46 protein-coding genes and 2 pseudogenes (1 of these 48 running past the window's edge) are annotated in these 57,671 nt (G+C 45.1%); 32 read left to right on the top strand and 16 right to left on the bottom strand.

Annotated features, from left to right (window positions below; genetic code table 11):
- Positions 1-328 precede the first annotated feature (328 nt).
- Positions 329-1,270, top strand: a complete 942-nt coding sequence (locus QUB61_RS04615) for an NAD-dependent epimerase/dehydratase family protein (protein WP_333122292.1) — start codon at positions 329-331, stop codon at positions 1,268-1,270.
- 290 nt (positions 1,271-1,560) lie between these two features.
- Positions 1,561-3,711 (top strand): tetratricopeptide repeat protein, encoded by a 2,151-nt coding sequence (locus QUB61_RS04620; protein WP_333122295.1) that lies wholly within the window; start codon positions 1,561-1,563, stop codon positions 3,709-3,711.
- Between the two features lie 186 nt (positions 3,712-3,897).
- On the opposite strand, the gene QUB61_RS04625 is transcribed toward QUB61_RS04620, so the two are convergent.
- Both QUB61_RS04625 and QUB61_RS04630 read right to left on the bottom strand, forming a co-directional pair.
- Positions 3,898-4,635, bottom strand: coding sequence for a hypothetical protein (locus QUB61_RS04625; RefSeq protein ID WP_333122297.1), 738 nt, complete (start codon positions 4,633-4,635; stop codon positions 3,898-3,900).
- Entirely contained in the window at positions 4,632-4,958 is a 327-nt protein-coding gene (locus tag QUB61_RS04630) for an MgPME-cyclase complex family protein (RefSeq protein ID WP_172192102.1), read from the bottom strand. Before QUB61_RS04630 ends, QUB61_RS04625 begins: the two co-directional genes overlap by 4 nt.
- A gap of 114 nt (positions 4,959-5,072) precedes the next feature.
- Here QUB61_RS04630 and QUB61_RS04635 point away from each other — a divergent pair, with 114 nt between their 5' ends.
- The 18 genes from QUB61_RS04635 to QUB61_RS04720 all read left to right on the top strand — a co-directional run bounded on the left by QUB61_RS04635 (position 5,073) and on the right by QUB61_RS04720 (position 21,364).
- Positions 5,073-5,279, top strand: a complete 207-nt coding sequence (locus QUB61_RS04635; protein ID WP_333122299.1) for a hypothetical protein — start codon at positions 5,073-5,075, stop codon at positions 5,277-5,279.
- Between the two features lie 61 nt (positions 5,280-5,340).
- Positions 5,341-7,716: a type III-B CRISPR-associated protein Cas10/Cmr2 gene (gene cas10 / locus QUB61_RS04640; protein ID WP_333122302.1), complete on the top strand. Its 2,376-nt coding sequence runs from the start codon at positions 5,341-5,343 to the stop codon at positions 7,714-7,716.
- Positions 7,713-8,438 (top strand): RAMP superfamily CRISPR-associated protein, encoded by a 726-nt coding sequence (locus QUB61_RS04645; RefSeq protein WP_333122304.1) that lies wholly within the window; start codon positions 7,713-7,715, stop codon positions 8,436-8,438. Before cas10 ends, QUB61_RS04645 begins: the two co-directional genes overlap by 4 nt.
- Positions 8,425-9,678, top strand: coding sequence for a type III-D CRISPR-associated RAMP protein Csx10 (gene csx10, locus QUB61_RS04650; protein WP_333122306.1), 1,254 nt, complete (start codon positions 8,425-8,427; stop codon positions 9,676-9,678). The genes QUB61_RS04645 and csx10 overlap by 14 nt, the downstream gene beginning before the upstream one ends.
- Positions 9,675-10,100, top strand: coding sequence for a hypothetical protein (locus tag QUB61_RS04655; protein ID WP_333122309.1), 426 nt, complete (start codon positions 9,675-9,677; stop codon positions 10,098-10,100). The genes csx10 and QUB61_RS04655 overlap by 4 nt, the downstream gene beginning before the upstream one ends.
- Before the next feature lie 51 nt (positions 10,101-10,151).
- Complete coding sequence (locus QUB61_RS04660; protein WP_333122311.1) at positions 10,152-11,267, top strand: putative CRISPR-associated protein; 1,116 nt, start codon at positions 10,152-10,154, stop codon at positions 11,265-11,267.
- A gap of 12 nt (positions 11,268-11,279) precedes the next feature.
- Positions 11,280-12,131 carry a type III CRISPR-associated RAMP protein Csx7 gene (gene csx7, locus QUB61_RS04665; protein WP_333122314.1) on the top strand — a complete coding sequence of 284 codons (852 nt, stop codon included), beginning with the start codon at positions 11,280-11,282 and terminating at the stop codon, positions 12,129-12,131.
- Positions 12,132-12,159: 28 nt separating this feature from the next.
- Complete coding sequence (locus QUB61_RS04670; protein ID WP_333122317.1) at positions 12,160-12,780, top strand: hypothetical protein; 621 nt, start codon at positions 12,160-12,162, stop codon at positions 12,778-12,780.
- Between the two features lie 29 nt (positions 12,781-12,809).
- Positions 12,810-13,769, top strand: coding sequence for an RAMP superfamily CRISPR-associated protein (locus QUB61_RS04675; RefSeq protein WP_333122320.1), 960 nt, complete (start codon positions 12,810-12,812; stop codon positions 13,767-13,769).
- Positions 13,766-14,242, top strand: coding sequence for a hypothetical protein (locus QUB61_RS04680; RefSeq protein WP_333122323.1), 477 nt, complete (start codon positions 13,766-13,768; stop codon positions 14,240-14,242). The genes QUB61_RS04675 and QUB61_RS04680 overlap by 4 nt, the downstream gene beginning before the upstream one ends.
- A gap of 1 nt (position 14,243) precedes the next feature.
- The gene (locus QUB61_RS04685; RefSeq protein ID WP_333122326.1) at positions 14,244-15,323 is read left to right on the top strand and encodes an RAMP superfamily CRISPR-associated protein; all 1,080 of its coding nucleotides are present in this window, start codon (positions 14,244-14,246) and stop codon (positions 15,321-15,323) included.
- A 2-nt stretch (positions 15,324-15,325) separates the two neighbouring features.
- Entirely contained in the window at positions 15,326-15,967 is a 642-nt protein-coding gene (locus QUB61_RS04690; protein ID WP_333122328.1) for a hypothetical protein, read from the top strand.
- Between the two features lie 370 nt (positions 15,968-16,337).
- Positions 16,338-16,700 carry a type II toxin-antitoxin system RelE/ParE family toxin gene (locus QUB61_RS04695; protein ID WP_333031019.1) on the top strand — a complete coding sequence of 121 codons (363 nt, stop codon included), beginning with the start codon at positions 16,338-16,340 and terminating at the stop codon, positions 16,698-16,700.
- A gap of 70 nt (positions 16,701-16,770) precedes the next feature.
- Entirely contained in the window at positions 16,771-17,076 is a 306-nt protein-coding gene (locus QUB61_RS04700; RefSeq protein ID WP_333189845.1) for a transcriptional regulator, read from the top strand.
- A gap of 545 nt (positions 17,077-17,621) precedes the next feature.
- Positions 17,622-18,803 (top strand): RNA-guided endonuclease TnpB family protein, encoded by a 1,182-nt coding sequence (locus tag QUB61_RS04705; RefSeq protein WP_333122336.1) that lies wholly within the window; start codon positions 17,622-17,624, stop codon positions 18,801-18,803.
- 42 nt (positions 18,804-18,845) lie between these two features.
- Positions 18,846-19,397 (top strand): helix-turn-helix transcriptional regulator, encoded by a 552-nt coding sequence (locus tag QUB61_RS04710; RefSeq protein ID WP_333122338.1) that lies wholly within the window; start codon positions 18,846-18,848, stop codon positions 19,395-19,397.
- A 157-nt stretch (positions 19,398-19,554) separates the two neighbouring features.
- A complete protein-coding gene (locus QUB61_RS04715) occupies positions 19,555-19,866 on the top strand; it encodes a helix-turn-helix domain-containing protein (RefSeq protein WP_333122341.1) in 312 nt (103 codons plus the stop codon).
- Positions 19,867-20,143: 277 nt separating this feature from the next.
- A complete protein-coding gene (locus QUB61_RS04720) occupies positions 20,144-21,364 on the top strand; it encodes a glycosyltransferase (RefSeq protein WP_333122343.1) in 1,221 nt (406 codons plus the stop codon).
- 367 nt (positions 21,365-21,731) lie between these two features.
- On the opposite strand, the gene QUB61_RS04725 is transcribed toward QUB61_RS04720, so the two are convergent.
- From QUB61_RS04725 to QUB61_RS04735, 3 genes are all read right to left on the bottom strand, one after another.
- Positions 21,732-22,640 (bottom strand): MoxR family ATPase, encoded by a 909-nt coding sequence (locus QUB61_RS04725; protein ID WP_333122346.1) that lies wholly within the window; start codon positions 22,638-22,640, stop codon positions 21,732-21,734.
- A gap of 171 nt (positions 22,641-22,811) precedes the next feature.
- On the bottom strand, positions 22,812-24,026 hold the full coding sequence (locus QUB61_RS04730; protein ID WP_333122348.1) for a bifunctional riboflavin kinase/FAD synthetase: 1,215 nt from the start codon (positions 24,024-24,026) through the stop codon (positions 22,812-22,814).
- A gap of 235 nt (positions 24,027-24,261) precedes the next feature.
- Positions 24,262-25,164: an MBL fold metallo-hydrolase gene (locus QUB61_RS04735; protein WP_333122351.1), complete on the bottom strand. Its 903-nt coding sequence runs from the start codon at positions 25,162-25,164 to the stop codon at positions 24,262-24,264.
- A 519-nt stretch (positions 25,165-25,683) separates the two neighbouring features.
- Here QUB61_RS04735 and QUB61_RS04740 point away from each other — a divergent pair.
- The 4 genes and pseudogenes from QUB61_RS04740 to QUB61_RS04755 all read left to right on the top strand — a co-directional run bounded on the left by QUB61_RS04740 (position 25,684) and on the right by QUB61_RS04755 (position 30,545).
- Positions 25,684-25,872 (top strand): hypothetical protein, encoded by a 189-nt coding sequence (locus tag QUB61_RS04740; protein WP_333122354.1) that lies wholly within the window; start codon positions 25,684-25,686, stop codon positions 25,870-25,872.
- A 1,029-nt stretch (positions 25,873-26,901) separates the two neighbouring features.
- Positions 26,902-28,087 (top strand): annotated as a pseudogene (locus tag QUB61_RS04745) (RNA-guided endonuclease InsQ/TnpB family protein).
- 43 nt (positions 28,088-28,130) lie between these two features.
- Positions 28,131-28,707, top strand: a pseudogene (locus QUB61_RS04750) (RNA-guided endonuclease InsQ/TnpB family protein); the annotation flags it as partial.
- Positions 28,708-29,609: 902 nt separating this feature from the next.
- Positions 29,610-30,545: a hypothetical protein gene (locus QUB61_RS04755; RefSeq protein WP_333122357.1), complete on the top strand. Its 936-nt coding sequence runs from the start codon at positions 29,610-29,612 to the stop codon at positions 30,543-30,545.
- Here the strand turns inward: QUB61_RS04755 and QUB61_RS04760 are convergent.
- Entirely contained in the window at positions 30,513-31,127 is a 615-nt protein-coding gene (locus QUB61_RS04760; RefSeq protein ID WP_333122360.1) for a hypothetical protein, read from the bottom strand. The genes QUB61_RS04755 and QUB61_RS04760 overlap by 33 nt on opposite strands.
- Before the next feature lie 815 nt (positions 31,128-31,942).
- Between QUB61_RS04760 and QUB61_RS04765 the strand changes: the two genes are divergently transcribed.
- Positions 31,943-32,848 carry an alpha/beta hydrolase gene (locus QUB61_RS04765; protein WP_333122363.1) on the top strand — a complete coding sequence of 302 codons (906 nt, stop codon included), beginning with the start codon at positions 31,943-31,945 and terminating at the stop codon, positions 32,846-32,848.
- A 109-nt stretch (positions 32,849-32,957) separates the two neighbouring features.
- Here the strand turns inward: QUB61_RS04765 and QUB61_RS04770 are convergent, their stop codons facing one another.
- Positions 32,958-33,731, bottom strand: coding sequence for a transposase (locus QUB61_RS04770; RefSeq protein WP_333122366.1), 774 nt, complete (start codon positions 33,729-33,731; stop codon positions 32,958-32,960).
- Between the two features lie 198 nt (positions 33,732-33,929).
- Complete coding sequence (locus QUB61_RS04775; protein ID WP_333122370.1) at positions 33,930-34,454, bottom strand: DUF4330 domain-containing protein; 525 nt, start codon at positions 34,452-34,454, stop codon at positions 33,930-33,932.
- A gap of 380 nt (positions 34,455-34,834) precedes the next feature.
- On the opposite strand from QUB61_RS04775, the gene QUB61_RS04780 reads away from it, so the two are divergent.
- Positions 34,835-35,686 (top strand): M48 family metallopeptidase, encoded by an 852-nt coding sequence (locus QUB61_RS04780; RefSeq protein WP_333122373.1) that lies wholly within the window; start codon positions 34,835-34,837, stop codon positions 35,684-35,686.
- A 177-nt stretch (positions 35,687-35,863) separates the two neighbouring features.
- Here the strand turns inward: QUB61_RS04780 and QUB61_RS04785 are convergent, their stop codons facing one another.
- From QUB61_RS04785 to QUB61_RS04800, 4 genes are all read right to left on the bottom strand, one after another.
- Positions 35,864-36,634 carry a metallophosphoesterase family protein gene (locus tag QUB61_RS04785; protein WP_333122376.1) on the bottom strand — a complete coding sequence of 257 codons (771 nt, stop codon included), beginning with the start codon at positions 36,632-36,634 and terminating at the stop codon, positions 35,864-35,866.
- Between the two features lie 329 nt (positions 36,635-36,963).
- Positions 36,964-37,710 (bottom strand): DUF1995 family protein, encoded by a 747-nt coding sequence (locus QUB61_RS04790; RefSeq protein ID WP_333122379.1) that lies wholly within the window; start codon positions 37,708-37,710, stop codon positions 36,964-36,966.
- A 176-nt stretch (positions 37,711-37,886) separates the two neighbouring features.
- Positions 37,887-38,618, bottom strand: a complete 732-nt coding sequence (locus tag QUB61_RS04795; RefSeq protein ID WP_333122382.1) for a cyclase family protein — start codon at positions 38,616-38,618, stop codon at positions 37,887-37,889.
- 84 nt (positions 38,619-38,702) lie between these two features.
- Entirely contained in the window at positions 38,703-39,767 is a 1,065-nt protein-coding gene (locus tag QUB61_RS04800) for an acyl-CoA dehydrogenase family protein (RefSeq protein WP_333122385.1), read from the bottom strand.
- Positions 39,768-40,390: 623 nt separating this feature from the next.
- Here QUB61_RS04800 and QUB61_RS04805 point away from each other — a divergent pair.
- Positions 40,391-40,933: an RNase A-like domain-containing protein gene (locus QUB61_RS04805; protein ID WP_333122387.1), complete on the top strand. Its 543-nt coding sequence runs from the start codon at positions 40,391-40,393 to the stop codon at positions 40,931-40,933.
- Positions 40,930-41,229: a contact-dependent growth inhibition system immunity protein gene (locus tag QUB61_RS04810; protein WP_333122391.1), complete on the top strand. Its 300-nt coding sequence runs from the start codon at positions 40,930-40,932 to the stop codon at positions 41,227-41,229. The genes QUB61_RS04805 and QUB61_RS04810 overlap by 4 nt, the downstream gene beginning before the upstream one ends.
- Positions 41,230-41,345: 116 nt before the next feature.
- Here the strand turns inward: QUB61_RS04810 and QUB61_RS04815 are convergent, their stop codons facing one another.
- A complete protein-coding gene (locus QUB61_RS04815) occupies positions 41,346-42,674 on the bottom strand; it encodes a GH39 family glycosyl hydrolase (protein ID WP_333122394.1) in 1,329 nt (442 codons plus the stop codon).
- Between the two features lie 293 nt (positions 42,675-42,967).
- Positions 42,968-46,474 carry a glycosyltransferase gene (locus QUB61_RS04820; RefSeq protein ID WP_333122397.1) on the bottom strand — a complete coding sequence of 1,169 codons (3,507 nt, stop codon included), beginning with the start codon at positions 46,472-46,474 and terminating at the stop codon, positions 42,968-42,970.
- A 57-nt stretch (positions 46,475-46,531) separates the two neighbouring features.
- Here QUB61_RS04820 and QUB61_RS04825 point away from each other — a divergent pair, with 57 nt between their 5' ends.
- Entirely contained in the window at positions 46,532-46,693 is a 162-nt protein-coding gene (locus QUB61_RS04825; protein ID WP_333189847.1) for a hypothetical protein, read from the top strand.
- 34 nt (positions 46,694-46,727) lie between these two features.
- On the opposite strand, the gene QUB61_RS04830 is transcribed toward QUB61_RS04825, so the two are convergent.
- Entirely contained in the window at positions 46,728-49,298 is a 2,571-nt protein-coding gene (locus tag QUB61_RS04830; protein ID WP_333122401.1) for a glycosyltransferase, read from the bottom strand.
- A 160-nt stretch (positions 49,299-49,458) separates the two neighbouring features.
- Here QUB61_RS04830 and QUB61_RS04835 point away from each other — a divergent pair, with 160 nt between their 5' ends.
- On the top strand, positions 49,459-51,777 hold the full coding sequence (locus QUB61_RS04835; RefSeq protein ID WP_333122404.1) for a tetratricopeptide repeat protein: 2,319 nt from the start codon (positions 49,459-49,461) through the stop codon (positions 51,775-51,777).
- Between the two features lie 183 nt (positions 51,778-51,960).
- Positions 51,961-53,253: an ATP-binding protein gene (locus tag QUB61_RS04840; RefSeq protein ID WP_333122406.1), complete on the top strand. Its 1,293-nt coding sequence runs from the start codon at positions 51,961-51,963 to the stop codon at positions 53,251-53,253.
- Positions 53,254-53,430: 177 nt separating this feature from the next.
- Here the strand turns inward: QUB61_RS04840 and QUB61_RS04845 are convergent, their stop codons facing one another.
- Positions 53,431-53,718 carry a hypothetical protein gene (locus tag QUB61_RS04845; RefSeq protein ID WP_333122409.1) on the bottom strand — a complete coding sequence of 96 codons (288 nt, stop codon included), beginning with the start codon at positions 53,716-53,718 and terminating at the stop codon, positions 53,431-53,433.
- A 252-nt stretch (positions 53,719-53,970) separates the two neighbouring features.
- Between QUB61_RS04845 and QUB61_RS04850 the strand changes: the two genes are divergently transcribed.
- Positions 53,971-57,671 carry the 5' portion of a PAS domain S-box protein gene (locus tag QUB61_RS04850; RefSeq protein WP_333122412.1) on the top strand. 1,495 nt of this gene lie beyond the right edge of the window, so the window shows 3,701 of its 5,196 coding nt (coding positions 1-3,701); the start codon lies at positions 53,971-53,973; its stop codon lies beyond the right edge, outside the window.

Consider the following 57,671-nt stretch of genomic DNA (forward strand, 5'->3'; position numbering starts at 1 on the left):
GGAAGAAGGAAGAAGGAAGAAGGAAGAAGGAAGAAGGAAGAAGGAAGAAGGAAGAAGGAAGAAGGAAGAAGGAAGAAAAGCAAGGGTTTTAGCAATTGAGAAAGTGTTAATCGTCTTAGCGATTTCTATATGTTTATTTTGAGCGATCGCACTTTAGTAAAGCCTCCTGACTGACTTTCAGGACTTGCGCACAAAAACTAAAGGGTTCCCGGTTTTTATACCAGGGCTGATGGCTGTCACCAGGTTTTTTCCTAAAAAACCCGGTTTTTCCGTAAGGCATAACTTTATTGTAAGATATTTACACTAACTGTAAGGAGCATCGAAAATAATGCGAATTTTAATGATGGGCGGTACTCGGTTTATCGGGGTTTATCTTACTAAGATTTTAGCAGCACAAGGACATGAAGTGGTGTTGTTTAACCGGGGCAACAAGCCTGCACCGGTTTCGGGCGTGAAACAGATTCAGGGCGATCGTACAAATGTCGAACAACTAAAAGAAAAGTTATCGACGGTCGAGTTTGACGCTGTTTTTGACAACAACGGCCGCGAACTCAGCGATACAAAGCCTTTAGCTGAAATATTTAAAGGGCGGGTGCAGCACTTTGTTTACATGAGCTCTGCGGGGGTTTATTTGAAATCGGATCAAATGCCTCATATTGAAGGGGACGCTACTGATCCTAAAAGCCGGCATTTGGGTAAATGCGAAACCGAAACTTACTTGGCCGAGTCCGGTTTGCCTTGGACTTCGATTCGCCCGACTTACATTTACGGCCCCCAAAATTATAACGATTTGGAGGCTTGGTTTTTCGATCGCATTGCGCGCGATCGACCGATTCCGATTCCCGGTAACGGAATGCACTTCACGCAGTTGGGGCACTGTCAGGATTTGGCTAAAGCAATGGCGGCGGTTTTGGGGAACGAAAGGGCTCGAGGGCAAATTTACAACGTTTCGGGCGATCGATTTGTCACCTTTGACGGTTTAGCCCGCGCCTGCATTCAAGCGGCAGGCAAATCCCCTGATGCTATTAAGATTGTACACTACGATCCGAAACAATTTGACTTCGGCAAAAAGAAAGCTTTTCCGATGAGATTGCAGCACTTTTTCGCTTCAGTTAATAAAGCTGTTACCGAGCTTAACTGGCAGCCGGAATTTGACTTACTTTCTGGATTGAAAGATTCTTTTCAGAATGATTATGTAGTTTCGGGGCGGGACAAAGCTGAGATAGATTTTTCAGTCGATGATGAAATTTTGAAATCGGTTCCAAGTTAAGTTAGAGTGGGGGCATCCCATGCCAGCAAAAATCTAGAACCCCACCCTAACCCTCCCCTTAGTAAGGGGAGGGAACAAGAAAGAAAGCAAATGGAACTAAATTAATGATTGAAGAATTGCACAAGGGATTCCCACCTGTAGTTTATTTTATTGAAATCCGGACTTCCCAGTTGTCGCTCGACCAATTAAAAAATTTAGATAAGCCATGTTAGATTTTTATAATGCGGAAGATTTGACATCTTGGTTGGAAGCTAATTCTCCAAAAGACTAGGAAATATTAGGTGAATTTCATGCTTGGAATAACACTCGGCAATCGCTACAGTATTATCCGTCACTTGGGAGGCGGCGGATTTGCTCAAACTTATTTAGCTGAAGATAAGCAGCTACCAGGCAATCACCTCTGCGTCGTCAAGCAGCTTAAACCTCAAGCAACAGATCCCGAAACTCTACAGGTAGCTAGACGTTTATTCGATACCGAAGCACAAGTTTTGTACAAATTGGGAAATCACGATCGCATTCCCAGACTTTTTGCTTTTTTTGAAGAGAATCAAGAGTTTTATCTAGTTCAAGAATTTATAGAAGGCCACGATTTAAGTCAAGAAATTATACCCCCCCAAACCCCCCCTTACCAAGGGGCGGCTGGGGCGGGTTCCCCTTACCAAGGAGGAACTGCGGGAGTCATGCAGGAAGATGCAGTCATTTGTATATTGCAGGAACTTCTCGAAATTTTAGACTTTGTACACCAGCAAAATGTGATTCACCGCGATGTCAATCCCCGCAATATCCTCCGCAGAGATAGAGACGGAAAATTAGTTTTAATTGACTTCGGCGCAGTCAAAGAAATTACTACTCAAATCACCAATCCTCAGCCCAAGAATAGCTTGAGTGTCAGCATCGGTACTCCCGGTTATATGCCCAGCGAACAAGCTCACGGCAACCCAAAACTCAGCAGCGATATCTATGCCGCAGGTGCGATCGCAATTCAGTTCCTCACTGGCATAAATCCTCACCAAATGCCAAGAAACCCCGATACAGAGGAAATTATTTGGCACGACAAAACATCAGTCAGTCCTGAATTTGCGAAGATTTTAGATAAGATGGTAAAGTACGATTTTCGCCAACGCTATTCTAGTGCCGGCGAAACGCTGCAAGCTATTAAAGAATTGAAAAATTCTTTCAGCGGTACAGTTCCTGTATTGCCTCCGGTTGCTGCTGCGAAGGGGCGGCTCAAATCCCGAAAAAAATTGTATTTTAAAATATTGTCGATCGCCAGTTTAATTGGCATCAGTATTATAGCATCAATTTATGGTGTAAATACTTTTAATGCGGCAAATGCCACTGACCTGTACAACCGAGGCAATACTCTTTACAATTTAAGCCGATTTGAAGAAGCTCTGGCAGCTTACGAGCGAGCAATAAATCTCAGGCCGGACTACGCGGAAGTTTGGCAGGAAAAAGCCAAAACTTTATATGAATTGAAAAAATATCGAGAATCGCAGTCAGCTTACGATCAAGCCATAGAATTAAAGCCGGAATACTTGGAAGCTTGGACGGGACGCGGTTATGCTTTGGAGAAGTTGCAACAGTCTCAAGAGGCGATCGCATCTTTTGATAACGCTTTGAAAATCCAGCCCGACTATGCGGCAGCCTGGGAAGGCAGAGGCGATACTCTGTTAGATTCGCAGCGGTACGAAGAGGCGATCGCCTCCTACGAAAAAGCGGTACAATTTCAGCCTAATTTGTACCGTTCCTGGTACAATCGGGGACAAGCTTACCAAAAATTAAAACAGTACGATCGAGCCGTAGAATCCTATCAAAAAGCAGTTGAAATCAAATTCGATAATTATGAAGCTTGGTACAATGTAGGCAATGTTTTCCTAGAAGTTAACAAAAATCAAGAAGCTTTTGAAGCCTACGAAAAAGCCGTGCGGTTTCAGCCAAATTTTTATCAAGGGTGGTACAGTAAAGGCATCGCTTTGCTGAAAATGCGGAGGCATGAAGAAGCGGTAGAAGCTTACGAAAAAGCTGTTAAATTAAAACCGGATTATTATCAAGCGTGGTATAATTTAGGCTGGTCTTACCACGAATTGCGCAGGTACGAACAAGCAATTGAGTGTTACAGCAGAGCCTCAGATTTAAACCCGGAAGAATATCAAGCGTGGTACAATAGAGGAAATGCTCAGTACAATTTAAAGCGGTACGAAGATGCGCTAGTCTCTTACAATGAAGCTGTCTATGTCAAGCCTGACTACTCGGAAGCCTGGTACAGCCGCGGCAATGCACTGGTGGCGGTAAAAAGATACGAAGATGCGATCGGCTCCTATGACAAAGCAATTCGCTACAAACCGGATTACGGAGCGGCAATGGAAGCAAAAAAGCGGGCAGAAAGTCAGCTAGGAAGCAGCCCGCTAGAATCCCAACAACAACAACAACAACAATAATTGTTATTAGTCCCCCTCTGCTAGGACGAGAGTTTGTGTAAGCTGTTGGGCATCTTGCGCTGTATTTTTTGGGCGGGCGAGACGCCCACCCCACAATAATTTCATCAAAGTTGACTGTAAAATTTAGATGCGCCTCAGCTTAGTAGCGATTTCAAGATCGGAACGATCGTGGGGGTAGGTTATATTTTAGCGAACAGCGGGAGCAATTACGGTAACTCGGCGGCTGTCTACTAACATCGGCCAAAAACCTCGATCGCTCAATGTTTTTATTGCAGCAGTAGCGGCGTTTTGATCCGTTGTATAAGCGACGAATAAAAAGGGACGCTGGCCGTAGGAAGCTAAGCCTACTTGCGTGCCTAATGCTTGCCTGACTTGGGCGGCTAATTCCGGTTGGTTGAAGTAATCTACTAACACTGCATAACCAGGGCCCAGGGGTTGGGGATTGAAGGCAAGATTGCCGCTGGGAGAATTGGTGATTGGTTCAGAACCTGGTGCTGGCTGAGGGTTGTAGACTGGCAAATTTTGGGGTAGCGCGGCTGCGGGCGATCGTACTACGTAAGCTTGCAATCCGACAACATCTTCGATGTATTTAACCCAATCGCTGGCGATTTGCGAGTCCCGAAAGCCGCCAACTCGCGTCACCGTGTCGTTGATGTACCGACAAACTGTGTTGTCAGTATTTCCGGGGAATGAGCGTTTTGCTCTTTCTTGCTGTTCGGGTGTTGGGGTGACAATTAACAGTAGATATTCATCGGACTGGGGCGGTTTGCAGCTCGACTGAGCTTTAACAGAAGTCGATAAAATTGTCAAGGCAAAAAGGGCGATCGAAGTAGCAGAAAATAGGGGTAGAGACAAAATAAATTTGTACAATTGACTTCTAATTTCTGTGAGTTGTTTTGTCGGATTTTGGGCAAGTTTATTCATGCTGTCTGTAGGGATGCAAGGGCATCGGGAATAGTTGGTGATGGTGCTTGAAATTCACCTGTCAGTACATATTCTAATCGCAGTTTTAACCAGGTGATGAAGACAGGATCGGTAGAAATTATAGCGGCGGCTGGCTGAGGGCATTTTGCTTTAACTTCTGCCATTGTGGGTGCTTCTAGGAAAGCGGGCTGTTTGACCAACCAGAAGTCTATTTGTTTTTCTTGTTCGTTGTAGTTGCGAGTTCTTTCTTTAAACACTTCATCTAGGGCTTCTTCTTCTAGCAAAAAGCGTTGGCTGGCTAAAACGTAGTAGTAGGTTTGCATTTTTCTCGGTTGTTAGAGGTTGACGGTTAGCGGTTAATGCCGCCTGTACCGGCCAGTTTTGCTGGTCAGGGGCGGGTTTGCTCAGTTGCGGTCGTTGGAGAGTTCTAGACTCTTGTGCCGTTTACTTTACCTTATTTGCTGTCATCTTGGGTAGATGCAGAGCAAGTCGCTTCAGAAAAATCTTTGGTGGCGAGAGTTGGGGGAGTTGTGAGAGTTGCGAGAGTTGCTGGTTTTTTGGGGATTTGGGCGATTATTTTTCGGGCTGGTGATTTTCGGGAAAATTTAGGTGAGAATAGGAAATTAGATGGAATTGCACGTTGAATAATTACCAATTATTGAGGCAATCTGGGGGCTGTTAAACCTGATTGGGAGTGGTTTGCATATGAAAAGTTGTTGGAGTGCGATCGCAACTGGTATTGCTTGGTGTCTGGCTTGGGGCGAGGGACGCAAACCTCAATTTGAGATCGGCGTGTTGCAGGAAATGCGACGGGCTTTGAATTCTGGGGAGGAAGTGCCGGCAAAAGTGAGGGAAATTGTCGATCGGCTTCAGGAACTTCTGAATATTCCCGATAATATCCCCAAAGGAGAGTTTTCCGAAACAATTACTGATTTGCAAAATCAATACCAAAATTTGTGGAATCAAACCGGGGAAATTGGCTTAGTTTACGGCGGTGCAACTAAGATTAAGCAGTATGTTTTTGACGAGGCGAAACTCCCAGATATTCGCGGTGCATCTGCACTTCTAGATCGGATAAATTTAGTTGATTTGCCTGCTTTTTTTAAAAAGAGTTTTGAATCTCCAAGTGACCAAAATCAATCTCAACAAGTAAGAAAATGGCTGGATGAAAACTTTGCGGGTGAACCCAAGCTTTCAGCAGCTTTGATTCCTGAAATGATTGTCTATTCTACTGGCGGCAATATCTTAGCTTTCTGCCCAGCAGCTTTTGTGAATGAGTTAACTGATGCCATAGAAAAACGCTATTCCTATGAAACCATAACTGCTAATTCATGCGCGGTGGGAGATACGTTTAAGCTTTTAGAAATTCGATTTGGTTTGCTGCGAGACCCGATAGAACAAACCTTTTGGCTCGATCGATACCGCCAAGAATATAAAAATTCCGTGGTTGAGGCTTACTTTGGCAAGCTGGATAAAGACTCAAACGAACCTGTCGATCCATCTTGTGTGGAAGAGGCGTTTGCAAATCGCAAGAGTTTTAATGAATTAACTACTAAATTGGCCGTGATGTTTAATCAGCGGCGCAGCGGCAATGACTTTGAAATTAATCAGGGGCGCAGCGGCAATGACTTTGAAAATCGCCCCAGCCGCCGCTACCCGCCGATGTTGGAAACGCACCCTTATCTGCAAAGGGATGAGGCCGATCGCCGATCGGCTATCACTCGGGCTACCGACAATCCCGACAATCCCAATCAAAAAGGTCTTCCGGGCAATCCTTGGTTTTCTGAGGTTTCTGCGCGCAAACGCAAAGCGGGCGATCGGGCTAAGCACGGGAAAATCAAAGAAACTCATTGGTACACAAACAAAGAATGGGCTGCTGATGTCATTGAAGGTTGGGTTGACAAGTTTGAGGATTTCTTGGAAAACGAAAAACTTCAGAAATACTGGGGCGACAACAAGCTTAAAGACGTTGAAATATCTGAATCTTTAACTCAGCTTGGCAGTGTGAGTAAGGGCTTTGTAGCGTACATCTATGCTGATGGTAATAACATGGGTGGCTATATTCAAAAAATTAGCACTCCCCAAAAATATCAAGAATTTAGCGAAGATGTTGACAATGCCACTAGATATGCTGTTTTTCAAGCCTTAGCTGAGCATCTTCAACCTCGCGAACTTAAAGGAAATAACAAGTCAGAATCGACTCTTCAAGATGGCGCTTTGATTCATCCCTTTGAGATTATTACTATTGGTGGCGATGATATTATCTTGATTGTACCAGCAGATCGGGCATTGGCGATCGCCAAAACCATCGGAGAACAGTTTGAACAAATTTTGCTCAGACAAGTTCAGATACCCGGTGTGGAAATCAAAGGTAACTATCAAACTCAGCCATCAGAAAAACCTATCGTTCTCAGTAAGTGTCACCGCTACTTAAGTCAAAATGCAGGAACTACTAATTGTCAATTAAGTACATCGATCGGCGTGTTGATTGCCGACTATAAAACTCCGATTTACTATGCAAAAAAACTTTACGAACAATTGCTCAAGTCAGCCAAAAAACGTGCTAAAGATTTAAAACAGCACGGATACTGTGGAGGTACAGTGGATTTTTTGGTGATGAAATCTGTAACTGCGATCGCATCCAGCATCGAGGATTTCCGCAAAGAAGCATTAACCAAAGAAAGTCCTCAAAAACTTAAGCTATACGCCGCACCTTACACTTTGCACGAAATTGGCGGATTGATAGAGTCTGTGAAAGCGCTGAAAAAGGCTGACTTTCCCAAATCGCAACTCTACCAAATTCGCAGTTTCCTAGAACAAGGAAAACAAACTACAATCCTCAATTACCGCTATTTCCGAACCCGACTCAAGCAGGGAAAGAAAGAATTAAGACAAGAATTTGAAGAAGCTTGGTGCAAAGCTAAAACTAATGAAGGCAATGTAGCACCTTGGATGTACGATTTAAAAGAAGGAGTTTATGAAACCATCTGGCGGGAACTTTTGGATATTTACGATTTCATTGAATTAGAAGATTCCGACTTTATTTCCGAAGAATTGGTAGAGGCGGAGGTTGAATCATGATTGTTGTCAGGACGCTATCAAGCTCAATTAATACTTACACAGTTACAGCAGTAATTGATACAGCTTTGTGTGTAGGCGCGGGCGGTTCCTCCGCTTCCCTTGCAGATAAGCCAATTGTCCGCAATGCAGAAGGAAACCTGTTAATTCCGGGTTCTCAAATCAAAGGTCGCCTCCGCCACGAATGCGAGAAAATTGCTAGAGGTTTGGATTGGGAGATTTGCGAGTCTCCTAGTCCGGGAAAAATGGTAATTCGCAGAGAAAACGCACCGGATAAATTTAAGCGCTGCGAATACGAAGTATCAGGATATCATGAGACTTATCACTGTTTAATAAGTCAAATTTTCGGCGATCCAGTTTTGCCATCCCGGGTAATTTTTGAGGATTTGATTTGTACGGAAGACCCGGAAAATTTGGCAGATTTTATACGTCCGGGGGTGACAGTGAATCGCCGTCGCCGCACCGCAGAAGAGAAAAAACTATACTTTTTGGAGACTTCTCCACCTAATGTTTCACTGAGGTTTGAAGGTCAAATTCATCTGTTGCCAAATTGCCCCAGCTACGCGAAACCTTTGATGTTGGCTGGTTTCAAACACATTCACGCACTGGGTGGAAGTAAATCGGCTGGTTTGGGATGGCTGAGTTGGGAAAATTTACCGGAATTTGAAGGGACTGAAGCAGATTGGGATTTTCTAGCGAGGGGAAGGAAAAATGCAGCGAATTGAACTGGAAATTAAGGCTTTGTCTGCTTTGGCGATCGCCCGTCAGAAACCGGGTGGTTCGATTGGCGAAGCTGTAGACTATATTCCCGGTACGGTGATTCGGGGTGCTGTGGCTGCTCAAATTTTGGATCTATCGAATGGGCGATCGGGCGATTTGAGCGAAAATGGCGGCGATTTTCAAGCTTTATTCTTGAGTGACAATCCAGCAATTTTCCAAAATGCTTACCCAGCATTAGTAATTAATGGAAAACTCATCCCTCAAGCAAGACTTGAAGACAATGGAGTTTTACCCACTACCGCACTAAGTTCTAAAAATAAATCCGGTTTCACGCCCAAAAACAATGGTGTTTTTGACACTTTAATCGATCGCTTTTGTGCTGAAGGCTATGGATATCCCTACGATCCGAATTGCCCGGAAGACGGAGGGAGAGTCGATGCTGCTGGCATTAGTTTTTACTGTAAATTTAATAAAAAGTATCACAGCCTAAGTGCTAACAAACGCCTGTTAACGCGAGTTGGGATTAATCGTCGCAGGGCTACATCGGAGGAAGAAATACTTTACAGTCTGGAAGTTTTGAATGAATCTCAGGAGAACAAACAAAATCCTGTTTACTATCGAGGTGCGATTTTAGTGGAGGATAATTTAGCAGAATCTGTACGGGATTTCATTCAGCAGCGTCATCAAAACTTTCGCTTGGGCGGTTCGACTTCCAGAGGATTAGGAAAAGTTGAAATTAACACAAAAAAGCCTGTTGATGCTAAAATAGATGTGAGCGATCGCATCGCTAAATTCAATAAAAAGCTAGAATGGCGATGGGATAAATGGGGAGTTTTTGGCAATCCTATCAAAGAGTTACCAACAAATCGAACTTACTTCACCCTCGACTTGCAATCCGATGCTATACTGACTGAAAATTGGCGGCGTACAACTGTAATATCTAAAAAGATGTTGCACCAGTTTGCAGGGGTTAAAGATAAAGATGAATCTTTGCATTTGGAAGCCGCTTACAGCAGTTACGAGTATCTGTCGGGTTGGAATGCGGCTTGGGGATTGATGAAAGATGTCGAGTTGACAACCAAGAAAGGTTCGGTTTATTTGTTCAGTACAACTCAACCAGGGCTTTGGATTGAGAGATTAGGAGAGTTGGAAATGAGGGGATTGGGCGATCGTACTTGCGAAGGCTTCGGTCAAGTTCAAGTTTGCAACGAATTTCACCTTATATTTCGGGAGGAAGCAGTATGAGTATAAGTACAGAACAAAGGATAGAGTTACAAGTACAAAAAGCTATTCGCCAAACAGAAGACGATCTAGTCATTTGGATTCAAGATGCTTTAGACACTTGCGAATATGGTAAGTCTGGAAAGGAAGAACTAGAGGAATCACAGTTCCGCAACTTAGTCCGCGTTGCTGACACAACAGATAGTGCAGAAGTTATTAAAAACTTTCTCCGATATCAAGTAGGAAGAGATAAAAAATGGGGGAGGGGGGAAAAATCTTTAGCGACAAGGGTAATTCAAGATATTGATGGTAACATCAAAAAAAATGCTGGGATAATTGCCGAATGTTCCCAAACAGACTTCAAACATATTTGGCTAGAACTAATTCGCCGTTATTTGGGTTATGGCTCTCGACATCTCAAGTATTTAAAAGATGGAAAAAACTAATCAATAATAGACTGAAAGCACAGAAATCGTAATGTTTAAAGGGAGGTAAAAATGAGAAATCGACTAATTTCTACTGTAGGTACGAGCCTTCTCAATAACCTAAAATTTTCTAAAGAAGAAGCTATCCAACAGGCTTTTGAAGAAAGAAATTGGCATCAAATAGCACTCCTATTACTTCAGAGAGAAAACTCCGATCGTTTGTGTGGAGCAGAAATAAATTCAATTACGAGTATCTGCAAAAAAGAGTTTATCGCTCGCCCGCCCAAATTAATTTTTCTACTTTCCGATACAGAAGATGGTAAAACAACAGGCGAGATTCTTAAGTTGTATTATGAAAATTCAGGTAATTCTCTGAAGCTCGATCAAAAAGTTGAAGTTCGAGTGCTTGAAGGATTGCGCGATGACGACGTTAAGAAATTTAAGCAACAAGGACTTAAAAATCTCGTCCGCGAGATTAGCACAGAAGTAAGAAACTTTTCTCCGGAAGCAATTGCGATCAATGCTACTGGCGGATATAAAGCACAAATTTCGTTTGCTGGCATGATCGGACAAGCGTTGGAAATTCCCGTTTATTACTTATTTGAGAAGTTTTCAGAAGTAATTGAGCTACCTCCACAACCAGTTTCTCTTGACCTTGCTTTTTGGCTCAATAATTATCAATTATTTTCCGAGCTTGAATCTGCACAAACCATTGAGAAGTCAAAAGTTGAAGCAAGTCTGAAAAGTAAGTATATGGAGTCACTCATTGACGAGGAACCTATTGGCAATGAAACAGCAGTCAGTCTCTCGGCAATGGGAGTCCTATTTAATGAACGTTCCCGATTGCAATTTGCTAAGCAAGAAACTACTATTCTATCCCTAATCCCTCAAGATGATACTGACCCCAACAAGAAACCGATTAATCTGAGAGACGATCATGGTAAAGATGTATTGCAAGCATTTGCCGAGAAAATCTGTCGCTCGACTTATGTAAAAAAAATTATCAATTCTTTACCGTTTAATCCAAAATGTCCTAATCCTATTTTGCGGGCGCATCCAAATGGCCTTGTCGAGTTTGTTCTAACTTGGACAGATAAAGGACTAGGGTTGTGCATTCAAACAACGGGGCGAAATCAAGCGGAAACAAATAGTATTGCTTTACATCTGGAAAAAGAGTTTTCTCAATAATTAGGATTAACCATGTTTGACAAATTCAAAAATCGACTGGAACTCACAGGAACGCTCACAACCGTAACAGCATTACGCATTAGTAAAGGTCGATCGACCGAAGCGATCGGCTCCGATTTACCTGTAATCAAAGATGCTTTGGGTAGACCTTTGATTCCCGGTTCAAGTTTTAAAGGTGCGCTGCGATCGCGCTTAGAGAGCTTCCTCCGAGGTATCGACCCAAATCTAGCCGAAGATCCGGCTAACTACACAAGTTCAACTAGAAACAATCAAGTCAAAGATTTAAAAGTAAAATACAAAAATGATGACTTGAATTTAACACAAGAACTGCTCGACCTAACAGACGATATTGGCAGTTTATTTGGTTCTCCCTGGATAGCCAGCAAATTCCAAGTCCGCGACTTAACCGTACAACCCGAGGCGTGGTTCGGACAATATCAAGAACGAGATGGAGTAGCCATTGACAGAGACACAGAAACCGCCGCAGAGGGCAAACTTTACGACTACCAAGTTGTCCCCGCCGCAACTCCCTTTGATTTTAAAGCAGTAGTTGAAAATGCTCACGATTGGGAATTGGGTTTATTAATGATTGGTTTGCATCAATTTGAAACCGAACAAATACCTCTAGGAGGCGGGCGATCGCGCGGTTTAGGAGTGGTTAAACTAGAAATTGATAAGATGCGCTGGGTTGATGTCGAAGACCATCCAGAATTTTTGTTAGAATACTTAAAAAAGTTAGTTATGGGAGATGAAACAGCTTATGAAGATGCGGCTGATTATAAAGATGAGTGGGTACAAAAGCTGATAGATCGACTGAACAATAACATTTCTCAATCATCCCCAACTCAAACAGCTCAATGGTAAAACTAAATATTGCAGAAAAGAGGTCAATATGGGTTTCAGCAGTTATAAAGATATCGGTGAAGTTCTCAAAGAGTTTCAGATTACTTATACTGAAGCTAATTTCATGGGAGAAACTGAATTTAGTATCCCTGAGTATTTTCGGGAAGACTTAGCATTTATGATGCGAGAAGCAGTTGTGGACAATTCAGAGTTTGCTGTGTGCGAAAATTTGATATATCCAGTTATCAAAGAAGTCTGGAAATCTTATTATAGTAAGTTTGTTCTCTGGAGCCATAGATCTCTTACCTACGACCTGAATCTGTCTGGTTTTCCTGAATATATTTTGGCTAAACGCTCTCCTTTGGGAAAATTCGTGTTTGAAAAACCTTATTTTCTGTTAGTTGAGGCTAAGCAAGATAAATTCGACGAAGGGTGGGCGCAGTGTTTGGCTGAGATGATTGCAGCACAGCGGTTGAATGACGAATTGCAGGTAACAATATTTGGGATTGTTTCTAATGGAAAAGGATGGGAGTTTGGCAAACTTGAAAATCACAATTTTATGCACAATCAGGCTTTCTACACTATTCAGGAAATCGATCGCCTATTTGCTCTTGTCAACTATGTTTTTCAGCAATGCGAAATTCAGCTTGATGAGCTAGTAGCTGCTTAATTTTTAACTATCTCTTAAATTACTCACCCATGCACAAACGATTTGTCAATCATTGCACGATCGCCCTCACTATAATTCCCGACGGCCCTATTCTCATCAAATCCGGCAAAGAAGGAGCCGATCCAACTAAACCCGATATGGAATTTGTCGAGACTTACCATGCAGGAGGGAAGTCAATTTATCTACCGGGAAGCAGTTTAAAAGGTGCTATTCGCGCTCATGCTGAGAGAATTGTCAGAACCCTAGGAAGAGATAGTAATCCTAATGATCCGAAAGTTCTCTGGGCTAACGATCCATTGAATGACAAGCATGATTACTTGAAAAATAAATCATCCAGCGATATTTACAAGTTCTCTTCTTTTACCGATCGCATTTTCGGCAACACTTCAATTGCTAGCAGAGTTAGAATCCAAGATGCTCACCCAATTGATAAGAAACAGCTCAAAATTCAAGAACGCAATGGAGTCGCGATCGATCGCGTTTTCGGTTCCGTAGCTGTCGGACCCTTTAACTACCAAGTCTGCACCGCCGGAGAATTTCGCACTAAAATACATCTCAAAAACTTTTCCTTAGCACAATTAGGCTTAATTGGCTTAGTTTTGCGAGACTTAAATGATGGTTGGTTTGGAATCGGTTTTGCCAAATCTCGCGGTTTGGGGACGGTGACAGTCAAATATAACGAAGCCGTAGTTCAATATCCCGGTTGTCAATTAGATGAAGATAATCGCCAAATTCAACAAATAGTCAAACCCGGTCGATGGGGACACGCTTTCTTGCTGGGTGCAGGAGAATTTTTAGACACAGAAGAATCTGCAAGTTATGGCTTTTCTAAACCCGATCGCGAACAAACCCCTATTCCTGCTGAACCGATGGATTTAGGTTTTGGAGTCCAGCTAAAATGGCAAGGCGACGGTGAGACTGGTGTACCGAATTTATTTAAATGTGCAGTTTGTGCTTGGAGTAAGCTTTTAACAGGTGCCGCAGCATGAACAAAGGTTTTGTATATGTTCGATCGGGTTTGTCACGAGATGAAGTTAAAGAGTTGTTAGAAAAGTTAGCAACTGAGGAAAGTTATTATTTTGTGCGATCGCCCCACGCAGTCAGCGGCATTTGCATGAAATTGCCCGATGAGTTTTTCCCCGGTTTTGAAGGGCAAATGTTTAATGCCGATCGCGAATTGCGCTGGAAAAAGCAGGGAAGTGCATATCAAGCGTTACTGCTGAGTCGAGTTGAAGCCGATTTAGAAGGATTTGAGCCGATCGATAAAGATTGCGAGTGGCAAATTTGCGATCGCGCGGCTTATTTTCACCGCCTTGACGAACCAAAATTCCCTAAAACTTTTGTCTATAAAGGAGAAAATGATGAAAAGATTGTCTCTAACAATATTAGCATAGGTCAGCGATACTTTCAAGAAAAAAGAACTGCTACCGTTCATTTTGTCGCCCTCACAGTCACGAGTTAACATGACTACAAATCTCCCACCCAAGCCCCGACGTTCTACACCGTTGCCAAGTAGTCCGGTTTCTAATAATAATCCCGCTGAAACAGGAGAACCTAAACCTTATGAATTAATTAGTTTCCCCAAAGAACGACCGCCAAAAAATCCTCCGGCCGGACATCACCAATATTTGGGCGATCGCCTGCACGGAACTTTGTTTCTCACTTTGAAAGTTCAGACTACTTTGCACGTCTCTACAGGCGTAGTTGTCATGGGTAGCGACATAGGCAGCCGCGTGCCTTTAATCAAAACAATGGTTCAAAACATTGACCAAAAGTTATCAATTCAAGGTAGTTCTCTCAAAGGCTGCATCCGGTCAGCATACGAAGCCATTACTAACAGCACTTTAGCAGTAATTACATCAAGATACAGAGATAAAATTCCGCAAGAACGCTTGCCATGTAAAAATAAACAAGAACTCTGTCCGGCAAGTCAAGTATTCGGTGCCTTAGATTGGCAAGGGCTAATTGAATTCAGCGATGCTAAATGCGAAAATACGGGCTTTGCTACGGGATTTATGCCATCTTTATATCGTCCCCGTCCCGATCGAAGACGAGCATATTTTGACGCAAGAGGCAACGTAGCAGGGCGCAAGTTTTACTATCACACAATTCGGGCGATCGACAAAGGTCAAGATCGAGGAATTACCGTTCAGCAAGCGGCTAAAGAGTATACTTTCCAAACACAGATACAATTCAAAAACTTAACAGCAGCAGAGTTAGGAACGCTTTTGATTGTGTTGGGGCAAGATCCAAAGTATCCGATCGCCCTCAAGGTAGGCGGCGGGAAGCCGATCGGCATGGGAACAATGACTGTGGAGGTGACAGCGGGAAGGGTGTTGCAGAATAAGGGAGATTTGCGCGATCGCTATTCCTCCTACAAGCCTCCAGAATCTGACAGCATGACTGGCACAAAATTGCAACAATTTATGCAAAAAAATATTCAAGCTGCTCATTCTAGTTTAGTGCAAGCAACTCAACTGCAACAACTAGCTGAAGTGTTGAAATATCCGACCGATCGGGAACCTCCAACAGGAATGTATTAAAGATGTCTAATACTGAATTAGTGACAGAATCTTTGACCGAAAACCAGTGGGAAATTGCCCACGCAATCGCTCAAACTCTAGTCAAAGAACAAACCGATGTAAATGAATTGGGAAAGGCGATCGCCTATCTCCGCAATGCAGTTAATCAAAATCGAGCTGATGCCACTTCCAGGTTTTTCAAGTATCTTAAAACCCTTGTCGGTAATGGCAGACAAATCGGACACAGTGGCAAAACCACAGATTATTACCGCAGCATCGATAAAGCTTGTAGCGATTGTCTCAAAGGATTTCAAGGGGATGCTAGCACTTTGCTGCAAATTTTAGGTTGGGCGTCTCGTTTGATGCGTTACTACAAAGAAGCGGGGCCGATTGGAGAAGTTGTGGCCCCAGTTGTAGAGTCAGCGAGACAAGTTGAAATTGCTAAGGCGATCGGCAGTCATGAGTTTGCAGTGGGTCAAATTGTCGAAGCCAAAGTTACTGCTGTCAAAGGAAACAAGGTGACATATGAAATTCTGGGAACTATCAGGCTAACTGAAAAAGAACCAAAAAAAGCACAATCCCTCTCTGAAGGACAAACGGTTAAGGTTGAAATTTTAGACCTTAAGGAGGATGGCAGTCTTAGAAAAGTCAAATGCTGTGAATAAAAATATTGAGCCTTCCTGAAGGCTGGATGATTTTGGCGTAAGGGTCGTGTTTCGTGCCTACTTTGTCAGAGTTTTGGGAAACAACGAGGGGGTTATCTCTGCGGATTTTATCCTCTCGCTTTAGCAATGCCAAATATCGATCGATACCGAGCTTGTTCTGACTGTAATATATAGTGTAATATGAATGGTAAGGCTCAGAGTTGAAACTCTAAACCTTGTAAATTTTGATACTTAACATAGGAAACAAATGTATGTATAGGTTGAAACGCCTTAACTTACCTGAATCAACTCTTCAAGCTCCAGCTAGAGCTACTGAATCAACTTTTCAAGCGCCAGATAGAACGTATTTAACAAGAAAAAGGAAAATAACATGGTGGAGATTGAGTTCACTGACGAATTCGAGCGGTGGTGGGAAACACTTGATGCAGAAACGCAAGATTCTATTGCTTTCGCAGTTCGGCTTCTAGAAGAAAAAGGAACGAATCTTCGCTCTCCTCACAGTTCAGGTATCAATGGCTCTCGTCACGGACGTATGCGAGAACTTCGGGTACAGCATCAAGGGGAGCCATACCGGATTTTGTATGCCTTCGATCCCCGGAGGGTTGCGGTACTCCTTTTAGGAGGCAACAAAACTGGTAACGATCGCTGGTATGAGGAAAATGTACCGACAGCAGATCGGCTCTATGACCAACTGTTAGAAGAGCTTAGGGAAGAAGGGTTGATATCAGAATAAAGCATTTCTGTAAATTGCACACTCCTCACCACCATAAGGACTTGAAAGTGGACACAAGTTGATATGAGATATGAGAACAAAGCCTTTTAGTGTATTACGAGAGCGGATGACGCCAGAGCGAAGGGCAAAGATTGAAAAGCGAGTTCAACTCGCCTTACTTCATCTTACCTTTTTGGAACAGCTAAAGTCGTTGGGTTATGCAGATGAGGAACTGGAAAAAGAACTCAGCAATTTTGATTCCACTTTTTCTGATTTGGATAGCCCAGAGGATATTCAAGTATCTGCCCTCTATGGCTACATCCAAGCTCTTGGTGGGAGTCTAAAATTAGTAGCTAATTTCCCTGACAAGGAAATCGTTCTTGCTCAGTTCGAGTAAGTAATACTCAATAGTATCGACAACAAAAAAGAGTTCGGGAGATTATAATCATCCGGCTCTTTTTTGCAGAGAAGGGCTTGACTTTTATCAAAATGACAGCTATTCTTTAGAAGACTGGAGAGTGAAAATTTTCCAAAGACTTCAACAAGTCTTTCAACTTACCCCGCAAGGGGATGGAAACACGCCTCTAGTATGGTGATTGAACAGTTGATTCAGTTTTCACCTCTTCCCCGCAAGGGGACTTTAATCGATCGACTTAATTGCTTCCCACACTTTTTTAAACGCGCGATCGCCCCTCTCAATCCGCCATTCCGTCAAGGGCGAGATCCATTTTTTGTGTTTTATAGTGATAAAAATTCCAAGTATTACGCAACCGACACAATGGAAGTGTCTGGGTAAATAAATAATTGGCGATCGCACCCCCCACTCCCATCCGCTCCCCGTCATCAGAAAATTGGGTCGGAAACCCCGTCCTTCCAGGACGGCTTTACAAAAAACCCAGCAACAAATCAACTCTCTCAAAAATTAGAGGCTAAAATGTGAGGATGACTCTCAAGGCATTCAGCTACCGATTCTACCCAACGCCACAACAGGAAAGTCTGTTGCGGCGCACACTCGGTTGTACTCGTTTGGTCTATAACCGTGCGTTAGCTGCCAGAACCCAAGCATGGTACACAGACCATTCAAGGGTAGGGTACGCTGAAACCTCCTCCATGCTAACCGAATGGAAGAAAACAGAAGAACTCTGTTTTCTGTCCCAGGTGAGCTGTGTGCCGTTGCAGCAATGCTTACGGCATCTGCAAACCGCTTATAGCAACTTCTTTGATGGTCGTAGTGGTTATCCAACGTTTAAGAAGAAACGCAATGGTGGTAGTGCAGAGTTTACCAAATCTGCTTTTAAGTTTAAGAATGGCCAAATCTACTTAGCTAAGTGTGCCCAAGCTTTGCCGATTCGGTGGAGTCGGATGTTACCGTCTGGGGTACAGCCGTCTACGGTCACGGTCAAGCTTTCCCCATCCGGTCGGTGGTCAGTATCACTGCGAGTTGACGTGGAAATTGAACCGTTACCTTCGTCAGACAAGCAAGTTGGCATTGATTTGGGCATCACAAGTTTGCTCACTCTAAGTAATGGCGAAAAGATCGTCAATCCCAAAGGATACAAGGCAAAGTATCGCAAGCTTCAGAAAGCACAAAAAGCGTTAAGCCGGAAGCAACAGGGGTCAAACAACCGTTACAAAGCACGGCTTAAAGTAGCGAAAGTACATCAGTCCATTGCTGATGCCAGAATTGATAACCTTCACAAGTTAACCACTCAATTGGTGCGCGAAAACCAAACGATCGCGATTGAGAATTTAGCGGTAAAGAACATGATGAAGAACCCGAAACTTGCCCGAGCAATTAGCGATGCTAGCTGGGGCGAACTGGTCAGACAACTTGAGTACAAGTGTGATTGGTACGGTCGTACTTTAATCAAGATTGACCGATGGTTTCCGAGTTCCAAACGGTGTGGCAATTGCGGTCACATTGTTGAAAAAATGCCGCTCAATATTCGTTCATGGGATTGTCCTAATTGCGGGACTCACCATGACCGAGATCTTAATGCGGCAAAGAACATTTTGGCGGCAGGGCTTGCCGTTTCCGTCTGTGGAGCGAACGTAAGACCCGACAACCATAGAGTTGAAGGGCAGTTGCGAAATCCCCGCCTCGGGAAGGAAGCAGAAACCTAAGTCGTGAGTCTTAGGAATCCTCGCCGTTATATGGCGGGGAGGATGTCAACCCCCGATTTGTGGCATTCTATATCTGAAAACCTCACAAAACACCGCATGAAGGAGGGCAGCAAGTACCAGTCGCTCTTAGATTATCTGCGCGAAAATCGCCATCTCGACGAAGTAACCCTTAACTTCGCCGAAATAGAGGCATTGCTAAACAACGCCCTCCCACCTTCGGCACGCACTCAACAAGCTTGGTGGAGCAACCGCAAAAAGGGCGCTCTGCAAGCTACCGCTTGGATGGAGGCAGGATATCGGGTGGAAACAGTCGATTTCGACTCACAACGGGTAACATTTCGCAAGTTAATCCAGAAAATTCAGGTTCAGCAGGCGGGCGATCGGGTGCAGTGGAATGGCGAACTCATCAAGGCATTGCGTCTCCATATGGGGTTGACACAAGCAGAATTTGCACAACACATAGGCGTGCGACAGGCTACAGTCAGCGATTGGGAGAACGGGCAATTGCCTGCTCGTTCCACATCAAAACATTTGGATTTGATAGCCGAGATGGCAGGATTCAAATACAGAGAGGAATCTGAAAATTCGGATTAGACTATTGACATATTAAAGGTAAACGTATATATTGTCAATATGGCAGTTTAGTTAGCCGATCGTCAAGTGCGATCGCGCCAAAAAACAAAGCCCCCAAAAACAAAAGCCAGCGCCGCAAATTGGGCACTGGCCGATTCAAAATTAAAAAATCACCTCTATGATACACCATTCTTTGACGCCTCGCCCGATTACGGATCGGGAAAAACGAATCATTCAGCTTTACGCTGACTGTCAACTGGCGATGACTCCGCAGCAATTCTACGCAAAATGGGATGTCCCGCAAGAAGCTCTAGCCCTCATTTGCTGTCGATCGCTTTCTACTGTGCGTCGCTGGTTTACCAGGGGAGGCAAGCACCGCCATCCCCAACTGCACGACTTGCGTCACCTCGCCTTGATGAATTTTCTGTTAGAGCATTTTGAAGCGATTCCCCCAGAACTTCGGCAACAACTTTGCTTAGCCAATTCGTAATCTTGCATTTTTTTCTAGCCACCTGACAAAGTAGGTGGCTAGAATTTAGCCCCCTATAATTAAGCTGAGACAATCCCTGACAAAAAACAGATTTTTTTGTTGGGGAATTCGCTATGCCTTTCAGTGTTTATAAAACCATTGATGCCCTTATCTTAAATCGCGAACCAATCCATCAAAACATAACAGAATAAATAACCCCACCCAAAATTATGTCTTGACTTCGATCCATTAAAGCTAAACTAATATAGAGTTTTACCATAAAAGTTTCTCCCCGTTCATGAACATCGCTTATCTAGTCAACCAATATCCCAAAGTCAGCCACAGCTTTATCCGCAGAGAAGTTATAGCAGTTGAAACTTGCGGCCTGAAAGTCGCACGCTTTTCGATCCGATCCTGCGAGTCAGAACTCGTTGATGAGGCCGACAAACTAGAGCAAGCATTGACTAAAGTAATCTTGGGAGTTGGTGTACAGGGGTTAGCGTGGGGCTTGCTGCGCGTTGCCGCAACTAGACCCATTCGATTCATCGAAGCTTTGCGCCTAACATTTCAAGTAGGCTGGCACTCGGAACGGGGGATTTTGCGGCATCTAGCTTATTTAGCAGAAGCTTGCATTCTTTTAAATTGGTTTGCAGAATCCGGTACAGCACACGTTCACGCTCACTTCGGGACAAATTCCACAACAGTCGCAATGCTGTGCCGCGTGCTTGGCGGCCCGACTTACAGCTTCACCGTTCACGGCCCTGAAGAATTTGATAAAGCGACACTTCTTTCCTTAAACGAAAAAATTAAGCGATCGACCTTTGTAGCAGCAGTTAGTTACTTCGGTAAAAGTCAGCTTTTTCGGTGGTGCGATCGCACTTTTTGGTCAAAAATTCACGTCATACACTGCGGCGTAGATGCTGCATTTTTAGCTGCACCCTACGTCCCCATACCCGCAGCACCCCGCTTAGCTTGCATTGGCAGGCTCAGCGAACAAAAAGGTCATTTGTTATTGCTAGAAGCTGCTAACTTGCTAGCAGTTCAAGGCTTAGAGTTTAAGTTGGTACTCGTAGGAGACGGGCCGCTGCGATCGGATATTGAAAAGCAGATTCTGCAACTCGGCCTGCAAAACCATATAGAAATTACCGGCTGGGCCAGTGGCGATCGAGTTCAGCAAGAGATTTTAGGTTCACGGGCAATGGTATTGCCTAGTTTTGCTGAAGGTTTGCCCGTCGTAATTATGGAAGCCCTCGCTCTCAATCGGCCCGTAATTAGCACTTATGTTGCTGGCATCCCGGAACTCGTAGAACCCGGTGTTTGCGGTTGGTTAGTTCCTCCCGGTTCCGTAGAAGCATTAGCAGTAGCGATGCGCGCGGTATTGGAAGCACCTTTAGAAAAGCTAGAACAAATGGGAAAAACAGGAGCCGAGAGAGTTGCTCAACAACACAATGTTGATTTAGAGGCAAAAAAATTAGTCGCCTTGTTTGAGAGTGCTTCAGAATCGTGCAAAACCTATTGATTAACTGACATCAAATCTGTTAGCATGGCAATTCTTCATATATCTCTTCTCTTTATCTGCGTGAATCAGCGTGAATCCATTCTCATCTGCGGTTCAGAAATTCTCTTTTTTTAACCGCAGATACAGGCAGATTAACACAGATTAACGCAGATGAATTATATCTATTCCGGTTGCAGCGTCCGTGATTGTTGACTGTTGACTGGATTTTACAATTCCGATGCTAACCGGATTTGATATGACATCTTGCACAATTATTAATAAGTCTTTCAAGGGCGGGCTCTCCTGCCCACCCACAGGAAAATTAATTGTTTGTGTCATCGGCCGTCGGGCTTGTTCCTTTAATTAAAGCAACCTACTTACAAACTTTTTAAGGAATAGCAACCTCTCGCAACAATCGATCGACAATCGTCTTAGCCCTCCTTCCCCCCGCCGGAATCAACCGGTGAGACAGTACGTGCGGCGCCAAATCCTTCACATCATCCGGGGTAGCAAAATCCCGCCCCGAAATAAACGCCAAAGCCTGGGACGCCCGGTGCAAAGCCACCGCACCCCGGGGACTTACACCCAAAGTAATCTCCTCATCCTCCCGCGTCGATCGCACCAAATCTACAATATACTGTTTCAAAGAGCCTTCCACCTTCACACCAGCGCACAAACGACGCAATTCCTGCACTTCTTCCAAAGAAATACAAGGCTGCAAATCTTCAACAGCAAAACTATCAGAAAGCCGTTCCAACATTTGCAACTCTTCCAACGCAGCGGGATAGCCCAAAGTCAAAGACAAAGTAAACCGATCCATCTGGGCTTCCGGCAGCGGAAAAGTGCCTTGATATTCGATCGGGTTCTGAGTCGCAATCACAAAAAACGGCGCCGGAACATTCCGAGAAACTCCATCTACTGTCACCTGCTTTTCTTCCATCACTTCCAGCAAAGCTGACTGAGTTCGCGGCGTCGCCCGATTGATTTCATCGGCAAGCAAAACATTAGCAAAAACTGGCCCGGGCAAAAACTCAAACTCTCCGCTGCGCGGATTCCAAATATTAGTACCGGTGATATCCGTCGGTAACAAATCGGGAGTGCACTGAATCCGCTGAAACTTCCCATCGATCGATCGCGCCAAAGACTTCGCCAGCAGCGTTTTTCCCACACCCGGCACATCTTCCAGCAGCGCGTGCCCGCCCGAAAGCACGGCTACCAGCACCAAGCGAATAGCATCGGCTTTGCCAACAATAGTCTTGCCTAGATTTTGTTTGAGCCGCTCAATATTTTGTCTCATATCCCTGATTTCTAATAGTTAATTGCTAGTCGCTAATTGTCGAAAAGATATCAAGATTGCCAAAATCTTGAGTCTTTGCCTTGCGGACTTCGTATTTGTACAACTAGAATTTAGTCTGACTCATGTTGCACCATTTTTTAAACCGATCGCCCGTTCTCTATCACATAATTATTAGACTTTAGCAGCTAATACGCTTCTAGCAACATCACAATCTGCCTGAATTTGAGTTTTGAGAGCATCCACAGAAGCGAATTTTTGTTCGGGCCGCAAAAACTCTATCAAACTCGCGCTCAAGGTTTTACCGTACAAATCCCCAGACCAATCTAACAGGTGAACTTCCACAGTGGGTTGCAGCCCGTCTACCGTCGGGCGGCAACCAACATTCATCACCCCATTGACAAAAAATAAATTTGATGCTAGGGCGGGGATTCGAGATTTGGGATTTTCCCGCTGATAGGAAGAACTTTGATCTTTCATCTTTTCCCCTCCATGCTTCACCGAGACTCGCACGGCGTACACGCCAAAACGTGGCAAAAATTTTTCCGGCGGCAGTTCGATATTAGCAGTAGGAAATCCGATCGTCCTGCCCAGCCGCTGTCCGCCAACCACAGTCCCCACCAAACTGTAAGGTCGCCCCAGCAACTGATTCGCTCTTGTGAGGTCGCCCTCGGCCAGACATAAGCGGATTGCAGAACTGCTGATCCGCACCGTACCGCGATTGTGCAGCGGTACAAGAGCAACATCAACACCGTAACCCGAGGCGCGAGACTGCAAATCCACAGCCGTCCCAGCGCGTCCCCGTCCAAACCGAAAATCAACCCCCACACTAATTCGACTCGCTTTTAGTTGTCGCACCAGAATTTCCTCGACAAACTCTAGGGCCGTCAAAGTCGCCAATTCTCGATCGAACGGCAGCAGCACAAGTTGATCGACGCCCATTGCTTCGAGCAATTCTACCTTTTCTGCCAGAGGTGTCAGCAGTTTTTTCGGTTGACCGGTAAAGAATTCTTGCGGGTGGGGATCGAATGTCACCACAGTGCTGTAAAGCCGATCTACCCCATGAGAATCGCGACCAGAGAGGCTGTTGCCCTCTGCCCTTGTCTGCCGTATCAAACCATCGAAATTATGGCTGCTGCCAGCTCGATCGGGCGGTGCTGCTGAGTCATTGTCGCAGGTCGCCGGATCTTCGCTTTCCAAATTTGGATCTCTGCCAGTGTTTGAGCGCAAGTTTTGCCCCGTCTCCGAAACCGTCGCAGAATTTGGCCCAGGCGATTTATTTAAAATTGGCTGCACGACTTGTCGATGCCCTAGGTGCAAACCATCAAAGTTTCCCAAGGCAACAGAAGTTGGAGTCAGAGCAGCGGTACAAGAAGAAGTTACCCACACGCTTAAGATTTTGACACAGTTAGCCAGATTGCGATCGCCAGTCGATGTTAGATGTTAGATGTTAGATTTTAGATTGACTCGATAGATGCAATCTGGGAGATTGAACTTTGGTCTAAACTTTTTGGTTTTCCACGACTTAAGCAGGGGGCTTGTATCCGTCTTTGAGGTCAGCCTTAACTTAAATTTGAGATTTCCGACCTCAAGATGTAAGAAGCATCGGGCAATCTCAAATCCATCAGACAGGCACTTTAGGCGCTTGCACCGACGCTTCAGACAAATCTTTCTCAGGAGGCAGCAACTGTAACGACAAACCTTCCCGCGCCATCAAACTGTTCGGGAACCTTTGAGCCACTTGTTCTCCCACCCTGTCTAAAAACTCGTCATTGTGCAGCGGGTCGTGGTGAAAAATCACCAACTTTTTGACATTAGCAGCCTTTGCCACCTTCACCGCTTCCTGCCAAGTCGAATGTCCCCAGCCGACCTTGCTGCTCTTCGGGGCATAATACTCCTCATCGGTATAAGTAGCGTCGTAGATCAGCACCTCAGCATCCCTGGCCAAATACAGCACATTTTCGTCCAAACGGTCGGGAAAATGTTCGGTATCAGTCACGTAAGCAGCCGAATACCCCCGCCAGTTCACGCGGTAGCCTATAGCTTCCCCGGGATGGTTCAACAAAGCAGTTTCCACCTTAATCTCTCCGATTTCCAGCGGTTTGCCCACTTCTATATCGTTAAATTTCAGGTCTGCCCCCATAATTTGCAGTGGCACCGGAAAATTGGGGTGCAGCATCTGGTCGTGGAGCCGCTGCTGGATAGTAGCCTTATTAGGAGCAATAGCCCCATAGATCTGAAAACAATTGCCCTGAATAAAAGCTGGGACAAAAAATGGGAATCCTTGAATGTGATCCCAGTGAGAGTGAGTAAAAAATATATGAGCTTTTACGGGCATCTGCGACAGGAGAGTTTGTCCCAAAACCCGCAATCCAGTACCGCCATCGAAAATTAGGCGACTGTCACCCACTCGCATTTCTATACAGGGCGTGTTACCCCCGTAACGTACTGTTTCAGCCCCGGGAGACGCTATGCTACCTCTAACGCCCCAGAAGTGAACCGTGAATTGGTTTTGCATACTAGACATGGGTTTTCCTGCAAGATTGTTCCGGCGAGCCATCGGTAAGGTGTTTACATACTGGTAAGGGTTTTACCATCAAACCCAAGCTCTTTGACGGTCGAGAAACGCACTTGTTGGAAGTGCCAAGAGTCTCGCTTGCCAGAGAATGCAAAACTGTTGGGCTTGACAACTGAGCAAGAAATTACAAGGTAGACTAATCAAGTCTCGATCGTAAGTATTCTTTTCTTCTCTTCACTAGCCTAACCTCCGCAGACACAGTTTGGGGCAGCATTTCTGCCTGAGTCTGGTCAAAAGCCGCTGTTTTTCCAGTCTCCGCACTTGCCGAACAGCATCGCGCGGTTGGTTGTTGGCGCTGCTGCTTTACGGGTTTGAACCCGGATGATGCACGTACTGCTATCTAGTCCGGTCTATAGACCATAATATCGATGCTCCTGGGCGGGTTTACGGCGATATCTGGCTGATATTGCCGATCGGGCCTCACCGGACGGCCCCTACAATAATTACGGTTAATTTACCGGACTTGATATGCTGCTTTATAAAACCTACTCAAACGTGAACAAACCTGACGGTCAACGGAGTACCGTTAGACCGCAGGCTTCTTTTTCCCTCGATGCAAGGGGTTTTTTGAGTCAAGTAGAACCACCGCCACTTTCTTCATTACTGTTTCAACGTGCCAGAAAGTACATTGAAAATCAGGATGCTCCCGAAATATAATTAGCCAGCTTCCCAACCTCCGACAGCCACCCCTTTCATCAAGAGGCGTGGATTCGGGGTACGGAGGCGAAGAATGTCTCCTTTAACTCCCCTCTAAATACACGCCTTGGACGAACCGGCTAATAGTTAACTTTAGTTACCTAAAGCCAGTTGAAGTTGACTGACAACGCTATGGGATAGTCGACTATCCCAAGATAAGTCGGCTATCCCCCGATCGCCAAAGGTTATATAGTTAACTTTAGCGCCTAAACCTAAATTAGTCTATCTAGAAGAAGTTATCTTTCTAGATGAAGAAGAGGTAGGTTTAGTCAACCATTTGCCCCGATCGTTAAGCAAACGCCACCGAACCCCTGCCCCAGAGGATCGGGCACTCAAGCGTGAACAAACCTGAGGGTCAACCGAGTACCGTTAGACCGCAGGCTTCTTTTTCCCTGGACGCAAGGGCTTTTTTGAGTGACCCAGAACCACCGCCACTTTCTTCATTACTGTTTCAACGTGCCAGAAAGTACATTGAACATCAGGATGCTCCCCAAATATAATTGCCCCGCTCGGTACCTGGAACCGCCATGCCTTCGATCGAGAGGCGTGGATTTGGGGTAAGTAAGGCCGCAGCGCCTCCTTTAACTCCCCTCTACATACACGCCTTGGACCAACCGGCTGATAGTTAACGAGAAGCCAGTTTAATTAACTCAATTCCCATTAATTCCAAAATATTAGCAGTTTAGGAATGCTCCTGCTATTAATTATCAGGAAATTGGGTTTAAAACCTCCTCATAAGCTTGACGGCTTTAATTGTAAAGTTTGGGTAACTTACCGAACACCTATGTTAGATGGTGTAGCATAAGAAGCGAGGTAGAACAATGCTAGTTTTCGAGTTCAATGCCTACGGAAAATTAAATCAGTTAACCAAAAAAATGGCTCTAAATCCCCGTCCTTCTAGGACGGCTTTAATTTCCGCAAGGCGTAAATAATTGTTAAACATATAGATTTTGCGAGCAAAAGTTTTCATAAAAGTGATAAGCTGTTGTCATGATAGTTTTAGAGTTTAAGTTGAAAGGCAAAGCGAAGCAATATCGGATCGTGGACGAGATGATCGGAACAGCTCAATTTGTCCGAAACAAAACTCTTAGATACTGGATAGACAATCAAGGAGTCAAGCTAGTTGATCTGTACAAACAATGCGCCATCATGGCAAAAGAGTTTGAATGGGCAGGTAAGCTTAATTCGATGGCACGTCAAGCGATGGCCCAACGTGCCATTTTTGCTATCCAACGTTTCTTTGCTAATTGCTTTCGCCAAGAAACCAGGGAAAAAGGGATACCCGCAGTTCAAGAAGCACACTCGATCCGTTGAATACAAAACTACAGGCTGGGCGCTTTCTACCGACAAAAGATGCTTGACACTTAAGGACGGTTTTGCTGCTGGAAAGTTCAAACTAATCGGTAGTCGGGATTTGCATTTTTATGCACCCGGTGAGATGCGAGCGAATCAGAATTGTGCGTCGTGCCGATGGATACTACGCCCAATTCTGCATCAACCTAGAGCGAAAAGAGGAACTCATTTCTACTGGCAAAACTATTGGGATAAATGTGGGATTAAATCACTTCTATACCGACAGCGATGGCGAAACGGTCCCCAACCCTCGCTATCTCCGAAAAAGTGAAAAGGCTTTGAAAAGATTGCAGAAGCGGGTTTCAAGGGAAGAAGAAAGGTTCTGGCCATCGGAAAAAAGCGATTAACAAGTTAGGAAGAAAACACCTTTATGTCACTAGGCAGCGTAAAGACTTCGCCATAAAGACGACGCCCGGCGCGGTAAAATCTAACGATTTTGTAGCCTAGGTAGAACTTCAGGTTAAAAATATGGTTAAGAACCATAAACTTGCTAAATCAATTAGTGATGCAGCGCGGTCACAATTTGCTCTTCGGGTTGGAATACTTTGGGAAAGTGTCTGGCAAAACTATAATTGCTGTTCCACCTCAGTACACTTCCCAGGAGTGTTCAAATTGTGGCAATTTTGTTAAGAAAACGCTGTCAACCCGAACCCATATTTGTGGTTGCGGAACGATACTAGATCGCGATCGTAATGCTGGTCGAAATATTCTTGCTAAAGGATTGAAGCAGGCAGGTATCAATTTAAATACGGTGGGGCACACCGAAATCAATGCTTGGGGACAGACCGATCTCTACTCTTTGATGGCAGCAAAACAGAGATAAGTTCGACTGATCGATCCAAGAATCCTCGCGCCTTTAGGCCGGGGAGTGTCAAACAGACTCAAACGGGGTAATGGTTGAGAATTCTAGATTCTTGCGTCAAGGTGAAAAAGTCCTCAAACGTTGTCACGGGATCGTGTCTAGGAGGATTAAAGGTTCAAAGAACAGGGGCTCTCGCTAGACAGCTTCTCGGGTTACGCCACCTCAAAATAAATAGGCAATCGTATTGCATCATGCAATAAAACTTGCACGGTGCGTAGTGAGCGTCCAACGACTTGAGAGCTTCGGTCGATTTGAGGATTAAAAATATGGTGAAAAATCCTTGTCTGGCTAAGTCTATTAATGACGCATCTTGGTATCAATTTCGTGTCTCGATTGAATAGTTTGCCAAAGTATTTGAGAAAGTAACGGTTGCGGTGAATCCGCAGTAAACAAGCCAAGAATGCTCTAGTGGCGGTGCAATGGTGAAGAAAACGTTATCTACGCTTAACGCACGTCTGTAAATGCGGTTGTGTGATGGATAGAGATGAAAACGCAGCTAGAAACATCCTCTCCTGAGAGGATTAGGTACGGTAGGGCATACCCGAACGCCATGCACGCTAATGCAAGCAACCCTCTCCTGAGATGAGGCCTCTACTTTTGTTGGAGAAATCCTGCCAAAGCTTGCCACGTCCTAGATTAAAGAATCAAGAGTGCGTTTACGCCCGGGAGTGTCAACAAACAATACTGTCTGGATTCTCGGTCCGCCCGGACGGCTGGTGTCCGTCCAGCTAACCGTCAGTCGATTTTAAATTTTAGACTTTGGCGTGAGACGTTCGGCGAGGGCGAGCGACGTTGGCCGAGTGCGAGGTCGAGCCGTCGAGCCGTCGAGTCGCGCTCGCCGTCGAAGGATTTTAGATTTTAGATTTACTCCACAGATGAATCTGGGCGCTTGAACAAGAGTCTAAAATTTTTGCCTCTCCACCACGAGTGTCGGAAACTTGTATCCGTTTTTGAGCGGGGTCAAGCTGTGAACCCAGCATCATTTGACACCCCGGGACAGCGAGCACCCGGGGCTGCAGGCAAAAATCTAAATTTTCGTCGCGCATGAATCGGCGGACGAATTCAATCACTCAAAATTTCCCTATTTTCTGAAATTAAAAATTTTTCGATTTTTTGCCCTGATGGCCAACTCCGATCGACCTTCTGTCTCAAGAGTGATTCAGAAATATTCGTTGTTGAACTGTTGTGCTTTTCTCAAGAATCTTCAATTGCTCTATATTTGGTAATGATTGATCGGAATTATACCAAGTTGCCGTACTCACCACGAGTTTAAATTTCTGGTATTATAGAGTCTAAGACTCTTATTGGCAGAGAATCTAAATCTGTGCTAAAAAAGCCTGGCTCATACCATTTTAGATGTGAGATTTTAGATGTGAGATTTTAGATTGGGAAAGACTGATTATGTAATGGTTTGTAACTGGCCGACAGTTGCATAGTTTATTGAAACTGATATAAGTTTAAGTTATTTCTCAAAAAAGTCAGTATGAATCAAGTAAAAAAAACTACAACGAAGAAGCTGAATCGATCGCCAGTGAAAGTGTCCGATCGCACTTGGGAACTCGATAAGCTCCCGTCGAGCCAGCTGTCCTTAGAAATGAATGATGCCCGAGCATTGAGGGAATTTAGTTCGGACGATCGCCCGCCGGGAACCCCTGCAGCGACTGGCCCGACTGCCGAAAAAAGGCGCCTCCGGTTTGATGCCAAGAGCTCGAAGGCCGGATCGCCTGTGGTTTCTACTGCCTTTCTCAAGTGGCTGCTAGAGCGTTTGACTCGATCGAAAGGTTGGCTGGCCGCTTTCACCCTGGCAGCAGTTTGGGGGTGGTGGAACAGTCAGTTACTGTTTTCCACAGGGCTGGGGATAGCAGCGATGATGCTGGCTTACCGAGGGCAGTCCTGGGACTGGCAATTGCTGCGATCGCTCGTCGAGCAATTTTGGGAGGGCCCGAACCGCCGATTCGTTTTAGCGGTGGGCACCGGCGGCATTGCTACCTTGGGCGCTTACATGAGTTTGGCGATTTGGGCGGACTCCGAGAGCCACTGGATGGCTTTGAGCCTGATTTTGCAGAACTTTGGCACGATCGCGATTGCAGGGCTGTTGCTGCGGCAAGCGTTGAGTCTGGGGGCCTCAAAAGATGAAGTGGCGCTCGATCGCATCCTGGCAGATTTGACCGATCCTGACCCAGTGAAGCGTTTGATTGCAGTGCGGCAAATGACCGATTTGGTGAATAAGGGTGGGTTTGGCGCTGTGAGCTCCGTCACAAGTTCGATCGCCCGTTCCCGAGCTGCCGAGTGCTTTCGCCTGATGCTGAGTCGAGAACCCGAAGCTTTAGTCCGCAATGCCCTGATCGAAGGTTTGCAGACTTGGGACGCTACTTATGACGGAGCACTAAAATCCAAACATCAAGTCATCGACTACTAGCTGACCGTCAAAAGCGTAAAAAGTAATTCGATGAATATTCGGACCTTTTACGCGCAGGGGAGCGCTAGGAGCGATCGGAGAATTAGACCCGGCCAGATTGGGGCCCGGCATTTCATCCTGAACAATTAAGTTGCCGTCGATGTCCCAAGCAGATAAAACCGTTCGCCGCGAACTGGTGACAAGTCCTGACACCCAGTGAACTGGATACTTAAAAGTTATTTCTATCTGTCCGCTTTTGGGGGCTCCCATTAACACTGTTGCCCCAGAACCCGTAAAAAATGCTGGGTTTGAAGGTTGGATGGCGACGGCATTGCTAAAAGTCACCCCCCAATGTGCAAACTGGTGTTCTACTACTTCAAAGCATTTTAACTCTTCTAAAGCTATGCGGACGATCGCCGGTACGGTGGCGCGCGATCGCACCTCTGACCCTGCGCCTGAGCGTTCTGGAGTGGCGACAAAAGACTTTTTGCCGTTTAAATCCATGCTTCGACAGGCTGTATCAAATTCTGCAAACCCATCAGATTGAAGACTTTTCGCATCAACCATAAAACCCTCGCGATCCCGTTTCCTGAGCAGTTGCATTTTTAGTAGACCTCCCTGAGATTACTTGTTTCTTGTGTTTTGGAAGTGATAACGGCGAGGCCCGTGATTACCAAACCTGCAACGCCGGCCTCGACACCCGCTCGCGGGCCCTCCAACAAAGACTTTCGACCTCAAAAGCCACTGCTCCGCAAAATATCGTGATTAATTATTCGTGATGGGCGAGCGTCGGCAAACCTGCCGCCTGACTGAAAGCGAGTTCTAATACTCCTGCTTTCCGAGCGCCTGCTTTCCGGGTTGGCAAACAGACTCTAGTATTTGAGGGGTCTTACCCATCATTTTGATATTATCTCCCATCGGCGGTTGTTTGCAAGGGTGAGAATAACTACAGAGCCGAATTGCCCAAATCCCAAAACTTACTTGCTGTCTGTTGTTTCGCTTCACCTGTACTAAAATAGATTTAACTATCAGCCAGTTCCTCCAAGGCGTGTATTTAGAGGGGACTTAAAGGAGGCGCTTGGAGCCTCCGTACCTCGAATCCACGCCTCTCGATCTCTCGGGGTCGCGGTTCCATGTACCGAGCGGGGCAATTATATTTGGGGAGCATCCTGATTTTCAATGTACTTTCTGGCACCTTGAAACAGTAATGAAAAAAGTGGCGGTGTTTCTGGGTCACTCAAAAAAGCCCTTGCTTCGAGGGAAAAAGAAGCCTGGGGTCTAACGGTACGAGTTGAGCGTCAGGTTTGTTGACATCTTTACTCAATCTTTACAAAAACGCCACCAGCTTGGGAAGTTTTTTCAACAGAGACCCGGCGGCGGACAAAAATCTAAAATATAACAGTGATTGAGGTTTATTTATGCTTGTACCCCTCGGCTTCGGTCAGCGATCGACAGTTACTTCTCTCGGCAGAATGGTATACTACACTGCTGAAAAAATGCCTTGGATCGGGTTGCCGAACTCAACTTCGGAAAATAAACCGAATTTGGTATTTTTTCACGGTTTTGGGGGCGGGTCGAGTGCCTACGAATGGTCGAAAGTTTATCCGGCTTTTGCGCCCGAATATCGAATTTTAGCACCTGATTTAATCGGTTGGGGACGATCGGAACATCCGCCGAGAAATTATTTAGTTGAAGATTACATCACAACTTCGATCGAATTTATAGAAAAAACTTGCGGCAGTCCGACAGATGTGATTGCTTCTTCGCTGACGGGGGCGATCGCGATTCGAGCTGCGATCGCGCGGCCGGATCTCTTCAAATCCCTAATTTTGACGATACCCAGCGGTTTGTCGGACTTCGGACAAGATTACGGCCGCAGTTTCTTCGCTCAGCTAGTGGGCACGCCGATTTTAGACCGCTTGCTCTACAGTACCGGAATCGCCACAGACGGCGGCATCCGTAGCTTCCTAGAACAGCGCCAATTTGCCGATTCCCGTCGCGTTTACCAAGAAATTGTAGACGCTTACCTCGAATCTGCTTTGGAACCAAATGCAGAATATGCCGCCCTGTCTTTTGTGCGGGGAGATTTGTGCTTTGATTTGTCGCTGTACATCACTCAGCTAACAACGCCGACAGCGATTATTTGGGGAGAAAAATCGCAGTTTACCGGCCCTGAAATCGGGCAGCGGTTGGCCAACCTCAACCCCGAAGCAATCAAGGTTTTTCAACCTCTGGAAAACGTAGGTTTGACTCCGCAGTTAGAAATTCCCGCTGTGACTATTGGCTTAATTCGGCAATATTTAAAGTTGCTTTCGGAAGGGTAAATTACCCGCCATTGATTGTTTTGCCTGACGGCTCACAATACAGTGGGAGCTTGCATCTAGGCTCCACCGCAACTCTGAGAACCTTTGCAGGATTTCAGCATTGGTTTCATCACCCGACACCCTGAAGGCACATTAACAAAGTGCCCGTACTCATCCAGTCTTGCCGGACGAGCAACGTTCTCAAAGCAATATTTCTGCTTCCCAATAAATCAGAGTGCAACTCATAGCCACAACATTCGCAGCGGAATAATAAGCCCTTGTTATGTCTATTGGCTTTATAAGTATGTCCGCATTTCACACAACTTTGCGAGGTGTAATGAGCAGGTACTTTTGTAGCCATAGAGCCGTTTAGGTCGGCTTTATAGTATATATAGCCATGCAGTTCAGCGAATGACCACTTTGCCTTATTACGATTAGCTGTACGTTGTTTCTTGCTAGCCCTTTTACCCGTTATGGACTTGATTCTGTCCCGTATTCCGGTTAGGTTTTTTAGTCCGATTAGACTTTTAGGCTTAGCTATTTGCTTACTGATTGTATGGTTCACATCAGCGGTAAACCGTCTTTCCCTTCCAGATATCGCGATTAACCTGCGAGTAGCCGAACGGGTGCCTTTGCAGTGAAGAGTTTTTCTAGCTTTTTGATAACGATTAGCCTTGTGTCTAGCTTCCTTGCCCGTATAGAATTTAGACTTTTTTTGTAAGTCGGTTTCTACTGCTACGTATCGCATTCCTACATCAACACCAGAGACTCTGGTTATTGTCATTGGGCCGATATCAGGAGTTTCTAGCTCCATACTGACCATCAGATAATAAGTCTTAGAAGAACGTTGATATACCGCTGGAATTGTCGCTTCGATCGCATTCCTCCCACCACTGACGAGCATCGCGAGTACGATCGCTCTACAGTGGGGGCATCCTGCTGTTTCAGGTGAAGAAGTTCGGCAACGGATTCGCTTTCTGAGGATGTAACGGAGGTCAGGAAGGAGGAAGGAGGAAGAGGGAAGAAGGAAGATTAATTCCCCATTACCAATTCCCCATTACCCATTAGCAATGACTAATGACTAATGACTAATGACTAATGACTATTCTTTGACTCGCACGTCGATGACGCTGGCGTTGAAAATGTAGTTTTTGCCTTCCAGCTCTAGCGTAGTACCAATTTTGACTTTCGTATTCCCTAAAACCGGGCCATTTTCAGTAAGTTGACCTTTTCCCTCTAAGGTAAACATCATATTTTTGCTGAAAGATTCTTCTTCTCTGGGATCGGGGAGAGCTTTCAGAGTGCCGTTGGGCTGAGGAACTGCTAGGGTTCTGGTGAGAGTTTTGACAGATTTGATGGTAATCTGACCGGAGGGTTGATTGCGGATTACCACATTGATTGTGTCACCGGATTTGAACAAATCTTGAACGTTTGTCCCTTTGAGACCGATCGCAATTGCATCAATCTCTACAGGTTTGACACTGGTGCCGACTTGGGCGACGGAACCGCCAGAAGTGCCGGGAAAGAAGAAGATTCCGACTGCAACTAGCAGTACGATCAGAGCGGCACCTACGTCTAGGATGCTGAGTTTGCCGAACAGCCGGCCTTGAGAATCCAAAATTTTCATAAATCGCTTAATTAACTGATAGCGACAGGAGTATGTTTACAAGCTCAGGACTTACGCAGACATGGATGAAAAACAGATGCTGCCAAAGAGCCGCTAGCGCTGGCAATGACATACGTGATTGATGGGTAAGTCCTGAAGCTAAAAGATATTACCACAACGATCGCCCAAAATCCGCAGGACTTGGGCTCGATCGGCAGAAAGCATTCGGCAGTTGACGGCGGTTGGTTGGCCGCGGGTTTTGTCGCCCGGAAGCTGGCGGGGCGGTTAAAAATGGGGAAAAAGCTAGAATAGCAACTAAGCAGCCTCAAATTGCGTCTGCCTATTTAGTGACTTTTCGAGTTTTTCCTAAACTTTTATCTAACTTATCGCAGGTATCAATCATGTTAAAAAGTTTTTGGTTGACTTGCCGGCGTACCGGGGGCCGGGGGATTTATCTGTTTCTGTCGCTGGTTGTGGCTGCGGGTATCTGGGTGGTTTCCCCGGAAGCGACTCAAGCATTTTCTTTGCCTGAACTGATTTTTCGGGGCATTCAAGTTATTCAATTGTCGAATATGTCCGATCGCCAAGAGGTGACTATTGGCCGACAAATTAATCAGCAGTTAGCCAACAGCGAGTTTAACATTGACCGCGATCGCGCCACTACACTATATATCAACCGCATCGGTCAGCGGCTAGCCTCAGAAAGCACTCGCCCGAATATTCCTTATACTTTTCAAGTGATTGACGACGACACTATTAATGCTTTTGCGACAATGGGCGGTTTTGTTTATGTGAATAAAGGTTTGATGGAGGCGGCGGACAATGAGGCCGAATTGGCAAGTGTGATCGCCCACGAAATCGCTCACATTAGTGCTCGCCACGCGATTCAACAAATGCGTCAAATGGCAATCGCCAGCGGTGTAGCTTCGGCGACTGGGCTCGATCGATCTCAGGCGGTTCAGATTGGGGTAGAATTGGCTTTGCGGCGCCCCCACAGCCGCCAAGCTGAGTATGAGGCGGATCGGTTGGGATTGCAAATGATGGGGCGATCGGGCTACGCTCAATCTGGGATGGTTGATTTTATGAAAAAATTGCTCAACAAGCCTTCTCCTCCGAGCATTTTGAGCACTCACCCAGCTACTGCCGATCGCATTGCTGCTCTGGAGCAGGCCATCGACCCGGATCTCGAAAGCGGTGAAGGTTTGAATAACGCCGCTTACAGGCTAGAAATCCGCAGGCTTTTGGGATCGTAGCAATTTTAAATCAGTCAGGCGCTCTCCTGTCTTATCTTCTCTTTTCTTACTTCGCGATCTTCGCGTCTTCGCGGTTCGTTAAAAAATAAATCCAGTTAGTAGGGTGTGTCAGAAGCAGGTTAATTTCCATTTAATCGATCCGACTTAAACTGACGCACCCTACAACTACAAATTGATTTAACACTCCTGTTGAACAAAAGGGTCGATCGCAGATTTTGGGGCTGCAATCTGCTGCTGCTTCAATGGTCTGACAACTTCGTCAAGCGGCAAAATTCGGACTTGATGGTTAAAAACATTTACTTGATAAACTCTGCGGTAGCTGAGGTCAAGTCCTGTCAGCCAGCCGCTTTTGCGATGATAAGCACCCGTGTCAATATCCAACCACCCTTGGCCCCTGACTAATTCCCCGGGTCTGACGCCCTCAAAGGTAAAAGTGATCGTGTGACCCGCAATAATCAATTTATTGGGAAAATAGGGTTTCGATATCGTGTGAAATTCCTTGCGAATCCAACAGAGTTGTTCGCTCGACTGCTTGTCAATTGGCATATGGGGGTGGACGCCGGCGTGAACCAGCCAAATGTCCCCTAAGTCCCGGTGGGTGGGGAGCGTTCGCAGCCACTCTAAGTGTTTGTACGGCATCATCCCTGTATCTCTGTAACTCGCTACTGTGGCATCCCCCCCGCTGTACAGCCAAGATTGCCATGCTTGCATATCCATCGGCACCCCCGACAAAGCCTCCAGCATCAGTTGTTCATGGTTGCCCAGCAGAGTTTGGTAGGGGCTTTGCTGGACAAAATCTAATACTTGAGCACTTTTGGGGCCACGATCGATTAAGTCTCCCAAAAAATAGACGCGATCGTCCGAGCCGGGGGCAAGTGCCTCTAGCAGGGTCATTAAGCCGTCGTGATGCCCGTGTACGTCCCCGATAACAATGCGCCGGTGCTCCATTGTGTTTATCCGCTTCCCTGAATCAAAAGCCAAATCTTTAGCTTATAGCATCTAATGTTGCTGCTATTTGCCCCCCCTCTTTTGCGGTGCAGGGGTGTAACCCATTATACTGCTTTATATAAAGATTCTGTAAAGTTCACCAGTATCTGTTTGCGTACCTAGTGATAGAAACACAGGCAAGCTGTTAATTGTGGTTCTGCAACTGCTGTTACTGAGCCAAAGCTTTGAGTTATTTCACGCTGTAGGATGCCTCAGCCATTAGCCGATGGATTAAGTCGAAAATAATCCTAGCTGACGCACCCTACTAGACGATCGAGCGTCTTCGGCTGTCACTGAGTCAAAGCTTTGAGGAATGTCTGGAGCTCTGCCAAAAAACCTTTCTTTTTGAGAGGTTTTGCAGGTGTGGTGGAGTCAGGATCGGCGCTTGGGAGAGAAGCGGCTAAAATCCGCTCTAAATCGTCTCCCACAGGTTTTTGGGCGGTTTCAGAAATTAGTTCGTATTCGTTGTTTGTTTCCAGCCAGACTTGCCAGGATTGGGGGTAGCAGCGGAATAAAGCTGCTGTGTCTAGGGGTCTGATGTAGTAGCAGCATTCGATTTTGCTCAGGAATCGATCGCGCAGTTGACGGCCCGCATACCCTATACCTATGGTAGCAACATCTTCGAGGCGCGGGTTGAGTAGAATTACTGGGCGACCTGCTGCAGCTATGTAAAGTTTTTCGACTTGGGCCACTTCTACAGCCGCCGGGTTCACCAGCAGGAACAGTTCGTCTTCCGGTGCTATTTTATCTTCAACAGGACTGCGACTGCTGCCCAAATCAGTGACTTTAAACGGTGTTTCTCCCCAGTCGCGGCGGGCGAGGGCGGCAGCACCGGTGTCTGGAAAAAAGACTTTGACTCCGGGGTAGATTTCCTCAAATTCTGGGAGGAATTGTTCGGTGATAGACTGTGCTTGCAGTGCGATTTCTGGAAATACTAATTCGACTTGCAGTAGAGTTTTGCCGTCCGAGAGGGCGGCGGCGGTTGCAATGCGCGATTGGGCGATCGCGTCGTTGAGATCCTTGGGCAGTTCTGTCATTAATCTTATTGTTTTTACTCGACTTCTCTCAATCCAATTTTACCTGAGATATTGCACCATTCTCAATTACCTGTTTAGGAACAGACAAGATGGCTGTGAAGCGAGAAAATTCACTCTTTGTGGAACAGCCATCTTGCCTGTTCTTGAGCCGGGTGCAAGATGTAAGTTTTACCGCATCAAGCAACAAAAGCTAACACCGACACAGGCGAGCCGGAACCTCCCAAAATGCGCAATATTCCGATAACTAAAGTGATGTCAGCCGCCGGTAAAAAGTCGAGATTTGCCAGATTTTCCAGCACTATTCGCTGCTTTTCCAATACCAGTTTGTTAACGGCAAAACTTTCATCTAGCCCGGTATCTACTCCGTGAGTGTCGGTTCCAACTCCTGCTATCGAGCGTTCTTCTAGCAAAAATTGAGTGGCTGCTTTGCCAAATCCGGGAAAGTGGCAAATCCCGCGCTCGTCTCGGTTAAAAAATGCTCTCTCGTTATCCCATTTTTCTTGCCAGCCAGTATACAATAAAACTAGATTTCCCGGTTCTATAAGTTTGTGCTGCCGTTCCCAAGTCAATATATCATCAATTGTTAAAGTGTAGTCGGGATTGGCAAGGCTTTGCTCTCGGATGTCGATCGCAATTGCAGGGGAAACTAGCGACTGCGGGGAATAACTATCAATGCTGGCGCCTCCTGCATAAAAGCTGTTGGGTGCGTTGATGTGAGTGCCGCTGTGTTCTCCCATTGAGAATTTTTGCAGGAAATAGCCGTTTTTTTCTATTTGAGAGACTGTGGCAATTTCTGTGGCTGGATCTCCAGGCCAGATGGGAATATTTGGGTGGATTGAATGGGTTAAGTCTACAATTTGGCTGTAGGGGATCGTTTTTAAGTTATTTGAGTTGAAGTTGTTTGTCATCAGGTAAAATAGATATATTATTTATTAAACACAGTTGATTTTTGGATTTTCTGCGCTCTAAATCTAAAATCTAACATCTAAAATCTAAAATTCGCTTAGTCGATCGAGCGTTGCTTCCATCACATCCTTTGTTTGCCCGGAAACAGTATACACCAAAGCTTCTCGATAAACTCTCCCGGCAGAGTGAACAATACCGTTAGCAGCACCGCTAGAAACTGCAACCGCAGCGTGCCCGCAACGCACCGCTAAATCAATGGCTTGAGCCCGCAGCGCTAATTGTTCAGCTTTCGAGCTATGTTGAGATTGTTGGAAATTCTCTTTTAGCCGATCGAGCTTTTGCTCTAGTTTTTGGCAAGCCGCCACTATAAAAGGTGAATTTTTAGCAGCCGCCGCTGCTGCAATTACATCCAATCCCGCTCGAATACAGCCAAAAGTAGCCGGAACAGAATTCAGTATATTTTTGCTGTCGGTTTCCGAAATCCACCCCACAGGTTTAACCGAAATTATTTCCGATTCATGCAGCCACCAATTATCGAGAGTTGCTGTGACAGTATTAGTCGAGTTCATGGCGATTAATTGCATGATGTCGCTGAATGTTATTTTACCATATTCGCGTTCAATATTGACAAAAGGTAGCAAACCGAAAACAGCGCGGCCGTCAGGAAGTACCGCAGCTACAATAAACTTTTGAAACAATCCAAAACCTGTTACCCAAGGAACTTTTCCTGACAGTAAATAGCCATCTTTTGCGGGAGTGGCGGTGACGGCAGGATTCCCCGATCGCCTCAAATGCGAAAACCCAACACCCAAGCGTAACTCTTTTTGGGCGATCGCCGGCAAGTATCTGCTTTTTAGCATTTCATTGTCGCTGTTGGCAAGCATGGAAGTTGCGCTGTGGTGCTGAGTTTGCAGAAAACACAAAGCACCGGAATATCGAGCCATCAATTCCTGATATGGGTAAGAAATCTCCGGTGCAATTGCGGCGCCGCCCCATTTTTGAGGAACTCGCAACGCTAAGAGCGATCGATCTTCCAATCCAGCAAGTGCTGTTTTCAGCGCTTCCGAGTCGCTGTCGATAATTCCCGCGTGGGGTGCAACGCACTTTTGTAGGTAATTTTCTGTGCTGTTGAGAATATCTTGGTAATCCATTTTTTTAAATTATTTTATAGTGATTTTTACCATTACTTTGGAAAGTTTCAGAGGCCACGCATAGGTAGCTAGAAACCCGGTTTCTACAAGTTTTGCGACGAGTCACGATAAATCTACGAAAAAATCGGGTTTCTGAGGTAATCTTCTAGTTAGTTTTATTCAAACTTCTGTGGGGTGCGCAGAAAATCCCGCCCCAAAACTAACTCATTCCCACACTTTCCAATCTGAGACGACTACCGAGACAACCTGCTAGGATCGCTAATGGCATTTTATCAAAATTTTAAAGATAATCACTTAGTTTATCATCAATTCTCAGGTATTTATTCAAATAATTATTAACATTTTATCATAGTGAGTGAAGCTTTGTAAACCACTGAAATCACGAACTATTATAAATAATGGTAGAGTGCTGCGTGCTCCGCGTGTATTTATGAATAATCCTAGGGTGCGCAACACCATGTATTTAAATACTGCGCGCAATTTATAACTAACAGTAGGGCGCGCACTGCGCACCGTATATTTGAATGCTGCGCGTAATTTCTAACTTACGAATGGTCGATTAGAAAATCGACACAAAAAACAGCAAACACCTATACTAAATATAAGAAATAGATTCCACAGCAATGAAAAATAAACTCGATCGGCTAAAAAAGTTTTTAGGTATCCTGTGTGCGATCGCCTCAATAACAGTCTTATTCCACTCCACAATACCGACGGTAGACGGCGCAGTTTTTGCACAGGAAGGCTCAACTATACCCGGACAAACCACCGTAGCTTTTGCACCCAACATACCGGGCGGCGGATTAGACTTTCACGAAGCAGCAGGAGGACACACTTTAGAGAGACACGTTGGCAAAACAGAAGCACAACTAGCACAGCGACTCGCAAGCGAAACGAGAATTTCTGCCGCATCTTCCTTTACTAACCGTTCCGTCGCCGAAGTGGTCATTGGGGAAGCAATGAACAGAAATCAAAATGCGATCGACTCCTGGGTGAAAAGTCGCGGCAATCGTTATACGATCGACTACAACGCCAACAGAATAATTGGCATTACTCTGCGCCGCCGCGCATCCAAAGCAACTTCAGCATCTCGCCTGAGAATCGTCCTCCAGCGCAGCGCCAAATTACCTCCCGGATACTTTATTCTCACAGCCTATCCCGAATGATAAATCAATTTCCTCATTTAACCCAATTTTTCAGTTCCTACTTTCACCAAGACTGGCCGCTAGAAGCTGACATTCCCAGCGATGTAGTGAACAACTACCGCAGCAGCGAACCGCCCGCAAATGTTGAAGCTGCATCGCAAGAACTCAGCAAACTGCTCGAAATGCCGATCGCCCCAGCCGATTTAGAAGCATTCATCCTCGATGAATTAGGGTGTTACTACGACCCCAAATCCGAAAATCAAACAGTCAGAGAATGGTTGGAATCCGTGCAAAAGTCTTTGACAAATCCCAGCTAAACTCTATATATTTGTAAAAATGCGGCTATATATTTGTAATGACAAGGCTATATATTTGTAATGACACGGCAGTGCCGTGTCCTACAAGTTATCCACAATTCAATAGGATAGCTAGCTCACTTGCTAACCGTCAATAAGTAGCCTTCGTGGACGTTGAAATTAGGGATAACATAAGCCAAGCTGCCGCTACCAACCGAAACTTGTTCTTCTTTAACGGTGACAAGCTTTTGCACTGCTCCTTCTTCATTGTTGGGAATCTTTTCTAATTTTAGAGTGATTTTCTGACCCCTTTGAATACCTAGCTGCTCCAAATTCCCCAGGGTTAATGTTACCCTTGTTGCTGAGGAATAATTGCGGTCGAAATAACCTAAAAGTATCTGTGCTTTACCTTCAGGATTTGACTTGCTGGCTAAAGCGACAAGGCGATCGTTATCTGACCCACTCCGCACCCGCGAATTAACTCCGTCAGCATAAGCTTTGTAAGTCCACCAAGCGGCTCTCGGCTCAAAAGTATTAGGCATGACCATCCCACTCAGCGTATTGTTGAAGCAATTGCTAACTTTATTTGGCCCTTTACTATCCCAACAAGCTCTGCAAGCACCGTCAGCTTTTGCATACTCTAAGTTATACAAATAACCTAAGATTTCCCCCGGCTGGTACTGCGCTAAGTTCCCGACAATTTCGTTGACGTAAATTTTTTGCAATTTCAGTTCCTTGTAAGAGGGACTTTGCTGAAAATTGCGTTTAGCATCGATGACATGATCGTCAACAAATAAAATCCTCGTGTCGTTGAGTTCGTGCCAAGCTAGGAAATTTACTTCCAGTTTGTTAGCCTTGCAGTAATCCAAAAAAGCGGCGAGATATTCTTTGTTGTAGTTGGTAATGCTCGGTCCGCCAATCATTGCTGATGGCCCCAATTCTTCCCGCAAAATTTTGTAAGCCCTTTTGTAGGTTTCAAAGAATTGTTCTCTGCTTCCATTCCAAAACGGATTTTTTAAATCGGGCTCATTCCATACATCCCAAATAATTTTTTTGCCTTTATTTTGCTGGGCTAACTGTCGGATGAAGGCTTCCCATGCGGGGTAGTTTTGATAGGGCCAGCCATTGGGATTGCTACCGTAGCCCCACAAGTCGCTGACTACTAACTGAAACTCGGCTCCGCTGGCGATTACTCGATCGTAAATATCGAGCCTCCCCACCCGCCAAAGTTTCGGCTGCAAGGGTTTGATAGAACTATCCGGCGGTTTTGCGGTGTCGATTCCGTGCAGGATGCCGCTCATGGAAATTGTACCGGTGGCTGGCTGTCCAAAATCAACTGCGACGTTCGATCGAACTTGGGCAACAGTTGGTTGCTGTCCCCAATATGTGATTAACAGGAGAGTGACAATAGCTAAACCAATTGGCAGCAGTTTATTAATAGGTTTGAACTTGAATGTAAATTGCATATCTTTTCTTTTCTCCATTCTGCAAAGGGGGACTTTGTATGTGTATAGCAATCCTAAATCATTTGTGAATTTCTTACTCCCTCCCCGAACTCGCGGGGAGGGTTGGGGTGGGGTAAAAAATTTACGACTCCTGCAAGGATTGCTCTAGTAGCGATTTCAAGATCCGATTTGCTTTCCAAGCGAGACAGAGCTTAGGAACCAGTTAAACATTAGTAAATTCCTAGTGAGGAGTTTAGTCCTCTCTTTAATCAATCAGAACTCAACTCCTTACTACCAACTTACCAATAATAATTTTAACGAACCGATGAAAACACTTCTAAACCCAGTCTTGATTCTATCACTTGTTGCCACGCTCGGGAGTTTATCAGCTCGTTGGTATCGAAATTAACTCCTTTTTCCTCAGCAAAAATACCAAAATTTTTCACCCAATCAAAGATAGTTTCTGTGGTAAAATAAGGTGTGCAGGTCCAAGCAGACTGCAAATTATTCACCATCTCGGACATATCTCCGTTATTGTAAGCATCCCAAGCTTTCCACACTAAATAATAGTATTTCAGCAGGCTATCCACTTGCTGTACCTGCTTTTTGAGTTTCGGACAAATAGAGAAACTGTCGCTCTCACCGTCACTTACAAATGCCTGTTCAATTATTTCTCCATATTCCCGAAGCATCCGTTCTTCTTTGAATAGTTCTTGGGCTCGCGCATTGCACGCTTGTCCTGCAAGTCGGCGCGATTCGGGATTTTCTGCCCATATTTCCACCGTTTCTACCAACTCTTTTACTGTTCCTTCTGGGTCGATTGTAGGATCGGGGAGCAACTTTCCTGTATCTCCCAATTCTTCAGGGATCCCGCTGACTGCTGTGGCAATTACGGGCAACCCTTTCGCCATTGCTTCCATAATTGCTAGCGGCATTCCTTCTGCTTGGGGAGATAAAATAAAGATGTCGCTGGCGTCGAGCCAATCGGCAATATCCCAGCGCTGTCCTAAAAATTTAACCTGTTCTTCTACTCCCAATTTGCTCACAGTTGCTCTTAATTCAGGTTCCATATTGTCGTGAGTAGTAGACCCAGGCCCTGCCCAAACAAAGTAAATTTGGGGCCAAATTGGACGATATTTTAATTGGGCGATCGCCTGCAATTGATACTGATATCCTTTAATTGGAGTCAACCTCGCCGCCGTAAAACAAACCACAGCATTTTCGGGGATTCCTTGTTCTTGACGCAAGCGTTGGCGAGTGGAAAGATTCTGCGGCTCAAAATAACTATTTGGTCTGCCATAATAGATTACTTTTCCCCGTTCTAGACGCGCTTTAAATAGACTTTGGAACAAGTTTAAATTCTCGTGGGAAACTGCTACTGCTGCTTTGGCTACCATGTACTGGTAGGCAACTGCATCGAAATAGGGAATTCGATCGCCGCGATCGAAGGTTTCATAATTGCGATTGATATAACCCAGACTGATTATGTACGGTATATTTTGCTCGATCGCAACTTGTTTTGCTGCAAAGTTAGCCATCGGCCAGCCGTCACTAAATATAATTAAATCCGGTTGATCCTGGGCGTAAATCTTTTGAGCATCATCTAAATTGTAAGCAATTCGCAAAAACTCTTTCATCGTGTCGAACTCTAGCCAAATATGTTCGATACCTCGCTTTTTTTGTTCGGTAATTAAAGGGTTAGAAACTTGACTTTGAACGCTGGTAACTCGGTAGCCATCCTCCGCTAATTTACACATCAGCGAGTGGTTAAACTGAGCCAAACCGCCGACTCCGGGGTCTTCTGTGTACAGGAGTACGTGCTTTGTTTGCTGGCGATAAATCGAACTGGGAGCCGATTGAAACTGATAAGGATTGTTAGCTGCGAGCGCCACTATGTCTTGCCATTCCTGTAAATTGGTTAAGGCATAGGCATCAAAGTTGTAGCCGTACTGTTCTGAAACCCCCTTAAAAGTTTCCAGCCAATTAAAAACAGTTTCAGTACCTGTCAAACGAGTGTAATACAGAGATTTTTCCAGACTTTCGACCATTTCTGGCAAATATCCGTCGCGGTACATCCGCCATGCTATCCATACTAAACACTTGTAACGTTCCGTGCGTTTCAAGTCGCGGATGTGCTGAGGTAAGTCTGGTCTCGCGAAAAATTGCTCCATCAAAATTTCCGTATTTTTCATTAATTTGGAGCCGTTGGACATGAGATTGGTGTCGTGCTGACGATAGCAGGTTAATATCTCTTTTAACCAAACTGACTTGCAGCCTTTTAAAGCTAAACGTAGGACAAAATCTAAATCTTCGGTTGGCGGCAAGCGATGATCGAAACCCCCCAAGCGTTCCCACCACTCTCGCCGCAGCATCATGGCGCTGGGACGCACTGATTTGTACAAAACAAAAGCTTCTAAATCTAATGTGGGTGCTTCTTCCCAAGGGTTTACTTCATAGATGCCTTCGTCGTTTTTGCCAACGATAAGCCAACCTGTTTGCACCATATCTAATGTGGGGTCAGCGTCAAAGCAAGCTACTTGTTTTTCAAGTTTTTCTGGTAAGAAGAAGTCGTCAGCATCTAGAAAAGCTAAAAATTCCCCTTTTGCTAACTTGCAAGCACTATTTCGAGCAATTGCTGCTCCTTGGTTATCTTGATAGATGTATTGAATTAAATCGAGGTAAGGTGCTAAAACTTGGCGAGTGTTGTCAGTTGAGCCGTCGTCTACGACGATAAGTTCCCAGTTTTGATAAGTCTGGCCCAGAACACTCTCTACGGATTTGACAATGTAGCGATCGCAGTTGTAAGCCGGGATGATGACACTGACGCGCACTTTTTTGGGAGTGATGATACTAGCCATTAACTGTTTCCATTCTGGTATTTTTCTGAGAGCAATGCCATCTATTGGGCAGCCGTAGGTGTTAGAAATTCCGGTAAGGCGCTTTACCCAATCTATTATAGTTAGTGTCAGCGAGGACGGGGTATAATCTAAAGATTTTTGCAAATACTCAGTCATTTCTGCCGGATAGCCGCTGTAGTAAAGTTGCCACGCCATCCATGTCAGAGCTTCATAAAGAGCCTGCTTTTCTAATTGACGGATGTCCTCTGGCAAGTCGGCTCTACTGAAGAAACTTTGCTTTAATTTAATACAAAGGTTGGCCTGTTTTAGCGCTCTCTGGATGGACACATTTTGCCCGTGCTGGCGGTAGCATACTGTCACTTGAGGCAACCAAGCAGCTTCGCAGCCAGATAGTGCTAAACGCAAGATTAAGTCGGCATCATCTACTGAATCATACTGAGAATCAAAGCCACCGACTCGTTCCAGCCACTGCCGCGAAAACATCATGGCGCTGGGAAGTAGGGGCATATAAACAATCCAGGTTTTTATGTCTAGCTGAGGCAAGTATTCCCAGGGTGTGACATCGAAAATACTTTCGCCTTGCTCTTTAACCATCCGCCAGCCACTATTAACAATTCCTAGTGATGGCTGAGCGTCAAATAACGCAACTTGTCCAGCTAACTTATCGGACAAGAAAAAGTCATCTTGATCTAAAAAAGCAATTAATTCACCTCGGGATTCCTGAATTCCTCGGTTGCGGGCGGCAGCTACTCCTTGGTTTTCCTGATAAACATAGCGAATTTTGTCAAAATAAGGCTGCAATGCTTGGCGGGTGTCGTCGGTTGAGCCGTCGTCTACGACGATAATTTCCCAGTTTTTATAGGTTTGGCTGATGACGCTTTCTACCGCTTGCGCGATGTAGCGATCGCCATTATATGCTGGAATAATTACACTTACTCGCGCTGTCGAATTTGCTATTGACATGAGTTTTCTCGGTAATAAGGAAGGGTTCGGCAACGGATTCGGAAACGGATGTAACGGATGTCAGGAAGAAGGAAGAAGGAAGAAGGAAGTTCGGCAACGGATTGTGTAACGGATGTAACGGATGTAACGGATGTAACGGATGTAACGGATGTCAGGAAGAAGGAAGAAGGAAGAAGGAAGAAGGAAGAAGGAAGAAGGAAGATGCAATTCTACTGCTGACAGGAATCCCAATTTAAAATGTCAATCTGTTACTTTAGCGTGTAGAAAATACAGGTTCAAGACCCTGTACGCGCTCGACCAATTGTTGCCATTCGGTGGATTTTATCAGAGAATATGTATCTAAATAATGCCCTTTTGCTGACGAAAAGTTGCCAAAATATTCTACCCAGTTTAACAGCGTTTCTGTACTCAAAAAAGGTGTGTACTGCAAAGATTCTTGAAGCCATTTCTGCATTCCGCTTAGATCTTCTTGAGAGTAAGCCTGCCAAGCATTCCACACTAAAGAGCTGTAGTGTACCAGGGTTTCTATTTTCGCCATCGACTCCTGCACCTCTTTTTTAGTAACAAATGGATCTGTTTGGCGATCGTCGCAAAGTAAAGCTTTTTCGATCGCCTCAATTGACTCTGCCAACATCCGTTCCTCTTTGAATAGTTTCTCTGCCCGCTGCTTGCAAGCTTGACCGATTTGATGTCGTAATTCTGGATTCATCGCCCAAGCTTCTACTGTTTTCGCCAATTCCCTCGCGGTTCCCTCTGGATCGGTATTCGGATCGGGCAACAATTTCCCAGTATCGCCAAGCCCTTCAGGAATGCCGCCCACAGCCGTTGCAACTACCGGCAATCCCTTAGCCATCGCTTCCATGACTGCAAGAGAAGGCGCTGCATCTGCTAGAGAAGTCAAAATGAATATGTCGCTAGCATCCAGCCAATCTAGGATATCCCAGCGCTGTCCGATCGCCTTCACGCGATCGCTCACCCCTAACTCTTTAATAGTTTCCCTCAATTCTATTTCTACATTGTCAGCGCTTCCCTCACCAGTTCCTGCCCAGACAAAATACAGTTTAGACCACACAGGAGACTGCTGCAACTGCTTGATTGCTTCAATCTGATATCGATGCCCTTTAATCGATGCCAATCGAGCAGATGTGAAACAGACAATCGCATCTTCAGGAATTTCTATTTCTTGTCGCAGGCGTTGACGGACCGCAGCATTAGGAGGTGCAAAATATTCTGGAGAACGCCCCAAGTAAATCACTTGTCCTCGCTCTTTTGGCAACTTGAAATCTCGGCACAATAAATTCAAATGTTCGTAAGCCCCAACAATCAAGGCTCTAGCTTGCAGGCAGTGGTAGAGCACTCCTTCTGCATAAGGCACTACATCCCCGCAGGCAAAAGTTGCGTGTTGTGGCATAACTAACCCGATTACCATCATGTATGGTATTGCCATTTGAATAACTACCTGTTTAGCTGCAAAATTGGAAAATGGCCAACCATCGCTAAAAATAATCAGATCCGGTTTATTACTAGCAAAAATCTCTTCGGCATCCTGAGTATTTCTTAAAACCCGCTGTAAATCTTTATGACCGCTAAAATCCAGCCACAAGTGCTCTATACCTAACTCTCGTTCTCGCTCAACCAAGGGGCTAGAATGTTTGGTTTGCACGCAAGTGACTCGATAGCCTAATAGGGCTAACTTACAGAGAATGGCATGATTGTACTGCGCCAATCCTCCCACGCCCGGATCGTCCGTGTTGTAGAGTAGAATGTGCGATTCCCTACGGGATAGGTTCGCTTCACGCGCTTTGGAAGGTGTGGGAATAGAACTCTGTTGAGATTGGGGTGGATTAGTCATCACGATCGAAATTATCTCTTGCCATTGGGCTAACTTACTCAGCGAATAAGCGTCAAATTTTTCACCATATTCTTCAGAAGCCATCTGAAAACTTTCCAGCCAATTCAAGACTGTTTTCGTGGGCGAAAAAGGCGTATAGTGCAATGACTTTTCTAAACACTGGGCCATCTCTGCTAGATAACCGTCGCGATACATCCGCCATGCCAGCCACTTTAAGCATTGATAGCGTTCCTGGTTTTTTAACTGCCGGATTGACTGAGGCAAATCGGGTCTAGCGAAGAATTGTTTCATCAGAATTTCTGTATTCTTCATTAGCCGAAAACCGCTTGACATGAGATTGGTATCGTGCTGGCGATAACAGGTAAGTGTCTCTTCTAACCAAACTGCTTTGCACCCCTTTAAAGCTAAACGCAAGGCAAAGTCTAAATCTTCCGTCGGCGGAAGCCCAGAATCGAAACCCCCCAAGTATTCCCACCAGTTACGCCGCAGCAGCATCGCACTTGGGCGCACACATTTATATAGAATAAAGCTTTCTAAATCTAATTTGGGCGCTTGCTGCCAAGGCTTGACTGCAGAAATCTCTCGCCCGGTTCCATCGACCATCAGCCAACCTGTTTGTACCATATCTAATGTGGGGTCAGCGTCAAAGCAAGCTACCTGTTTTTCTAGCTTGGATGGTAGGAAATAGTCATCAGCATCTAGAAAAGCTAAAAACTCGCCTTTGGCTAGCTGGCAAGCACGATTCCGAGCCATTGCTGCGCCTTGATTTTCCTGATATATGTAGCGAATTCTGTCAAGATAAGGCTGCAATACTTGATGGGTGCTATCTGTCGAACCGTCGTCTACAACTATAATCTCCAAATTAGTAAAAGTTTGAGCTAGGGCGCTTTCAACCGCTTGCACGATGTAGCGATCGCCATTATATACAGGTATAATTACGCTTACTTGCGGTGTCCGAGTGGCTGTTGACATTATTTAGCTCGCTGTTAACATATGATTATCTAGTTTATATTAATGTCGCGGACATTCAGCACTATTATGTGCTCGGTAGCTCTAATTACAGAAATTGGAATTTTGGCAAATTCTAGCATATAATCTTACAGGTAATCATTACTCAAAAGGAAAAGAAAAAATGAATTCAGAAACAGTGCAAGTGAATTTCCAGCAGCAGGCAGAAATTTATTTAGCTACAGGGAACTTCGATCGGGCGATCGCACTTTGCCAACAAGTTTTAGAATTGCAGCCCAACTCTGCCGAGGCTTGCAAAACCTTAGGAAAGGCGCTGCACGCTCAGGGTAAACTAGAAGACGCAAGGTATTGGTACAAAGTTGCGATCGCCTACCAACCGGATTTTGCCGAAGCTTTTGCCAACCTCGGTACTCTCTGCGCTACCTTGCAGCAATGGCAGGAGGCGATCGGCTGTTACCAAAAAGCCATCTCCCTACAACCAGACTGTGCAGGATTTTACCGCAATTTGAGCCGGATATTTACCCAAGTCGGCTCTTCTGAGGAAGCTGCTGAATGCTCCTATCAAGCACTCATGCTCGCACCCGTAGAAATAGCCGAAGAATATCTCGATTTAGGTAATACTTTATTGGGGCAAAATAAAACTCAATCAGCATTAATATGTTACCGCCGTAGCATTCAGTTAAACCCCAGTTGTTGCGAAGCTTATTATAAATTAGCCGATGCTGCCGGCTCGCTGCAACAGTGGGAAGAAGCTATTATTAACTACCGCAAAGCTATTCAAATTCAGCCCGATATTTCGGAGCTGTATTACAAATTAGGAAATGCTTTGCAAGCAACCGGGCTATTAGATGAGGCTTTGAAAAACTACCACGAAAGTATAGATTTTAATCCCAATTCTTCTTTGTGTTACTACAATTTAGGCAGTGTATTGCTCAAATTAGAAAAATGGCAAGAAGCGATAATTGCCTATCGCACAAGTGTTGAAATTAACCCGGGTTTTCCTTGGTCTTACTATAGCATCGGTGAAGCTTGCGACAAATTAGAAAAATGGTCGGAATCAGCCGCAGCTTACCAGCGCGCTACTGAATTAGACCAAAATTTTTTTGCAGCTTTTCACAAGTTAGGAGATGCTCTTTTTAAACTAGAAAAATGGTCAGAAGCTGAGGCTGCATACTCCCGGGCGATCGCACTCGATGCGGATTTATTTTGGTCTCATTATAACTTAGCTTTGACTTTAGTTAAACTTCAAAAGTTTGCCGAAGCAACACTCGCTTATCGGCGGGCGATCGCACTCAATCCAGAATTCTCTTGGACTTACCACAATTTAGGAGAGTTGCTGTTAAAAACCCAACAGTGGAAAGCAGCAGCTACCGCTTACGAACGTGATCTTAAACTCAATCCCAGTATTTCTTGGTCTTATTACAATTTAGGCGATGCTTTGACTGGACTTCACAGGTGGGACGATGCTGTTTCTGCCTATCTTGGCGCACTTCAAATTGACCCCTCTCTCCCGAATCTTTACACAAAGTTAGGTGAGGCATTAACAAAAAAAACTCGGGTAACTGTAGACTTAGCAACTAGCTATTATCATCAGGAAATGCAGCCACTATACCCTCCTGAATTTTACTGTCAAGTAGCACAAAATTTTGCAGAGAGCGATCGGTTCAACGAAGCGGCAGTATTGTACTCGATGGCATTAGAAATCAGACCAAAAAATTTAGAAATATCCCAAAAATTAGAGGATATTTTAGAAAAACAGCGTCAAACAGGGGAATCTAGTGTATTATTAGAGTTAGAGGCTCATGACATTCGCGATCGCTACATTGCCCGAGTAGTCAAAGGCAAGACTTTTGCAGAAGTCGGCGGCTTGTGGGGAACTGTCAGCGAAAAAGTATCTGTCGCTAGCAAATACGGTGCAGTTTCTCTGACAATGATTGATGCCATGCCGGCATCCCTCCACTGGTGGCAAGATTTTCACGATCGCATGACAAGTTTAAATATTGCTAATTATCACTGTATCAATCAAGATATCACTCAGATTCAGCTTGCAGACATTGGCGATCCTTACGATGTAGTTCACTGTGCAGGAGTTTTGTACCATCACCCCCATCCGTTGCAGATTTTAGTGGCATTGCGTCAGATAACTCGCGAGCATTTAGTTTTCACTTCAGCTATTACCCAAGAAGTTATAGAGAATGAGTTTGGCCGCTATGAAATTCCCGCTTCTGGAGTAATGTTTATTCCCGCTTTGGACGACGCAGAACGAGCTATTTTAACAGCTTATTGGCGGCCATACATCAACAACAACCAACTTATAGGGATAACTGAGAAAGCAGTTTTTGACCTGAACGATTTGGCGGCGTGCTGGTGGCTACCTACAGCTACTGCTTTAGAAGCTATGTGTAAAGTCGCGGGATTTAAAGTTTTAGACAAAGGATTGACTTGGAACAATAATGCTTTGACTCTCCTGCTGGGGATTTGAGGATTGGTAAACGAACAATAACAGGACTTGCTTGTGAACAAACGGCTAAACACCCGGTTTATGACCGGATTTCTCGTTTTATTTACCCAATATTCCTACTATCAACCGGGCGTTTGCCGTAAGTCCTAAATAAAATAGCTGCAAACATCTTTTGTGAAGAAAACAGGAACAGGAAAATAATCAATGAACAATCATCAATCAGGGATGCGCTTAGGAAACATTTTAGTAGTAGACGATACAGCAGAAAACCTGCGTCTGTTGTCTACGATGTTGACTCAGAGCGGGTACACCCCCCGCTGCGTGATTAACGGGAAAATGGCTCTGAGAGCCTGCAATTCTAATCCGCCGGATTTGATATTGCTCGACATAATGATGCCGGAAATGAACGGCTACGAAGTCTGTCAGCACTTGAAATTAGAAGCGAAAACTCGCGAAATTCCGGTAATTTTTATCAGCGCTAAAGATGAAGTATTCGACAAAGTAAACGCATTTGCTGTGGGAGGAGTTGACTACATCAGCAAGCCATTTCAGTTTGAAGAAGTGCTCGCCCGCATCGAAAGTCACCTCAGCCTGCGGAATTTACAAAAGCAGCTAAAAGAACAAAATGTGCTGCTGCAAGAAGAAATCACGAGCCGCTTGGCAGTCGAAAAAATTCTTCAGGAAAAAAACAAAATCCTGCAACAAGAAATCAGCACCCGTCGCGCCGTTGAAAAAGCCCTGCAAGAGCAAAATTTGGTACTCCAACAAGAGATATCGAACCGCCAGCGCGCCGAATCTGCTCTCTTAAAATCTAACCAAGAATTGGCGCGTTCAAATGCGGAACTAGAACAATTTGCTTATGTGGCTTCTCACGACTTGCAAGCGCCTTTAGCAACCATTGCCAGTTACGCGCAACTTTTAGAAAAACGCTACAAAGACCAACTCGACAGCAAAGCTAGTAAGTTTATCGACAATATCGTTCACGGCTGCACGAGAATGCAAACTTTAATTGATGATTTGCTCGAATATTCGCGAGTTGGCAGGAGTCGGAAACCTTTTCAACTGACTGATTGCAATCACGCAGTCGAACAAGCACTCGCGAACCTGCAAGGGGCAATCCGCGAGACTCAAGCAGTTGTTACCTACAGCGAATTGCCAGCGGTAATGGGGGATATTTCTCAGCTCGTACAGCTCTTTCAAAATTTAGTCGGCAATTCGATTAAATATCGCCACGATGCACCGCCGGTGGTTCATATTACGGCTTGTAAACAGGAGAAAGACTGGTTATTTTCGGTGTCGGATAATGGAATTGGGATTGCGACGCAGCATCGAGCACGCATCTTTCAAATTTTCCAGCGCTTGCACACTCAAAAAGAATATTCTGGGACTGGTATTGGTTTAGCAATTTGTCAAAAGATTGTGGAACGCCACGGCGGATATATTTGGGTGGAGTCGAAACCGGGTCAAGGTTCAACTTTTTACTTTACTGTGGCTTAATTGAGACATCCTTTCGGCCGAAGGTAGAAGCTAGAAGGCAGCGGAAGCTGAATAAAATCTTATATTTTAAGGCAGAAGCTAGAAGGTACAAGGTAGAAGTTAATACCATTTTAGATTTTAGATTAAAGAATTGAATAATTGAGAATCACTGTGACTATCTGGGTTGGGATCGCAAGCTTACAGTTGCATTCTTTTTTTTAACTGGTATAAATTGCCAGTTAGATCAATTCCGGTTGCACCGTTCGTGATTGTTGACTGTTGACTGTTGACTGTTGACTGATGACTGATGACTGTTGAATGTTGACTGTTGACTGTTGACTGTTGACTGTTGACTGTTGACTGATGACTGATGACTGATGACGGATGACTGTTGACTGTTGACTGTTGACTGTTGACTGTTGACTGTTGACTGATGACTAATGACTGATGACTAATGACTGTAGAAGTCGGGGTCGAAAAACTCAATGGTTGAGTGTTAACTGTTGAGTCGATTTTATTATTGTCATGCAACCGGAAACGATATTAAAATAAAAAATGTTTCGCGTTGACAGTCAAGTTAGTGCGTGATATAATTAGAAGTCTTAAACATAATTTTTGTAGCGCTAGCTCACACCGCAATGGAACGGCAGATGTAGGTGTAGGTGCAATTGAATAACTGCCCCGGAAATAAAAGGTAAAATCCAAGTTAGTTTAAGATCTTTTTGATTAATAAATATTATGAAAGCAGTTTTTAACTTAGCTTTGCCTCCTATCTGCTTTAAAGTTCTGTTAGTAGAAGACAACCCTCAAGAAGCTGAGCTTATTGAAGATTTGCTGTCAGAAATTGGCGGCGTGCAGCGTATAGTCCTGACGAAAGTAGAGCGCCTCAGCGAAGCGCAGCAGCGATTGAATGAAGAAATTTTTGACATAATTTTATTAGACCTTTCACTGCCAGACAGTCTGGGAATCGAAACGGTTGCTCGGGTACAAGAGTACGGAGTAAATGTGCCGATCGTAGTTCTGACTGCCCAAAACGACGAAGAGCTTGCCCTGCGGTTGATTTCGGTCGGCGTACAGGATTATTTAGTCAAAAGAAAAATCGACAGCGAACTGTTAATTCGATCGCTCCGTTACGCCAGAGAACGCCAGAACAGTCAAGATGCTTTGCGAAACAGCGAAGAAAAATATCGCTCGGTGGTGGAAAATTCCCTGATCGGAATTGCCATCATAGCTCCAATTATTGACCGCGAAATTCCTCAAAATTGCAATTGGATAGAAGTTAACGATGCGCTGTGCAATTTGCTCGGCTACGAGCGCTACGAACTCGTGCAAAAGAATTGGCTGGAGTTGACTCATCCAGAGGATTTGGATGCCAATTTTGAAAAAATTTCTCAGATGTTAGCAGGTAGGATCGACGGTTACATCTTAGACAAAAGGTGGCTCAGAAAAGACGGCGAAATAGTTCACACGCGAGTTTCCCTGCGCTGCATCCGCCGCCAGGACGGGTCGATCGACCGGATGATTGAAGTAGTGTTGGACGTGAGCGATCGCTACCGCTACGAAGCCAAACTGAAAGCGTCAGAAGAATTTTTAAACCACACCCTAAATGCTACGCCAGACCCAATTTTTGTCAAAGACGAGCAACACCGCTGGATGATATTAAATGATGCTTTTTGTCAGTTTGTCGGCAAATCGCGGCAAGAACTCCTCGGCAAATCAGATTATGACTTTTTTCCCAAATCAGAAGCTGCTGTTTTTTGGACAAAAGATGAAGAAGTATTGAGAACGGGTATCTGCTTGGAAGCTGAAGAAAAATTCACAGACACGGCAGGGAAAGAACACATTATCTCTACCAAGAAAAGCGTATTTAAAAGAGCCGACGGTAGTAAAGTAATAGTAGGCACAATTAGAGATTTTACCGAATACAGACGGCAGCAAAAAGCTCTGGAACAAAGCGAAGCTCGATTTCAAAAACTCGTAGCTAACCTGCCGGGAGCAATTTATCAATTACGAATGTCAGCAACTGGAGAAATATCTTGTCCCTACGTCTCTTCAGGCAGCCGCCAACTGTACGAATTAGAAGCAGAAGCAATAGAGCAAAATGCCAAACTGATGTTCAGCGGAATTAACGCAGACGATCTCTTAGATTTAGAAGCTTCGATCGCAATTTCAGCCGCTACCCTGGAACCTTGGCAGCAGCAGTGGCGGCAGACTTTGCCATCTGGAAAAGTTAAGTGGCTGCAAGGAGCGGCGAGACCGGAAAGGCTCAATAATGAGAGCAAATCTGGGAGCGAAGGCGATATTCTCTGGGACGGTTTAGTGATGGATATCACTGAATTAAAGCAGGCACAAACAGAGCGCGATCGCTTTTTTACGATTTCCTTAGACTTGCTTTGCATTGTCGGTTTTGACGGCTATTTTAGACGATTAAACCCGGCTTGGTCTAATGCCCTGGGCTACAGCGTCGCCGAACTTTTTGCCAAGCCGATGCTCGAATTTGTTCATCCAGACGATCGACAAGCCACCGCAGCCGAAGGGGAAAAACTCCTAGCCGGTACGTCCAGTATCTCCTTTGAAAACCGCTATATCTGCAAAGACGGTTCTTACAAATGCCTGCTGTGGACGGCATCGCCATTTAGTGAAGAAGGTTTAATCTACTCAGTCGGTCACGACATTACCTCTCGCAAACAAGCCGAGTCCAAACTCCAGCGACAAGCAGTAGCAATGGCCGCTGCTTACGACGGTATCGCGATCCTAAATGCTAGTGAAGAATATATTTATTCAAATCAGGCTTATCTCAAAATGTACGGTTTTTTAAATACCTCCGATTTATTGGGGAAAAATTGGAAACTTTTTTATGACGCCGCAAAAATTCAACAAGTTGAACGAGAAATAATGCCGGAGTTACATAAAAAAGGATACTGTAATATAGAAGCAACTGGTCAGCGCCGAGACGGTACTCTTTTTCCTCAAGAACTTTCGCTGACCATGCTTGCAGGTGGCGAGATAATTTCTATAGTCCGCGATATCACTAAGAGAAAACAGGTAGAATCTGCACTGCGAGCGAGCCAGCGCCGCTACCAAACTTTAGCAGAAGCATCGCCTGTTTGTATATTCCACACCGACACCTTGGGAAATTGCCTTTATGTGAATCAGCGGTGGAGCGAAATCACGGGATTAAACGCAGAAATAGCAGCAGAAAGTGGCTGGATGAATGCCATACATCCCGATGATGCGGAGCGGGTAAAAAATGAATGGGGTCGAGCAATTATTGAGAAAATTCCTTTTAAATCAGAATACCGCTTTCAGCGTCCAGACGGTCGTGTGATTTGGGTGATCGGTCAGGCAATTGCAGAAATCGGAGACAAGCAGGAAATTAAAGGCTATATCGGCACTATTACTGATATTAGCGATCGCAAACAAGCAGAATTAGATTTGCTGCGAGTAACTCAAGCCGTAGAAAGCACCAGCGACGCGATCGGCATTGCTGACTTGACAGGGCGATCGATCTACCACAATCAAGCCTTTGTTCAGCGGTACGGCTACACAGCAGAAGAACTGAACACAGCAGGCGGAGCAGTGGCACTTTACTCCCAAACTCAAGTGCTGGTAGAAATGTTTAAAACGATCCGTAAAGGCAAATCTTGGCAAGGCGAACTCAAAATCAAAACTAAAACTAACGAAGTGGTAACGACTTTATTTCGCGCTGACTGCATTAAAGATGAAGCTGGCAATTTAATCGGGCTAGTGGGAGTAATTACCGACATCACCGAACGCAAACAAGCCGAGATCGCGCTGCTGCAGCAATTAAGGCGAGAACGGCTGGTAGTTGCCATGCTCGATCGCATTCGCTCCTCTCTCAATTTAGAAGAAGTCCTCACCACTGCTGTCGAACAAGTGCGGCAATTTTTGCAAACTGACCGCACAGTTATTTACCGCTTTAATCCCGACTGGAGCGGCTTTGTAGTTGTGGAATCGGTGGCAAAAGATAGAATTTCAATGCGAAGTTTGAACAATCTCGATCGGTGTTTTACAGAGAAATTTCTTGATATTTACCAGCAAGGCTATACTCGCTCTGTGGAAGATATTTACAGTGAAAATCTGAGCGAATGCCACCTTGAATTTCTCGAAGAAATTGAAGTGAAAGCTAAGTTAGTAGTGCCGATTTTAAAAGCACGAGAAAGCATTTCCCAAGCCGAACCGACAGCAGAAAATCAGCTCTGGGGACTGCTGATCGCCCACGATTGCAGCGGCCCCCGTTCCTGGGATGCCTCAGAAATAGAATCCCTCCGGCAATTGTGCGTGCAATTGGCGATCGCGATCCAGCAATCGACCCTATTTCAACAAGCACAAACCGAAATTGCCGAGCGCAAACTTGCAGAATCTGCCCTCCAACAAGCCGCATTAGTCGCAGAAAGCGCCAACCGCGCCAAAACAGA

The organism is Microcoleus sp. C2D2 (assembly GCF_036702495.1).
In the GTDB taxonomy this organism is placed as follows: domain Bacteria; phylum Cyanobacteriota; class Cyanobacteriia; order Cyanobacteriales; family Microcoleaceae; genus Microcoleus.

What these genes read in the sequence shown, in the direction of transcription:
- QUB61_RS04615 (WP_333122292.1), top strand. Translation starts at nt 329, where the DNA reads ATGCGAATTTTAATGATGGGCGGTACTCGGTTTATCGGGGTTTATCTT.
- QUB61_RS04620 (WP_333122295.1), top strand. Translation starts at nt 1,561, where the DNA reads ATGCTTGGAATAACACTCGGCAATCGCTACAGTATTATCCGTCACTTG.
- QUB61_RS04625 (WP_333122297.1), bottom strand. Translation starts at nt 4,635, where the DNA reads ATGAATAAACTTGCCCAAAATCCGACAAAACAACTCACAGAAATTAGA.
- QUB61_RS04630 (WP_172192102.1), bottom strand. Translation starts at nt 4,958, where the DNA reads ATGCAAACCTACTACTACGTTTTAGCCAGCCAACGCTTTTTGCTAGAA.
- cas10 (WP_333122302.1), top strand. Translation starts at nt 5,341, where the DNA reads ATGAAAAGTTGTTGGAGTGCGATCGCAACTGGTATTGCTTGGTGTCTG.
- QUB61_RS04645 (WP_333122304.1), top strand. Translation starts at nt 7,713, where the DNA reads ATGATTGTTGTCAGGACGCTATCAAGCTCAATTAATACTTACACAGTT.
- csx10 (WP_333122306.1), top strand. Translation starts at nt 8,425, where the DNA reads ATGCAGCGAATTGAACTGGAAATTAAGGCTTTGTCTGCTTTGGCGATC.
- QUB61_RS04655 (WP_333122309.1), top strand. Translation starts at nt 9,675, where the DNA reads ATGAGTATAAGTACAGAACAAAGGATAGAGTTACAAGTACAAAAAGCT.
- QUB61_RS04660 (WP_333122311.1), top strand. Translation starts at nt 10,152, where the DNA reads ATGAGAAATCGACTAATTTCTACTGTAGGTACGAGCCTTCTCAATAAC.
- csx7 (WP_333122314.1), top strand. Translation starts at nt 11,280, where the DNA reads ATGTTTGACAAATTCAAAAATCGACTGGAACTCACAGGAACGCTCACA.
- QUB61_RS04670 (WP_333122317.1), top strand. Translation starts at nt 12,160, where the DNA reads ATGGGTTTCAGCAGTTATAAAGATATCGGTGAAGTTCTCAAAGAGTTT.
- QUB61_RS04675 (WP_333122320.1), top strand. Translation starts at nt 12,810, where the DNA reads ATGCACAAACGATTTGTCAATCATTGCACGATCGCCCTCACTATAATT.
- QUB61_RS04680 (WP_333122323.1), top strand. Translation starts at nt 13,766, where the DNA reads ATGAACAAAGGTTTTGTATATGTTCGATCGGGTTTGTCACGAGATGAA.
- QUB61_RS04685 (WP_333122326.1), top strand. Translation starts at nt 14,244, where the DNA reads ATGACTACAAATCTCCCACCCAAGCCCCGACGTTCTACACCGTTGCCA.
- QUB61_RS04690 (WP_333122328.1), top strand. Translation starts at nt 15,326, where the DNA reads ATGTCTAATACTGAATTAGTGACAGAATCTTTGACCGAAAACCAGTGG.
- QUB61_RS04695 (WP_333031019.1), top strand. Translation starts at nt 16,338, where the DNA reads ATGGTGGAGATTGAGTTCACTGACGAATTCGAGCGGTGGTGGGAAACA.
- QUB61_RS04700 (WP_333189845.1), top strand. Translation starts at nt 16,771, where the DNA reads ATGAGAACAAAGCCTTTTAGTGTATTACGAGAGCGGATGACGCCAGAG.
- QUB61_RS04705 (WP_333122336.1), top strand. Translation starts at nt 17,622, where the DNA reads ATGACTCTCAAGGCATTCAGCTACCGATTCTACCCAACGCCACAACAG.
- QUB61_RS04710 (WP_333122338.1), top strand. Translation starts at nt 18,846, where the DNA reads ATGTCAACCCCCGATTTGTGGCATTCTATATCTGAAAACCTCACAAAA.
- QUB61_RS04715 (WP_333122341.1), top strand. Translation starts at nt 19,555, where the DNA reads ATGATACACCATTCTTTGACGCCTCGCCCGATTACGGATCGGGAAAAA.
- QUB61_RS04720 (WP_333122343.1), top strand. Translation starts at nt 20,144, where the DNA reads ATGAACATCGCTTATCTAGTCAACCAATATCCCAAAGTCAGCCACAGC.
- QUB61_RS04725 (WP_333122346.1), bottom strand. Translation starts at nt 22,640, where the DNA reads ATGAGACAAAATATTGAGCGGCTCAAACAAAATCTAGGCAAGACTATT.
- QUB61_RS04735 (WP_333122351.1), bottom strand. Translation starts at nt 25,164, where the DNA reads ATGTCTAGTATGCAAAACCAATTCACGGTTCACTTCTGGGGCGTTAGA.
- QUB61_RS04740 (WP_333122354.1), top strand. Translation starts at nt 25,684, where the DNA reads ATGCTGCTTTATAAAACCTACTCAAACGTGAACAAACCTGACGGTCAA.
- QUB61_RS04755 (WP_333122357.1), top strand. Translation starts at nt 29,610, where the DNA reads ATGAATCAAGTAAAAAAAACTACAACGAAGAAGCTGAATCGATCGCCA.
- QUB61_RS04760 (WP_333122360.1), bottom strand. Translation starts at nt 31,127, where the DNA reads ATGCAACTGCTCAGGAAACGGGATCGCGAGGGTTTTATGGTTGATGCG.
- QUB61_RS04765 (WP_333122363.1), top strand. Translation starts at nt 31,943, where the DNA reads ATGCTTGTACCCCTCGGCTTCGGTCAGCGATCGACAGTTACTTCTCTC.
- QUB61_RS04770 (WP_333122366.1), bottom strand. Translation starts at nt 33,731, where the DNA reads ATGCTCGTCAGTGGTGGGAGGAATGCGATCGAAGCGACAATTCCAGCG.
- QUB61_RS04775 (WP_333122370.1), bottom strand. Translation starts at nt 34,454, where the DNA reads ATGAAAATTTTGGATTCTCAAGGCCGGCTGTTCGGCAAACTCAGCATC.
- QUB61_RS04780 (WP_333122373.1), top strand. Translation starts at nt 34,835, where the DNA reads ATGTTAAAAAGTTTTTGGTTGACTTGCCGGCGTACCGGGGGCCGGGGG.
- QUB61_RS04785 (WP_333122376.1), bottom strand. Translation starts at nt 36,634, where the DNA reads ATGGAGCACCGGCGCATTGTTATCGGGGACGTACACGGGCATCACGAC.
- QUB61_RS04790 (WP_333122379.1), bottom strand. Translation starts at nt 37,710, where the DNA reads ATGACAGAACTGCCCAAGGATCTCAACGACGCGATCGCCCAATCGCGC.
- QUB61_RS04795 (WP_333122382.1), bottom strand. Translation starts at nt 38,618, where the DNA reads ATGACAAACAACTTCAACTCAAATAACTTAAAAACGATCCCCTACAGC.
- QUB61_RS04800 (WP_333122385.1), bottom strand. Translation starts at nt 39,767, where the DNA reads ATGGATTACCAAGATATTCTCAACAGCACAGAAAATTACCTACAAAAG.
- QUB61_RS04805 (WP_333122387.1), top strand. Translation starts at nt 40,391, where the DNA reads ATGAAAAATAAACTCGATCGGCTAAAAAAGTTTTTAGGTATCCTGTGT.
- QUB61_RS04810 (WP_333122391.1), top strand. Translation starts at nt 40,930, where the DNA reads ATGATAAATCAATTTCCTCATTTAACCCAATTTTTCAGTTCCTACTTT.
- QUB61_RS04815 (WP_333122394.1), bottom strand. Translation starts at nt 42,674, where the DNA reads ATGCAATTTACATTCAAGTTCAAACCTATTAATAAACTGCTGCCAATT.
- QUB61_RS04820 (WP_333122397.1), bottom strand. Translation starts at nt 46,474, where the DNA reads ATGTCAATAGCAAATTCGACAGCGCGAGTAAGTGTAATTATTCCAGCA.
- QUB61_RS04825 (WP_333189847.1), top strand. Translation starts at nt 46,532, where the DNA reads ATGTCAGGAAGAAGGAAGAAGGAAGAAGGAAGTTCGGCAACGGATTGT.
- QUB61_RS04830 (WP_333122401.1), bottom strand. Translation starts at nt 49,298, where the DNA reads ATGTCAACAGCCACTCGGACACCGCAAGTAAGCGTAATTATACCTGTA.
- QUB61_RS04835 (WP_333122404.1), top strand. Translation starts at nt 49,459, where the DNA reads ATGAATTCAGAAACAGTGCAAGTGAATTTCCAGCAGCAGGCAGAAATT.
- QUB61_RS04840 (WP_333122406.1), top strand. Translation starts at nt 51,961, where the DNA reads ATGAACAATCATCAATCAGGGATGCGCTTAGGAAACATTTTAGTAGTA.